55 protein-coding genes (2 of these 55 cut by a window edge) are annotated in these 57671 nt (G+C 65.5%); 38 read left to right on the top strand and 17 right to left on the bottom strand.

All coding sequences use genetic code 11. From position 1 onward, the window contains the following. The 19 genes from fliE to cheZ form a co-directional block, all read left to right on the top strand. On the top strand, positions 1-295 hold the 3' portion of the coding sequence (gene fliE, locus ABIC94_RS07610; protein WP_354372421.1) for a flagellar hook-basal body complex protein FliE. 23 nt of this gene lie to the left of the window's left edge; the window shows 295 of its 318 coding nt (coding positions 24-318); its start codon lies off the left edge, out of view; it ends in the stop codon at positions 293-295. A gap of 165 nt (positions 296-460) precedes the next feature. Next, entirely contained in the window at positions 461-1750 is a 1290-nt protein-coding gene (locus tag ABIC94_RS07605) for a FliC/FljB family flagellin (RefSeq protein ID WP_354372420.1), read from the top strand. A gap of 119 nt (positions 1751-1869) precedes the next feature. Then, positions 1870-2226, top strand: coding sequence for a flagellar protein FlaG (locus ABIC94_RS07600; RefSeq protein ID WP_354372419.1), 357 nt, complete (start codon positions 1870-1872; stop codon positions 2224-2226). Positions 2227-2282: 56 nt separating this feature from the next. Continuing rightward, positions 2283-3734, top strand: a complete 1452-nt coding sequence (fliD, locus tag ABIC94_RS07595) for a flagellar filament capping protein FliD (protein ID WP_354372418.1) — start codon at positions 2283-2285, stop codon at positions 3732-3734. A gap of 17 nt (positions 3735-3751) precedes the next feature. After that, positions 3752-4174: a flagellar export chaperone FliS gene (fliS, locus tag ABIC94_RS07590; RefSeq protein WP_354372417.1), complete on the top strand. Its 423-nt coding sequence runs from the start codon at positions 3752-3754 to the stop codon at positions 4172-4174. 19 nt (positions 4175-4193) lie between these two features. Next, positions 4194-4523: a flagellar protein FliT gene (locus ABIC94_RS07585; protein WP_258502102.1), complete on the top strand. Its 330-nt coding sequence runs from the start codon at positions 4194-4196 to the stop codon at positions 4521-4523. A gap of 25 nt (positions 4524-4548) precedes the next feature. Then, the gene (locus tag ABIC94_RS07580) at positions 4549-5865 is read left to right on the top strand and encodes a flagellar hook-length control protein FliK (RefSeq protein WP_354372416.1); all 1317 of its coding nucleotides are present in this window, start codon (positions 4549-4551) and stop codon (positions 5863-5865) included. Beyond that, entirely contained in the window at positions 5862-6155 is a 294-nt protein-coding gene (locus tag ABIC94_RS07575) for an EscU/YscU/HrcU family type III secretion system export apparatus switch protein (RefSeq protein WP_354372415.1), read from the top strand. Before ABIC94_RS07580 ends, ABIC94_RS07575 begins: the two co-directional genes overlap by 4 nt. Before the next feature lie 202 nt (positions 6156-6357). Further along, a complete protein-coding gene (gene flhD / locus ABIC94_RS07570) occupies positions 6358-6696 on the top strand; it encodes a flagellar transcriptional regulator FlhD (RefSeq protein ID WP_354372414.1) in 339 nt (112 codons plus the stop codon). Then, positions 6693-7301: a flagellar transcriptional regulator FlhC gene (gene flhC, locus ABIC94_RS07565; protein WP_354372413.1), complete on the top strand. Its 609-nt coding sequence runs from the start codon at positions 6693-6695 to the stop codon at positions 7299-7301. The genes flhD and flhC overlap by 4 nt, the downstream gene beginning before the upstream one ends. Positions 7302-7366: 65 nt before the next feature. Continuing rightward, on the top strand, positions 7367-8227 hold the full coding sequence (gene motA / locus ABIC94_RS07560) for a flagellar motor stator protein MotA (RefSeq protein ID WP_354372412.1): 861 nt from the start codon (positions 7367-7369) through the stop codon (positions 8225-8227). A gap of 18 nt (positions 8228-8245) precedes the next feature. Further along, positions 8246-9196, top strand: coding sequence for a flagellar motor protein MotB (gene motB, locus ABIC94_RS07555; protein WP_354372411.1), 951 nt, complete (start codon positions 8246-8248; stop codon positions 9194-9196). A gap of 42 nt (positions 9197-9238) precedes the next feature. After that, positions 9239-11299, top strand: a complete 2061-nt coding sequence (cheA, locus tag ABIC94_RS07550; protein WP_354372410.1) for a chemotaxis protein CheA — start codon at positions 9239-9241, stop codon at positions 11297-11299. 29 nt (positions 11300-11328) lie between these two features. After that, a complete protein-coding gene (locus ABIC94_RS07545; protein WP_354372409.1) occupies positions 11329-12645 on the top strand; it encodes an EAL and HDOD domain-containing protein in 1317 nt (438 codons plus the stop codon). 2 nt (positions 12646-12647) lie between these two features. Then, positions 12648-13469 carry a CheR family methyltransferase gene (locus tag ABIC94_RS07540; protein ID WP_354372408.1) on the top strand — a complete coding sequence of 274 codons (822 nt, stop codon included), beginning with the start codon at positions 12648-12650 and terminating at the stop codon, positions 13467-13469. Continuing rightward, a complete protein-coding gene (gene cheD, locus ABIC94_RS07535; protein WP_354372407.1) occupies positions 13466-14107 on the top strand; it encodes a chemoreceptor glutamine deamidase CheD in 642 nt (213 codons plus the stop codon). Before ABIC94_RS07540 ends, cheD begins: the two co-directional genes overlap by 4 nt. Further along, positions 14104-15183, top strand: a complete 1080-nt coding sequence (locus ABIC94_RS07530; RefSeq protein WP_354372406.1) for a protein-glutamate methylesterase/protein-glutamine glutaminase — start codon at positions 14104-14106, stop codon at positions 15181-15183. Before cheD ends, ABIC94_RS07530 begins: the two co-directional genes overlap by 4 nt. Before the next feature lie 27 nt (positions 15184-15210). Further along, positions 15211-15609: a chemotaxis response regulator CheY gene (gene cheY, locus ABIC94_RS07525; RefSeq protein WP_354372405.1), complete on the top strand. Its 399-nt coding sequence runs from the start codon at positions 15211-15213 to the stop codon at positions 15607-15609. Between the two features lies 1 nt (position 15610). Then, positions 15611-16267 (top strand): protein phosphatase CheZ, encoded by a 657-nt coding sequence (gene cheZ, locus ABIC94_RS07520; protein ID WP_354372404.1) that lies wholly within the window; start codon positions 15611-15613, stop codon positions 16265-16267. 90 nt (positions 16268-16357) lie between these two features. Here the strand turns inward: cheZ and ABIC94_RS07515 are convergent, their stop codons facing one another. The 17 genes from ABIC94_RS07515 to ugpB form a co-directional block, all read right to left on the bottom strand. Beyond that, positions 16358-17209 (bottom strand): CsgG/HfaB family protein, encoded by an 852-nt coding sequence (locus ABIC94_RS07515; protein WP_354372444.1) that lies wholly within the window; start codon positions 17207-17209, stop codon positions 16358-16360. A 245-nt stretch (positions 17210-17454) separates the two neighbouring features. Continuing rightward, positions 17455-18021, bottom strand: a complete 567-nt coding sequence (locus ABIC94_RS07510) for a hypothetical protein (protein ID WP_354372403.1) — start codon at positions 18019-18021, stop codon at positions 17455-17457. Positions 18022-18393: 372 nt separating this feature from the next. Then, positions 18394-20214 (bottom strand): ATP-binding protein, encoded by a 1821-nt coding sequence (locus tag ABIC94_RS07505; protein WP_354372402.1) that lies wholly within the window; start codon positions 20212-20214, stop codon positions 18394-18396. 61 nt (positions 20215-20275) lie between these two features. Continuing rightward, complete coding sequence (locus ABIC94_RS07500) at positions 20276-20926, bottom strand: response regulator transcription factor (protein ID WP_436317955.1); 651 nt, start codon at positions 20924-20926, stop codon at positions 20276-20278. Between the two features lie 199 nt (positions 20927-21125). Next, a complete protein-coding gene (locus ABIC94_RS07495; protein ID WP_354372400.1) occupies positions 21126-22553 on the bottom strand; it encodes a carotenoid oxygenase family protein in 1428 nt (475 codons plus the stop codon). Further along, complete coding sequence (locus ABIC94_RS07490; protein WP_354372399.1) at positions 22550-23614, bottom strand: MerR family transcriptional regulator; 1065 nt, start codon at positions 23612-23614, stop codon at positions 22550-22552. The genes ABIC94_RS07495 and ABIC94_RS07490 overlap by 4 nt, the downstream gene beginning before the upstream one ends. 60 nt (positions 23615-23674) lie before the next feature. Beyond that, positions 23675-24406 (bottom strand): RNA polymerase sigma factor FliA, encoded by a 732-nt coding sequence (locus ABIC94_RS07485; RefSeq protein WP_354372398.1) that lies wholly within the window; start codon positions 24404-24406, stop codon positions 23675-23677. Further along, positions 24381-25262 (bottom strand): MinD/ParA family ATP-binding protein, encoded by an 882-nt coding sequence (locus ABIC94_RS07480; protein ID WP_354372397.1) that lies wholly within the window; start codon positions 25260-25262, stop codon positions 24381-24383. Before ABIC94_RS07480 ends, ABIC94_RS07485 begins: the two co-directional genes overlap by 26 nt. Next, positions 25259-27649 carry a flagellar biosynthesis protein FlhF gene (gene flhF / locus ABIC94_RS07475; protein ID WP_354372396.1) on the bottom strand — a complete coding sequence of 797 codons (2391 nt, stop codon included), beginning with the start codon at positions 27647-27649 and terminating at the stop codon, positions 25259-25261. Before flhF ends, ABIC94_RS07480 begins: the two co-directional genes overlap by 4 nt. Continuing rightward, positions 27646-29733, bottom strand: a complete 2088-nt coding sequence (gene flhA / locus ABIC94_RS07470; RefSeq protein WP_354372395.1) for a flagellar biosynthesis protein FlhA — start codon at positions 29731-29733, stop codon at positions 27646-27648. Before flhA ends, flhF begins: the two co-directional genes overlap by 4 nt. After that, positions 29730-30872 carry a flagellar biosynthesis protein FlhB gene (flhB, locus tag ABIC94_RS07465; RefSeq protein ID WP_354372394.1) on the bottom strand — a complete coding sequence of 381 codons (1143 nt, stop codon included), beginning with the start codon at positions 30870-30872 and terminating at the stop codon, positions 29730-29732. Before flhB ends, flhA begins: the two co-directional genes overlap by 4 nt. 137 nt (positions 30873-31009) lie before the next feature. Continuing rightward, positions 31010-33415 carry a DUF3772 domain-containing protein gene (locus ABIC94_RS07460; protein WP_436317949.1) on the bottom strand — a complete coding sequence of 802 codons (2406 nt, stop codon included), beginning with the start codon at positions 33413-33415 and terminating at the stop codon, positions 31010-31012. Positions 33416-33503: 88 nt separating this feature from the next. Further along, complete coding sequence (gene ugpQ / locus ABIC94_RS07455) at positions 33504-34250, bottom strand: glycerophosphodiester phosphodiesterase (RefSeq protein ID WP_354372392.1); 747 nt, start codon at positions 34248-34250, stop codon at positions 33504-33506. Positions 34251-34253: 3 nt separating this feature from the next. After that, on the bottom strand, positions 34254-35261 hold the full coding sequence (locus ABIC94_RS07450; protein WP_354372391.1) for a sn-glycerol-3-phosphate import ATP-binding protein UgpC: 1008 nt from the start codon (positions 35259-35261) through the stop codon (positions 34254-34256). 2 nt (positions 35262-35263) lie between these two features. Beyond that, a complete protein-coding gene (gene ugpE, locus ABIC94_RS07445) occupies positions 35264-36115 on the bottom strand; it encodes a sn-glycerol-3-phosphate ABC transporter permease UgpE (protein WP_354372390.1) in 852 nt (283 codons plus the stop codon). A 39-nt stretch (positions 36116-36154) separates the two neighbouring features. Next, entirely contained in the window at positions 36155-37036 is an 882-nt protein-coding gene (gene ugpA, locus ABIC94_RS07440; RefSeq protein WP_354372389.1) for a sn-glycerol-3-phosphate ABC transporter permease UgpA, read from the bottom strand. A 99-nt stretch (positions 37037-37135) separates the two neighbouring features. Next, entirely contained in the window at positions 37136-38449 is a 1314-nt protein-coding gene (ugpB, locus tag ABIC94_RS07435; RefSeq protein WP_354372388.1) for a sn-glycerol-3-phosphate ABC transporter substrate-binding protein UgpB, read from the bottom strand. 225 nt (positions 38450-38674) lie between these two features. Here ugpB and serA point away from each other — a divergent pair, with 225 nt between their 5' ends. The 19 genes from serA to ABIC94_RS07340 all read left to right on the top strand — a co-directional run. Continuing rightward, positions 38675-39907, top strand: coding sequence for a phosphoglycerate dehydrogenase (gene serA / locus ABIC94_RS07430; protein WP_354372387.1), 1233 nt, complete (start codon positions 38675-38677; stop codon positions 39905-39907). Positions 39908-39995: 88 nt separating this feature from the next. Next, positions 39996-43874, top strand: coding sequence for an FAD/FMN-binding oxidoreductase (locus tag ABIC94_RS07425; protein WP_354372386.1), 3879 nt, complete (start codon positions 39996-39998; stop codon positions 43872-43874). Then, positions 43871-44311 (top strand): HIT family protein, encoded by a 441-nt coding sequence (locus tag ABIC94_RS07420; protein WP_354372385.1) that lies wholly within the window; start codon positions 43871-43873, stop codon positions 44309-44311. Before ABIC94_RS07425 ends, ABIC94_RS07420 begins: the two co-directional genes overlap by 4 nt. Next, complete coding sequence (locus ABIC94_RS07415) at positions 44311-44724, top strand: DUF971 domain-containing protein (RefSeq protein ID WP_354372384.1); 414 nt, start codon at positions 44311-44313, stop codon at positions 44722-44724. Before ABIC94_RS07420 ends, ABIC94_RS07415 begins: the two co-directional genes overlap by 1 nt. Before the next feature lie 154 nt (positions 44725-44878). Next, on the top strand, positions 44879-45610 hold the full coding sequence (ubiE, locus tag ABIC94_RS07410) for a bifunctional demethylmenaquinone methyltransferase/2-methoxy-6-polyprenyl-1,4-benzoquinol methylase UbiE (RefSeq protein WP_354372383.1): 732 nt from the start codon (positions 44879-44881) through the stop codon (positions 45608-45610). Between the two features lie 35 nt (positions 45611-45645). Further along, a complete protein-coding gene (locus tag ABIC94_RS07405; RefSeq protein WP_354372382.1) occupies positions 45646-46668 on the top strand; it encodes a Tim44 domain-containing protein in 1023 nt (340 codons plus the stop codon). A gap of 48 nt (positions 46669-46716) precedes the next feature. After that, positions 46717-47286 carry a ubiquinone biosynthesis accessory factor UbiJ gene (locus tag ABIC94_RS07400; RefSeq protein ID WP_354372381.1) on the top strand — a complete coding sequence of 190 codons (570 nt, stop codon included), beginning with the start codon at positions 46717-46719 and terminating at the stop codon, positions 47284-47286. Then, complete coding sequence (gene ubiB, locus ABIC94_RS07395) at positions 47283-48848, top strand: ubiquinone biosynthesis regulatory protein kinase UbiB (RefSeq protein WP_354372380.1); 1566 nt, start codon at positions 47283-47285, stop codon at positions 48846-48848. Before ABIC94_RS07400 ends, ubiB begins: the two co-directional genes overlap by 4 nt. A 12-nt stretch (positions 48849-48860) precedes the next feature. Further along, positions 48861-50309, top strand: a complete 1449-nt coding sequence (locus ABIC94_RS07390) for a sodium:solute symporter family protein (RefSeq protein WP_354372379.1) — start codon at positions 48861-48863, stop codon at positions 50307-50309. An 89-nt stretch (positions 50310-50398) separates the two neighbouring features. After that, a complete protein-coding gene (locus ABIC94_RS07385) occupies positions 50399-50752 on the top strand; it encodes an FmdB family zinc ribbon protein (RefSeq protein ID WP_354372378.1) in 354 nt (117 codons plus the stop codon). A gap of 9 nt (positions 50753-50761) precedes the next feature. Then, entirely contained in the window at positions 50762-51382 is a 621-nt protein-coding gene (locus ABIC94_RS07380; protein ID WP_354372377.1) for a DUF502 domain-containing protein, read from the top strand. A gap of 33 nt (positions 51383-51415) precedes the next feature. Beyond that, positions 51416-53224, top strand: a complete 1809-nt coding sequence (gene aspS / locus ABIC94_RS07375) for an aspartate--tRNA ligase (protein ID WP_354372376.1) — start codon at positions 51416-51418, stop codon at positions 53222-53224. 7 nt (positions 53225-53231) lie between these two features. Next, positions 53232-53705: a dihydroneopterin triphosphate diphosphatase gene (gene nudB, locus ABIC94_RS07370; protein WP_354372375.1), complete on the top strand. Its 474-nt coding sequence runs from the start codon at positions 53232-53234 to the stop codon at positions 53703-53705. Then, a complete protein-coding gene (locus ABIC94_RS07365; RefSeq protein WP_354372374.1) occupies positions 53702-54454 on the top strand; it encodes an endonuclease/exonuclease/phosphatase family protein in 753 nt (250 codons plus the stop codon). The genes nudB and ABIC94_RS07365 overlap by 4 nt, the downstream gene beginning before the upstream one ends. 64 nt (positions 54455-54518) lie before the next feature. Continuing rightward, entirely contained in the window at positions 54519-55250 is a 732-nt protein-coding gene (gene folE, locus ABIC94_RS07360; RefSeq protein ID WP_258502055.1) for a GTP cyclohydrolase I, read from the top strand. Positions 55251-55252: 2 nt separating this feature from the next. After that, positions 55253-55675 carry a BLUF domain-containing protein gene (locus tag ABIC94_RS07355; protein WP_307699463.1) on the top strand — a complete coding sequence of 141 codons (423 nt, stop codon included), beginning with the start codon at positions 55253-55255 and terminating at the stop codon, positions 55673-55675. A gap of 56 nt (positions 55676-55731) precedes the next feature. After that, a complete protein-coding gene (locus tag ABIC94_RS07350) occupies positions 55732-56613 on the top strand; it encodes a DMT family transporter (protein WP_354372373.1) in 882 nt (293 codons plus the stop codon). Positions 56614-56617: 4 nt separating this feature from the next. Beyond that, a complete protein-coding gene (locus ABIC94_RS07345; protein ID WP_354372372.1) occupies positions 56618-57454 on the top strand; it encodes a DUF429 domain-containing protein in 837 nt (278 codons plus the stop codon). Positions 57455-57607: 153 nt separating this feature from the next. Further along, on the top strand, positions 57608-57671 hold the 5' end (the start) of the coding sequence (locus ABIC94_RS07340) for a BON domain-containing protein (RefSeq protein ID WP_354372371.1). It continues 458 nt past the right edge of the window; the window shows 64 of its 522 coding nt (coding positions 1-64); its start codon is at positions 57608-57610; the stop codon falls past the right edge of the window.

Here is a 57671-nt window from a genome sequence, read left to right as displayed (position 1 = left end):
CGTTTTGCAGCAGATGCGAGCCACCTCGCTCCAGACCGGCATTGCCCAGCCCGCCGCCGAAGCGGCCCAGCCCGGAGGCTTTGCCGCCGAGCTCCGCCGCTCGCTGGACAACATCAGCACGGCGCAGACCAAGGCCTACGGCCAGGCTGAAGACTTCGAAATGGGCAAGCCGGGCGTTGCGCTGAACGACGTCATGGTCGACCTGCAGAAAGCCAACGTGGCTTTCCAGACCGGCCTGCAGGTGCGCAACCGCCTGGTTGCCGCCTATCAGGAAGTGATGAACCTGCCCGCCTGAGCCCTGTGGTTGTGGGCAGCGCAACTTTTTTGCGCCGGACTCTAAATGTTTCGAAAGCCCTGCCGATAACTAAAACAACGATGGCTTGAGTCTCACAGTGGGAGCGGGTCCAGCGTTGCGGCCGGACGGCCGGAGTCCACAACCTTTGTCTATCAGGAGTCGAACATGGCGCAAGTCATCAACACCAACAGTCTCTCGCTGCTCACGCAGAACAACCTCAATGCGTCGCAATCGTCGCTGAACACCGCGATCCAGCGCCTGTCTTCGGGCCTGCGCATCAACGGTGCCAAGGACGACGCAGCGGGCCAGGCCATTGCCAACCGCTTCACCGCCAACATCAAGGGCCTGTCGCAAGCCCAGCGCAACGCCAACGACGGCATCTCGCTGGCGCAAACGACTGAAGGCGCACTGAAGGAAGTGAACAACAACCTGCAGCGCGTTCGTGAACTGGCAGTGCAAGCCGCCAACGGCAGCAACTCGGCCAGCGACCTGAAGTCGATCCAGGACGAAATCACCCAGCGCATGAGCGAAATCGACCGTGTCTCGGCACAGACCGATTTCAACGGCGTGAAGGTCCTGTCGGCCGGCGCGAAGCCGCTGACCGTGCAAGTCGGCGCCAACGACGGCGAAACCATCAAGATCGACCTCAAGCAGATCGATTCGACGACGCTCGGTCTTGCTGGTTTCTCGGTCAGCAGCAATGCGCTGCCGGTCAGCGCTCCGATCACGCAGACCAACCTCGGCGGCACGCCGACGGACGTCGACCTGTCGTCCGCCGCTACGGCGCTGGGCGTGGACGCCGGTTCGCTGAGCCTGCACAACGTGAAGGACTCCACCGGCGCCGCAACCGCCAACTTCGTGGTCAAGTCGGGTGACGACTTCTACGCTGCTTCGGTGGACGACACGACCGGCGACGTGGTGCTGAACGTGGCCGACGTCGAGTTCACCGACACCGACAACGGCGTGACGACCGCTGTTGCGCTGGCCGACCAGCTGGTGAAGGTGGGTGTGGACGCCGCTGGCGCCGCCACCGCTTACGTTGCCGTGCAAGGCAAGAGCTTCGCCGTCGGCGCAGGCGCCCTGGCCAACGGCGGCGCAACGCCGACCGACTTCGACAACACCGGCACGGACATCGTCCTGAGCGGCGCTGGCAAGACGGCCGAGTTCGCCGGTGCGGCTTCGATCGACCCGATGAAGAAGCTCGACGCAGCGCTGAAGATGGTCGACGACCTGCGCAGCTCGCTGGGTGCGGTGCAGAACCGTTTCGACTCCACGATCGCCAACCTCGGCACCACGGTGACCAACCTGTCTTCTTCGCGTTCGCGCATCGAAGACGCCGACTACGCAGTCGAAGTGTCGAACATGACCCGCGCGCAGATCCTGCAGCAAGCCGGTACCTCGGTGCTGGCCCAGGCGAACCAGACCACGCAAGGCGTGCTGTCGCTCCTGCGTTGATCTGAAAAGGCATTGCGCAGGCCTCCGGGTGAAAGCCCGGTTCCGCCTGCGCTGTTCCCTGAGGCTTGGCTCCGGCCAGGCCTCAGACGACAGCGAAAGCAATCAAGAAGGTGGAAATCATGTCGATTCCCGTAACCCCGGCGGCAGACGGCCAGTGGTGGGTGCAGATGCTCTCCGAGCGGACCGCCGGCGTGGCTGCGCCTGTCTCGGCGGAGCCGGCAGCCGTGCCGGCGGGCGTGGTCGAAGAGGCTGCGCCCACGCAGGTTGCGCAGGCGGTGCACGAGATCAACGCATCGCTGCAGAGCCGTTCGGTCGGGTTGCAGTTCGAGATGGACGAGGACACCGACAAGATCATCGTCAAGGTGGTCGACCGGGCGAGCGGCGAGGTCATCCGCCAGATTCCTTCCGAGGAAGTGGTGCGCATCGCCAAGGTTCTGGGCAAGGCGCCCGGCCTGCTGGTGAGCCACGAGGCCTGACGGGTTTCCTTCCTTCATCTTCTTCGTCTTATTCGTAGTTTTCAGGACATCTCAATATGGCATCGATCAGCAGCCTTGGCGTCGGCTCCAAACTCGACCTGAGCACCTTGCTCACCCAGCTCGAGACGGCGGAGAGCCAGCCGCTCGTGCTGTTGCAGCAACGGCAGGTGAGCTACACGAGCAAGCTGTCGGCCTACGGCACGCTGCAGAACTCGCTCAGCACGCTGCAGGCAGCTGCCAAGAAGCTGGCCGACCCCGCGCTGTTCCAGGGCGCAAAGGTGACATCGAGCGTGCCCGAGGTGCTGACTGCATCGGCCGGAAGCAAGGCCACGGCCGGTACCTACACGGTGGACGTGTCGCAGCTCGCGCAGTCGCAGTCGCTGGTGGCGGCAGGGCAGGCAAGCGCCAAGACGGCCATCGGCAGCGGCACCATCACCATCGACTTCGGCACCGTGGCCGGCGGCACGCTCGATGCCGCAACCGGAACGTACAGCGGCGCGAGCTTCAACAAAGACGCAACCCGTACCGCCGTGCCGATCACCATCGATGGCACCAACAACACGCTCGAAGGCATTCGCGACGCAATCAACGCGGCAAAGGCCGGTGTTTCGGCCAGCATCGTGAACGACGGCAGCGGCACGCCCAACCGGCTGGTTCTCACTTCCTTGCAGACCGGCGAAGCGTCGAGCATGCGCGTCTCGGTGGCCGGCGATGCATCGCTGCAAAGCCTCTTGAACAACGATCCCGCCGGCGCGCAGAACCTGCGCCAGACGGTGGTCGGGCAGAACGCAAAGCTCACGGTCAACGGCATTGCCGTAACCAGCGCAAGCAACGCCGTGAAGGAAGCCATCCAGGGCACCACGCTCAACCTGCTGAAAACGGGTACCAGCAACCTGGCAACGCAACCCGACACGGCCACGGTAGAGGCGGCGATCAACGATTTCGTCAAGGCCTACAACAGCCTGCAGGCCACGGCCAACACGTTGACCACTTACGACAAGGATTCGAAGACCGGCGCCGCGCTGGTCGGCGACTCGACGCTTCGCAACCTGCAGACGCGCATCCGCCAGGCGCTCACCACGCCGCAGGCCGGCGGGCCGACCGACCTGAAGGTGCTGTCGGAAATTGGCGTCACGTTCCAGAAGGACGGCACCATGTTGGCCGATTCGACCAAGCTCAAGGCGGCCATCAGCACCAATCTGTCGGGCGTTGCAGGGCTTTTCTCGAGCGCGACCGGCAGCACCGCCGGCTACGGCAAGCAGATCAGCGCGGTGGTCGACAACCTCACCTCCACCGGCGGCGCGCTCAAGGTGGCTTCGGACGGCATGACGGCCTCCCTCAAGCAGCTCGACCAGCAGTTCACCGACATGAAGATGCGCGTGGACGCCAAGGTGGAGCGCTATCGCGCGCAGTTCACCCAGCTCGACCTGCTGATGAGCCAGATGAGCAGCACCAGCAGCTATCTCACGCAGCAGTTCGCAAGCATGCAAAGCAGCAGCAGCAAGTAATTCCAGCGGAGCAATCCATGTACACCTCTCACAACTTCAGAGCCGGTGCCAACGCGTATGCACGCGTCGGCGTGGAAACGCGAGCCATGAGCGCGTCGCCGCACCAGCTCATCGTCATGCTGTTCGACGGCGTCGTCACCACCATTGGCATGGCGCGGCACCACATGGCAAGCGGCGACACCGTGGCCAAGGGCAATGCAATTTCCAAGGCCATCAGCATCGTCGACAACGGCCTGAAGGCCAGCCTGGATGCCAAGGCGGCAGGCGCCGCGGGCGCTGAGCTGGTGGCCAACCTGTCGGCCTTGTACGACTTCGTGATTCGCCGGCTGCTGTACGCAAACCTGCACCACGACGTGAAGGCGCTGGACGAGGCCGAAGCAATTCTCGAAAACATTGCGTCTGCATGGCGCGAAGTCGGCGGTGCAAGTGCCGACAACTGAAACACCGGAATCGCAGGCCATGCCGGTCCGCCACGAAGTCCTCCATTGCTACAGCGAACTGGCCTCGACCATGTCGCTCATGGCGGCGCTCGCCCGCGCCAAGGAATGGGAACGGCTTGCCGAGCTCGAAGCCCGGTGCGCGGCGCTGGTCGACCGGCTCAAGGCCATCGGCAAGGTGTCGCTGGACCCCGTGCAGCTGGAGCAGGTGCGCAACCTGATCGATTGCATCCATTCCGATCAGGAAGAAGTGTGCGACATGGTCAAGCCGCAACTCGAGGACCTGGTGTCCAAGATGGCCCAGTTGCAGATGCGCAGCGAACTCGGCAGGGCATACGGCACGCCGTATTGACCTGCAAGAGAGCACGGCAAACGCAATGAACAGATCGATCGGACCCGCCGATGCGCCGCTCGCAACGAAGCTCGCCGCGCTGCGGCCGGAGCTCGCGGCGCTGCAGACCGAGGTCGGCACCAGCTTGCCGGCCGGGGCCGTGGCCGGCGTCCAGCAGGTCAAGAACGATGTCCGGTTGCCGTCCCACGCGCTGCTCGAGGCTGTATTGCCGGCCGGGGCACCGGCTGCCGCACCGCGCGCCGATGCGGCCCCGCCTTCGGTCGCGACCCAATGGTCGGCGGCGGCCCAGGCCATCAGTGCCGTGCTGACAGACCTCCATGCCGAACCTGAGCCGGTGCGCGGCACGGCGCCGCTGTGGCCGTCGGCGAAGGCCCCCGCGGCGACCGTGCTCGCCGGCGCACTGGCGCAGACAGTGACCGGCAGCGGGCTCTTCTACGAATCGCACCTGCTTGAATTCGCCAACGGGCTTCGCACGCTGGCGCAACTGGCCGAGGAGCCGCAAGTGCGTTTGACGCAGCCGTCCTTGCCCGCGAATGCCAATGCCGGCACAGCAGCGGCGCAGCAGCCAGGGCTGCCTGCCGCTGGCCAGGCCCTGGCCGCGAATCCGCTTTTCGCAACCGCTGCTGCGGCAGGCCAGCCGATTCCCGCCGCGAGCCCACCCATTTCCGCCGTGGGCCAGCTTGCCTCGAACGCGCCCGGCCAGGGGCAGCAACCCATGCCTGTTCCTGTTCCGCCTGGTGCGTCGACGCAGGTGCAGCCGGCTGCCGTCTACACGCACCTTGGCGTCCCGGCTGCTTCGGCTGCGCAGGCTTCGGTGCTGAGCGATCAGGGCGTGGCTCTCGATGAGCGTGCCGGCAGCCGCGGCACCGGCGAAAACATTGCAGCCGCATCTTCGGCGCGCGCGGCCGCACCGGTGGCCGCTGCTGAACTGCTCCATCCGCAAACAGTGGTGCTGGTGCATCAGCAGCTCGACCTTCTGGCTACCTCGGTTTTCCGCTGGAGCGGTGAGGCGTGGCCGAACGTCCCGATGGAGTGGTCGATTCACGAAGAGGCCGAGCAGCCCGCCGATGCATCGGGAGACGAACGCAACCAAGAACGCAACGAGCGGCCGCGCCGCTGGGCAACCACCGTGTCGCTCACTCTGCCGAAGCTGGGCGCGGTGGATCTTCGGCTGAGCCTGACAGGCGAACTCGTTCAGGCGCATCTCGCCGCCGGCGAGGCCGCGACGCTGGTGCGGCTGCGCAGCGACGGCAACGAGCTGGGGCCCCGTCTCGAAGCCGCCGGATTTCGGCTGCAGGACCTGCAGATCACGGCAATGGAACCGCTGGAGCATGCCGCATGACCGCCTTGGCCGATCCACGCCCACGCGCAGTGGCGCTGTCTTATGCCGATCAGGCGAAAGCGCCCGTGGTCGTGGCCAAGGGCTATGGCGTGACGGCGGAGTCGATCTTGCGGCAGGCACGGGAGAACGGGGTTTACGTTCACGCGTCGGCGGACCTGATCCGGCTGCTGATGCAGGTGGACCTCGATCGCCAGATCCCGCCGCAGCTGTATCTGGCGGTGGCGGAAGTCATGGCATGGATCCATCGAATCGAGGTCAGCGAAGGCTCCGCAGCCGGGGGAAAAAGTTAATGCTTTGTCATTAACTTGTCATGGTTATTGAGAACCAATTTCGTCCCTTGAAACCCAGTCGTGTGACTGCAACAAAAGCTTACAGGTAGTTGTAGCTCGCTTTACAGTTTCACCGGGATTGAAAGTTACAAAGTGTTAAATAGTAGGAATAATCCACTCAAGACATGACTGAACGGAGTGCATTTTGGAAACGGATATTGTGATGAACGTGGCCAACGGCGAGATCTCCCGCGAGATCGGCGATATCAATCTCGCCTACATGTTGCTTGCGCAAAAGCTGGTCAAGCAAGACCGTGTGGCGGCGATGTTTCGCCTCGGCGTGAGCCGTGAACTGGCCGACATGCTGGCCAATATGTCGCTGGCGCAGATCCTCAAGTTGGCGGCGTCGAACTTCCTGCTGTGCAGTTTCCGCCTCGACGAGCATGCCTCGATGTCGGCGGTGGTTGGCGAAGGTAAAGACACGATGCTGCAACAAGCGCACATGTCGATACTGATGTCGGCACGAAGCTTGCAGGCGCACAAAGAGACTGCCTCGGCATGAGCAGCAAGAGCGTCCTTGGCGAGGTGCGGGAAGTCCAGCTGGCGATCCAGCTGATCCATCTCGGCGCCCGCCTGCAGTTCCTGGAGTCCGAAGTGGGGCTGAGCCGCGAGCGCCTGATCCGGCTTTACAAGGAAATAAAGGGTGTTTCTCCGCCCAAGGGCTTGCTCCCTTTTTCAACGGATTGGTATATGACGTGGTTGGCGAATATCCATTCGTCAATGTTTTACAACATGTATCAATTCATGAAAACCCATTCCGATGAAGAAAAGGTTTGGGTATTAATTAAAAGCTACAAATTGTATTTGCAGCAGATTGAAGCGCAGCAGGGCGAACCTATTCTGGATTTCACGCGCGCCTACACGATGGTTCGGTTTTTCGACAGCGACATGCTGCAGCTGAGCGCCTGCTGCCGGTGCGCGGGCCAGTTCGTCGCGCATGCGCACGATCACAAGAGCGGGTATGTCTGCGTACTCTGCCGGCCGCCGTCCCGGGCCGGCAAGGCGCGCGGTTCGAAGCGCGCCGGGAGCGGCGAGATCGCCGTGCCTGGCCTGGAGGCTATCGGCCTGGCCGTGGAATCGGCGCTCGACGCCGGTGGACTTCATTGAAAACGGCCCTTGCCCCCGTGGGCAAGGCTTTTGAATCGACGCCTCAAGGGCAGTAGGGGAAGCGCGTGCTCCTTTTGGTTGGTTATCTGGTGGTGATAGGTGCCGTGTTCGGCGGCTACGCGCTGATGGGCGGGCACTTCGGCGTCCTGTTCCAGCCTGTGGAGCTGCTGATGATCGGCGGCTCCGCGCTCGGCGCCTTCATCGCGGGCAACAACGGCAAGACGATCAAGTCCACGCTCAAGGAGTTGCCGCTCCTGCTGCGCTCGTCCAAGCACAACCGCCAGCTCTATCTGGACCTGCTTGCACTGCTCTACGAATTGCTGGCCAAGGCACGCAAGGAAGGAATGATGAAGCTGGAGTCCGACGTGGAGGACCCGGCCCAGAGCGAGATCTTCAGCCGCTACCCCACCATCCTGGCCGATGCCGGCGTGATGGAGTTCCTGTGCGACTACCTGCGGCTGGTCATCAGCGGCAATACGGATGCATTCGAAATCGAAGCGCTGATGGACCATGAGATCGAGACCATCAAGCACGAAGCCGAAGTGCCCATGCACAGCCTTTCGCGCGTGGGCGACGCGCTGCCTGCGCTCGGCATCGTCGCGGCCGTGATGGGCGTGGTGCACGCGCTGGCTTCGGCCGACTTGCCGCCTTCGGAAATGGGCGCGCTGATTGCGCACGCAATGGTCGGCACGTTCCTGGGTGTGCTGCTGGCTTACGGCTTCGTTTCGCCGCTGGCTTCCCTCATCGAACAGAAGGTGGCGGAAGGCATGAAGCTGTACCAGTGCACGAAGGTGACGCTGCTTGCAAGCCTCAATGGGTATGCGCCGCAACTGGCGGTGGAATTCGGCCGCAAGGTCCTGTTCTCGACCGAGCGGCCCAGCTTTACCGAGCTGGACAGCCACGTGCGCGGGGTCAAGGCCCGCTGACCGGCGCGGGGCATTGTCATGAGCACGGAAAAGCACAGGGTTGTCATCAGGCGCGTTGCCGCTCACGGCGGTGGCGGGCACGGCGGCGGCTGGAAGATCGCCTATGCCGACTTCATGACGGCCATGATGGCGTTCTTTCTCGTGATGTGGCTCTTGTCCAATGCCTCGCCGAAGCAGCGTGAAGGCATTGCCGAACACTTTCGCATGCCGCTGAAGGTGGCCATCAACGGCGGCGAAAAAAGCAGCACCAGCGTCAGCGTGGTGCCGGGCGGCGGCATGGACCCGAGCACGCGCTTCGACGGCGAGGTCCAGCGGGCCGAAGCGGAAGAAGACGCCGATGCCGAGCGCCTGGCCAGCATGAAAGACCGGCTGGACAAGCTCATCGAGAACAGCCCCGTCTTCAAGCAGTTCCGCTCGCAGATATTGATCGACATCACGACCGAAGGGCTGCGGCTGCAGATCGTCGACAGCGAGAACCGCCCGATGTTCGACCTGGCCAGCGCACAGCTGGTGCCGCACATGCGCGCCATCCTGCGCGAGATCGGGCCGACGCTCAACGAACTGCCGAACAGGCTCACCTTGTCGGGACATACCGACGCCATCGTCTACACCAACGGCGACCGATCCTATGGCAACTGGGAGCTGTCCGCCGACCGTGCCAACGCCTCGCGGCGCGAGCTGGTGGTGGGCGGCATGGCCGAAGGCAAGGTACTGCGCGTGGTCGGCCTGGCCGACAGCATGCACCTGGACAGGAGCAATCCGCGCAATCCGATCAACCGGCGCATCAGCATCATCCTGCTCAACCACCGCACGCAACAGCAGATCGAGCATGAGAACAGCGGGAGCGGCGGTGCCGTCAGCTGGCCCGCCAAATCAAAGCCGTCGCCCTCGCCGCTGCTTCCCGCCGAGAGCGTCAAGGTAACAGCCCGAGGGAGCGCCGGCGGCGGCGCTTCCGCAGGGCACCCATAGACATTGATGCCGGCACCTACAACACGCCGGTTCGGAGCAACGATGGATCTCAGTCAGTTCACCCAGGCATTTTTCGTCGAAGCCGTCGAGCTTCTGGCGCAGATGGAGCAATTGCTTCTCGAGCTGGACGCCGATGCGCCCGACAGCGAGCAGCTCAACGCCATCTTCCGCGCCGCGCACTCCATCAAGGGCGGCGCGGCCACCTTCGGCTTTGTGGCGCTGACCGACACCACTCATTTGCTTGAAACCCTGCTGGACCGGGCGCGCCATGGCCAGCTGAACCTGAGCCGCTCGATGATCGATGCATTTCTGGAAACGAAGGACGCCTTGCAAGAACAACTGATTGCCTACCAGGCCGAGAACGAACCCGATCCTGAAATGGTCGCGCACATCTGCGGCGTGCTTCGGCAACTCGCGCTCGAGAGCGACGGGGCTGCCGCCGCGCCGGCTCCCGCGCCCGTGGTGGTTGCCGCGCCCGCCGCTGCCGCCGCGGCAGCGGCGGGGCAGGACGCGCTGCGCATCAGGTTCTCGCGTCTTTCCGACAGCGAATGCGACCTGCTCGCCGACGAGCTGGGAAACCTCGGCAAGCTGATGTCGCGCACGCGCAGCAACGACCAGCTGACGGTGGTGCTCGAGACCACCTGTGCGCCCGACGACATCATTGCGGTGTGCTGCTTCGTCATCGATGAATCGCAGATCGAGATCACCCGCGAGACGGCCGGTGCCGCGGATGCGGGCGCTTCGGGCGCTGCGGGCGCGGTGAATCCGCCTGCCGTGGCTGCGCCGGTTGCATCTGCTGCTGTGGCGGAAGCCCGGCCCGCTCCGGCACCGGCCGGCGCGGCGCCCCGGTCTGCGGCCGCGAGTCCGGCAGCGGGTGCAAAGGATTCGAGCTCGATCCGCGTGGACGTGGAGAAGGTCGACCAGCTCATCAACCTGGTCGGCGAACTCGTGATCACCCAGTCGATGCTGACGCAGGCCGCCACCATGCTCGACCCGGTGGAGTGCGAGCGCTTCCTGAGCGGCCTGGGCCATCTGGAGCGCAACGCCCGCGACCTGCAAGAGTCGGTCATGTCGATCCGCATGATGCCGATGGACTATGTGTTCAGCCGCTTCCCTCGGGTGATTCGCGACGTGAGCGCCAAGCTTGGCAAAGAGGTTCGCCTGGACACCTTCGGCAAGGAGACCGAACTCGACAAGGGCTTGATCGAACGCATCATCGATCCGCTCACCCACCTGGTGCGCAACAGCCTCGACCACGGCATTGAAACGCCGTCGCAGCGCATCGCCAAGGGCAAGGAAGCCGAAGGGCAACTGCTGCTGTCGGCCCAGCACCACGGCGGCAACATCGTGATCGAGGTGAGCGACGACGGCGCCGGCCTGAACCGCGAGAAGATCCTGGCCAAGGCCATGCAGAAGGGGCTGCCCGTGACCGAGACGATGCCCGACGACGAGGTGTGGCAGCTGATCTTCGCGCCGGGCTTCTCCACGGCCGAGCAAGTCACCGACATTTCCGGCCGCGGCGTCGGCATGGACGTGGTCAAGCGCAACATCCAGGAGATGGGCGGGCACGTGGAGATCAGCTCGCGCGAGGGTTGGGGCACCACCACCCGCATCGTGCTGCCGCTGACGCTCGCCATCCTGAACGGCATGTCCGTCAAGGTGGGCACCGAGGCGTACATCCTGCCGCTGAGCTATGTGATCGAGTCGCTGCAACCGCGGCCCGAGCACCTGCATTCGATCACCAGCGACGGCCATGTGATCAAGGTGCGAGGCGAGTATTTGCCGCTGATCGAACTGCACAGCGTGTTCGACGTGACCGGCGCACAAACCGATCCAACGCAGGGCATCCTGGTGATCGTGCAGGCCGACGAGACGCGCTTTGCGCTGCTGGTCGACGAGCTGCTCGGCCAGCACCAGGTGGTGGTCAAGAACCTGGAGACCAACTACCGCAAGGTGCCAGGCATCTCGGCCGCGACGATCCTGGGCGACGGCAGCGTCGCTTTCATCATCGACGTCGGAGCCATGCCGCGCATTCAGCGGGCCCATGCGACGCGCACCTCCGCCCTGGCGCATGCGGCCAGGACAGAGCCGGTTGCCGCCTGAGATAACGATACCGACACGGAGACGATGCAATGCGTTTTGATTTTTTCCGGCGCTCCGCAGCCGAAGAAACCCCGGCGGCCCAAGAGTCGAAAGACTCGATGCTTTCGCGCAATGCAGACGGCTATGTGGCCTACACCTTGCTGCTGGATGCGCAGAAGCGCGTGGCAGGCTACAAGCTCGCCTGGCGCCCGGCGGCCAAGTCCGAAGAGGCGCCCGATGCCCTCACCCAGTTCAAGGCGCTCGTCGCCTGCGTGACCGAGCACCTCAATCCGCCGGACACCCCGTGGCAACTGGGGCGCAGCGAGTTGTTCCTCGACGTGAATGCAGAGGCGCTGGCGGACGGCGCGCTGCAATCGCTGCCGCCCGAATACACCGTGTTCTGCCTGGAGCTCGACGTCCTTGCCAACGAGGAGCTGCGGCCGGTGCTGCTGTTCCTTCGCGAGCAGGGGTTCAGCTTCATGCTGCGCGGCGCCTCGGCGCTGCCGGAAGACCACGAGCTGCTTGGCATGGTGACCCATTTCGACGTGGGCGCCGGAGACCCCATGCTCGTCGCGGCCGCCCGGCGCGGCGAGCAGCCCGACCACATGCCTATTCAGCCGATTGCGACGCGCATGGCTTCATGGAAAGACTTCGAGGCGTGCGCCGCGCGCCGCATCGACGTGTTCGCCGATCCGAGCTGCGGCCTGCCGCCGCCCGTGGCGAAAACAGGCAGCCACGCGCTGGAGCCCGAATCGATACTGATCATGCGGCTGCTGCAGATGATCCAGCGCAACGAAGACCTGCGCGAGATCGAAGCCGCCCTCAAGCGCGATGCGGCGCTCACCTACAGGCTGCTGCGCCACATGAATTCGCCCGCCGTCGGTGCCGGCGTCGAGATTCACTCGCTGCACCATGCCGTGACGATGCTCGGCTATTCGCCGCTGTTCCGCTGGCTTTCGATGCTGCTTGCAACGAGCAACCCCACGGGCAGCCCGCCCTTCATGATGAAGAAGGCGATCATGCGCGGCCGGTTCGTCGAGTTGATGGGCGAAATCATGCTGCCGCGGGGCGAGTCGGACAACCTCTTCGTGGTTGGCATGTTCTCCCTGATCGACCAGCTGCTGGGCATCCCGATGGAAGAGGTGCTGAGCAAGGTGCAGCTCTCCGATTCGGTCCAGCAGGCCATTCTTTCGCGCCAGGGCGTGTACGGCCCCTTCCTCTCGCTGGCCGAAGCCTGCGAGCTGAACACCGGCGATGCGGCGCGCCTGTCGGAAGCGCTGCTGCTGAGCGCCGACCAGGTCAACGCCGCACATCTTTCCGCACTGGCCTGGTCGCAGGACGCGGTGCCAGTCGAAGCGGCGCATTGAGCATGAACTCCGAATTCCTCTTTACCGACAGCGACTTCTCCCGGATACGCACGCTCATTCATCGCCGCGCCGGCATCGCCCTGGGAGAGCACAAGCGGCAGATGGTGTACAGCCGGCTTTCGCGCCGCCTGCGAGACCTGGGGCTGCCCCAGTTCTCCACCTACCTGAGCCTGCTGGAAGACAGCCGCGACGGCAACGAGTGGCAGCTGTTCATCAATTCGCTGACGACCAACCTGACGTCGTTCTTTCGCGAGGCGCATCACTTTCCGGTGCTGGCGGAACTGGCGCGCAAGTGCACCCAGCCCATCACCGTCTGGTGCGCGGCCGCGTCGACCGGCGAAGAACCCTATTCGATCGCGATCACGCTGATGGAAGCGCTCGGCGAGCGCGCGAGCACCGCCCGCGTCATCGCCACCGACATCGACACCTCGGTGCTGGCCAAGGCCTCCGCCGCCGTGTTCACGATGGAGCAGGTCAACCGGTTGTCTCCCGATCGCCTGCGGCGCTTCTTCAACAAGGGCACGGGCGCGAATGCGGGCAAGGTGAGGGTGCGCCCCGAAGTGGCGGCCATGGTCAAGTTCTCGCGGCTCAACCTGCTCGACGGTTCGTGGCCGGTGAAGGAGCCCGTGGATGCGATCTTCTGCCGCAATGTGATGATCTATTTCGACAAGCCCACGCAGAAAAAACTGCTGGACCGCTTCGTGCCGCTGCTGAAGCCGCACGGACTGCTTTTCGCCGGTCATTCCGAGAACGCCTCGCTGGTGAACCAGACGTTCAAGACCGTCGGGCAAACGGTGTACACCATGAGCAAGGCGCGCGCGTGAGCCCGAACCTGTTTCAGGAGCGGGGTTCCAAGCCGTCGGCCGTGCCGGGGTCGGTGGCGACCCACCACTACTTCGACCGCGACTTCGATTGCACCGCGGTCAAGCTGCTGCCCGCGGAGTACTACGTGACCGATGCCGGCATCCTGCTGACCACGGTACTGGGCTCCTGCGTGGCGGCCTGCATCACCGATGTGGAAGCCGGCGTCGCGGGCATGAACCACTTCATGCTCCCGGACGATGCCGAGGCCGACACGCGTGACCAGGTCGAGTCGATGCGCTACGGCGCCTACGCCATGGACGTGCTGATCGCCGAACTGCTGCGCGCGGGCGCAAGGCGCGAACGACTGCGGGCCAAGGTCTTCGGCGGCGCCGCGGTGCTGGCCAACATGACGATGCTCAACATCGGCGGACGCAACGCCGACTTCGTGCTGCGCTATCTCGAGAAGCAGCGCATTACCGTCGCCGCGCAGGACTTGCGCGGCCTGCACGCGCGCCGCGTGTGCCTGCTGCCTGCCACCGGCAAGGCAGTGGTGCGCAAGCTGCGCGCACAAATCGATATCCAGGCGGTCCAGCACGACGAAGGCGAGCTGTTGCGCAAATGGTCTGCCGCGTATGGCAAGGGGAGTTGGGTCGCATGAAGAAGATCAAGGTACTTTGCGTCGACGATTCGGCGCTGATCCGCAGCGTGATGACCGAGATCATCAACAGCCAGTCCGACATGACGGTGGTCGGCACCGCGGCCGATCCGCTGCAGGCACGTGACCTCATCAAGGTAACCAACCCGGACGTGCTCACGCTCGACGTCGAGATGCCGCGCATGGACGGGCTGGAATTTCTCGAGAAGCTCATGCGCCTGCGCCCGATGCCGGTGGTCATGGTGTCGTCGCTGACCGAGCGGGGCTCGGAAATCGCGCTGCGCGCGCTGGAGCTGGGCGCGATCGACTTCGTGACCAAGCCGCGGCTCGGCGTGCGCGACGGGCTCTTGCAGTACACCGAAATCATCGCCGGCAAGATCCGCACGGCCGCCGCGGCGCGGCTGCTGCCTGGCCGGCACGGCGCATCGGCGAAAGGCGCGGCGGACAACCCGCAGGAGCCCTTGCTGCGCAGCCCGCTGCTGAGCACCGAGAAGCTCATCATCATCGGTGCCTCCACGGGCGGCACGGAGGCCATCCGCGAGGTGTTGCTGCCGCTGCCCCCGGATGCACCGGCCGTGCTCATTGCACAGCACATGCCGGCGGGTTTCACGCGCTCTTTTGCGCAGCGCCTGAACGGCCTGTGCCGCATTACCGTGAAGGAGGCCGAGCATGGCGAGCGCGTGCTGCCGGGCTACGCCTATATCGCGCCCGGCGGCTTTCACCTTTCCCTGAGCCGCAGCGGCGCCAACTACGTGGCCCAGCTCGACCAGGAGCCGCCGGTGAACCGCCATCGTCCTTCGATCGACGTGCTCTTCGACTCGGCTGCACGGCATGCCGGAAAGAACGCGATCGGAATGATCCTGACGGGCATGGGGAAAGACGGCGCGGAAGGTCTGCTGCGCATGAAGCAGGCAGGCGCCTACACCTTCGCACAGGACGAGGCCAGCTGCGTCGTCTTCGGCATGCCGCGCGAGGCCATTGCATTGGGTGCCGTTGACGACGTGGCGCCGTTGGGAGAGATGGGGCGCCGCGTGCTGGCCCATCTGCGCACCTTCGGCGAACGCGCGAACCGGGTTTGAAAACGAACTGTTGGAGTTGGAAAAATCGTGATCGATAAGAGCATCAAAATTTTGGTTGTGGACGACTTCCCGACCATGCGGCGCATCGTGCGCAACCTGTTGAAGGAACTCGAGTTCCTCAACGTCGACGAGGCGGAAGACGGCGCGGCCGGCATCGAGAAGCTGCGCGGCGGAAACTTCGGCTTCGTGGTCTCGGACTGGAACATGCCCAACATGGACGGCCTGACCATGCTGCAGACCATTCGCGCCGACCCCGAGCTGGCCAAGCTGCCGGTGCTGATGGTCACGGCCGAAGCCAAGAAGGAAAACATCATCGCGGCCGCGCAGGCGGGCGCCAACGGCTATGTGGTCAAGCCCTTCACGGCGGCCACGCTCGAAGAGAAGATCAACAAGATCTTCGAGAAGCTCCAGAAAGAGGCGGCCTGAAATGACACACGCTGCGCTCGAATCCGTGGAGCACGGAAACACAGCCGAAGAGTTGCTCGGGCGCATCGGGCAATTGACCCGGCAATTGCGCGAAGGCCTGCGCGAGCTGGGGCTCGACAAGCAGGTTGCCAAGGCCGCGCAAGCCATCCCCGACGCGCGCGACCGCCTGGGCTACATCGCCTCGATGACCGAACGGGCGGCGCACCGCGCCCTCAACGCCATCGACCTTGCGCAGCCCTTGCAGGAAGACCTTGCAACGCATGCCAAGGGCCTGAGCCGGCGCTGGGACGAATGGTTTGCGAACCCGGTCGAACTCGACCAGGCGCGCCAGCTGGTCATGGACACGCGCGGCTATCTGCAAGACGTGCCGCAAAAGGCCGGTGCCATCAACACGCAGCTGATCGAGATCCTCATGGCGCAGGATTTCCAGGACCTGACGGGCCAGGTCATCAAGAAGATGATGGAAGTGGTCAACGACGTCGAGACGCAATTGCTCCAGGTGTTGATCGACAACTCGCACATCGAAAAACACCTCGAGAAGCGCCACGAGGCGGAGGCCAACAGTTTGCAGAACGGCCCGCAGGTGGTACCGGGCAACCCCGAGGCCGTCACGGGCCAGGCCCAGGTGGACGACCTGCTGGAGAGCCTCGGGTTCTAGGGGCTTGCCATGAATCCGGTGCCGGCGTGCCTCGCGCCAGGGGCCCCGAGACCCGTGGCGCTCGAGCCGGGGTGGCGGGCCTGCTTGGGCCTACTTTCCTCTGCGACTTGATGCAGACGGCGCCGAAGTCGCCGAAGGCGCCGCTCCGCCATCCACGCCGAGGCGCCCACCGCCGCCGAGGCCCTGGCCGCGTACCGTCTGCGCCTTGTAGTTGCGCAGCGACCTGACCATCTGGTTGAAGGAGTCCATGAACGCCGCGGCAATCACCTTGCCCTGTGGCGTGCGGGTGTAGCCGCCGAGGCCGCCGGCGGCGGAGAGGCCGCTCAGACCGGCAAAGCCCGCGAAGTCGGTCTTGGAAGCACTGCCTTCGGCCGCCGCGACCTGCACGCCCGAGCGGTTGTCGATAAGGGTCAACAGCGCGCTGGCTTCCTTTGTCTGCAAGCTCGCGCCCAGCTTGGCGATGGCGAGGCCTCGCCCTCCGCCCACCAACCCGCCCAATGCACCGCCGATGCCACCCGCGTCGTTGTTGCTGAACACGATCTCGGGCGAAAGGCCGTAGTCGGAAGCCACCATCTGGCCGCGGCCGAAATTGCTACCGCCGCGCATCTCGCCCGACTGCATGAGCGCGCGCTCGCGCGTCATGGCGTTCATGCCGGCCGCGCCGCGCTCGACCACCACGAAGCAGTTCGACTGCTGCACCAAGAGGCGCAGCAGGTTGGCCGTGGGCGGAAGGCGGTACTCGCCGGTGAGCACGGTGTACCAGCCGGCATTGACGTTCTCGATCAGCGAGACGGTGCCCAGCGGCGAGTCGCAGCGCTCGAGGGCGCTGTTTTCACCGGAAGTGGCCGAGCCGGCCGCGCTGCCGGTGGCCACCGTCTTGGCGGATTGGCTGCCCATCTGCATGTCGAGAGCGGGCATGTTCTGGCAGCCCGCCAAAGCCATGAGTCCGGCTACCGCCGTGGCTGTCGCAAAGCTTGCGCGCCGCCCCCGCTTGTCGAGCTTGGGATCTCCGAGCCTTGGGCGCTGCAGCGAATCCTGCGAGCTTGAAAACGGCAGGTATGCCGCATCTACGGTTTTTGTCATGTGTCTTCTCATCTGTTGATTGGCAAAGGGCCGAGATCCGTGTGCAGGCAACGAAGGTCTGCAGGCGTGACTTCAGCCATGGCTTGCAGCGGTTTCGATGGCTGCTACTTCGGCGTGTAGGTCATCTTGATCCGCTCTGTTGTGACCTCGGGCCGGGAATCTGCTGGAAGCGTATGGATCTTGAGCAACTGACCCCGATGCGCTCCTTCGGCGGCGACCCATGTGGTGAAGGTCGTGACGAAGGCCGTTTCGCCCGTACCCGTGGTTTGCTTGTTCGTGAACTTGCAAGCGTTGAAGGTGCCCATTTCCGTTTGCAAGGCTTCCCGGCCAACGTAGGTCAGATCTCGCGATACCGGGTACTCGCTCTCGATTTTTGACCCATCCGCCGTGCTGACGACAACAGTCTTTATCTTGTAGCTGCCGCTTGCCACTTGCCCCGGCTGCATGTCCACCGGGCCGGCCACGGGTGGATCGAACGTCACTGTGATGACTTGGGTCGCGACCTGCGCAATCGATCCGTACGAGATCACGTTGCCATTGACCAGGTCGTGGTAATTCTCGGCGGCGGGCGATGGATTTCCGGCGGTATCGTGGGGTTGGACCTTGACGGTCACAGGCGTGGCGCCGGCGAACGACTTGCGTTCGCCAACTGTTTCGACGGTGCGGTTCACCGTGGGAGATTGCCCGGAAATCGTCGTTCGTTCTTCGTAGTCCCGCACAGTCCCGGCATGGAAATCCGCTTCGTTCGTACAGGAGGCCGAGCTCGTCGCCGATGCCGGTGCAGGGGCTGGCGCCGGTGGTGGCGAAGGTGCGGGGGCCGGAGCAGGCGTGAGGGGCAGGATCGGAGATCCGCCGCCGCCATTGCCTCCTCCTCCTCCCCCGCATGCCGCCAATGCCGCCAATACCGCCGTGATGGCGGCAGCCATCGCTCCGATTGCCCACGGATTTCTCTGCATACGACCTCCCTCTTGTTTGTCAAAAAGGCCGGGATCCGGCCCGATGCAAATTTAGGAGAAGGCGGAGACGACCTCCAGTGTCTAAAGTCACCTGTTGCGCTCATGCAAACGCCGGGGGTCTGCAGACGCAAGTTCAGCCATGGCTTGCAGCAGCGTCGCGGCGCTTACAGGCTTGAAAAGCACAGGCACACCCGAGGCGCGCACACGCTGCAGCCGCTCGGGCGCGGTTTCGCCCGTGATCAGAAGCAGCGAGGAATCCGGCTGGAAGCGTTCGCGCAGGCGCAGTCCGACATCGAGTCCGTCCACCCCGTCGGCCAACCGGTAGTCGCACAGCAGCAGTGCGAACGGCTTGGCCTGTGCGTCGGGATGCGTCAACACTTCGACTGCAGCGGCTTCGTCGGCCACGGCCACGATATCGAGGGAATAGGCGCGCAGCAGCACCGTCATGGCTTGCCGGATTTCGGACTCGTCGTCGATCAGCAAGACGCGGCCGCGCAGGTCCGGCACCGCGAAGCGATGGCGCACGGGCGATTCGAGATCCCGGAGCAGGAGATCCGTGGGCGAATCCGGTGATGCCTCGGCCATTGGCACCAGCAGGCGAAAGCGTGTACCTCGGCCTGGGCGCGAGCGCACTTGCACCGGATGATCGAGCAGCTGGGACAGGCGCTGCACGATCGACAACCCGATGCCCAGGCCTCGGGAGCGGTCGCGTCCCGGGTTGCCGATTTGATAGAACTCCTCGAAGATGCGATCCAGCTGTCCGGGAGGAACACCGATGCCGGTGTCCCGCACCTCGATCCAGACAAGATCTCCACGTGCAAGTGCCGTGACGGTCACGCCGCCGTGTCGCGTGTACTTCAACGCGTTGTCGACCAGGTTGGAGAGCATGCGATACAGAAGTTGCGGGTCGCTGCGCACCCACAGTCCGCTGGCGCGAATGCGCAACTGCAAACTCTTCTGGTCTGCCTGCGCCGAGAAGGTGTGATTGAGCGGACGAAACAGCGCGTCGAGTTCCAGGTCACATGGCTCGGGCACTACCACTCCCGCATCGAGACGGGAAACATCGAGCATGGTGTTCAGCGACGCACCCAGGGTATCGACCGCCCGCATCAGGCGCTCGGCGTTTTCCCCTTCGGGGCGGTTGTGCAGGGCATTCTCCAGGGCTGCGCCGAACAATGCGATGGCGTGCATCGGTTGACGCAGGTCGTGGCTGGCGGTGGCCAGGAAGCGGGTCTTCTCGGCACTGGCACGTTCGGTTGCGGCGATTTGCTCGCTCAGGCGGGCGGCCAGGGCCTCGTTCTCGAAGCGCAGGATCAGCGATTCGGTCAACCGCCTGTTCTCTTGCAAGCCGGCCCGAAGGGTGAGTACCAGGTTGACAGTGCCGAACGCGGCGAGGAACCAGTTGAGCGCGTTGCCATGCCAGACCAGGGCCGCGATAAGGCCCGTCATCATGGGAATGCCATATCCGAACATGGCCGGCTTCAGAGGCCATCGTGCCTGCACCGCGCGTGTCCAGCTGCCGATGATGACCACCGTGAACACGGTGGTCATGACCAGGTCCGTCGTCGACACAAGGAACAGGGGCGCAGGCGCTGTTGCGACGCTGACCAGCGTGACCAGACGGGCGTACTTGCGCGCCCAATAGGGGCTGTCGGACATCGGCGTGTCGGGGGTCCAGCGCGGCGCCAGCAATGCGTAGAGGTCTACTGCGGCAAGAACGAGCAGCCAGTACAGCAACCATGGATGGCTGAGGCGCGAGTAGCTGAAGGCGGCCAGCGCGGCTGCAAAACCGAAATGGGCCAGAACCGCTGTGCTGTGGCCGGCGTAGACCGAAGCCACGTGCTCGCGCAATATGCGCAGGCTGAGTGCAGCGTCGACAGCCAGGTGTTGCGACACGATCTTGCTCATCGAATTGCCTCCCCGCAGGAGTTGTCTCCTGGATATTCGTATTTCGCCTGCGCAGCCGGGCTTACCGCAAGCTACTGATCAATTGCGCGCGCGAGCGGACACCGAACAGCAAAAAGATCGTCGACACGTAGTTCTTCACCGTGCCTTCGGCAAGCGCCGCTGCCTCGGCGATCTCCTTGTTGGTCTTGCCTTCCAGCACCCACTGGAGCACCTGTATCTGCCGCGGCGCAAGCGCTTGCCAGGCGCGGCGATGGGCGGGTTTTTCGGGGCAGATGGATGCGCTGGGAAGGCGAGGCAACCCGTCGACCGCGTCGCTCCCGAGCAATCCGCAGGCCCGGATGAAACTCACCACTTCCTTGAGGTTTGTCGACTTGGGGATGAAGGCGCTTGCGCCCAACGCCAGTGCTCCCTGGGCGATCGTGCTCTGTGCGAGCGAGGTGGTGCCGGAGCCGGAAAGAACCACGATGCGTGCCGCAGGATAGCGGGCATGAAATTCCACCAGGCCACTCAGGCCTTGGGTGTCGGGTAAGGCCAGGTCCAACAGCACCAGGTCGACGGCACCCTGGGCGCTTTCATACAAGTCCATGGCCTCGGCGAGACTGCCGGCCTCGAAGACCTTGACTTCCACTGCCTCACCCGATGGCGTGCTCTGCGCCTGCAGCAGTGCGCGCACCCCCAAGCGTACCAACTCATGATCGTCCACGACCAGAATGGCGCGTGGTTGCCGTACGTGCGCAGGAGCGCCGTGCTTTGGTGGGGAATGCTTCGACGCGTCGGGACTCACACAACGGAATCTAACGGTTTCGCGCAGGAAGGTAAGTGACGAAAGTCATTTGGCTCGTTGCGCGCAGGTTCAGTTCTTTTTCGTAGTACAAATTCAGTAGCAATTGATCGCGCTCAATTGCTGGCCGTTACGAGCCAGGCCGCCAGCTCCCGTGGAAGCCGAACGGCACACGGTGCGGTAAGCGGGCGACCGCCACCGGCCCCGCGGGCAGGTCCATGGCATCGAACACCAGCAGGTCGCTGCGATTTTCGCGTTCGCGCCACGCCACGGCCAGCAGCCAGCCATCGGCCTCGGCCGCGTCGGCTGCGCGCGGAACGAACACCGGTTCGGACACGACGCCGCCGTGCGCCAGCGTGTAGATGCTGCGCTTGCCCGTATCGAAGTCGAAACGGGCCAGGCTGTCGTAGAGCACGCTCTGCGAATCGTCCCGCGCGCGGGGCGTCGCATGGCAGGTGTAGAAACCGTCGCGGTTGCGCCGCCCTGTGTAGCGCTCGTCGATACGCGGAAATTCCGCTACCAGGTCGTCGAGGTACTCGCGCTGGAACCCGGTGCCCGTGCCGGCCAGATCGAAGGTCCAACGGCACAGGCGCGCGGCCATGGCGTGGGGATCTCCGGGGCGGCCTTCGGCGTCGGGCAGGCCGGGGGCCGTGTCCGACTGCATCACATAGGCCACGATGGTGTCGCCGTCCTCCCAGGCATTCATCACGTGGAACATATGGCAGGCGTCGGTGTCGAACCAGCGCAGCATGCCGGGTGCGCCACCGCGGCGCATCACGCCGACATGGGTTCGCTTGGCGGCATCCCACGCCAGGAGCGGCTTGCCGCGCATGGCGCGCTCCACGCTGAGCGTCAGCGGCGTGACGGGAAAGAGCACATGACCGTGCGTCAGCATGAAGTCGTGCGCCATGCTGGCGTGCGGCGCTGTGAACGACTGCAGTTGCGTGACCTCGCAGTGATGGTTCATCACGCCATAGAGCATGGTCGGAGAACAGGGGCCATCGGGCGAATAGGCGAAGAAATGCAGTTCGCCGCTTTCGGGGTCGACCTTCGGGTGCGCGGTGCAGCGCGAGTTCACGCGGTCGCCGAAGCTCTGGTGCCCCTTGGAAGCCAGCGTGAAGGCGTCGAGTTCGAAGGGCTGATGCGACTCCTCGAGCGCGAACAGCCGGCCGCCATGCCACAGCATGCTGGTGTTGGCCGTGCCGCCGTTGCGGCCCTGCGCCAGCGGATCGCTGGTGGCGGGGTTGCCGAAGGTGCCGAAGAGCGCGCGGCCGGCTTCATGCTCGAGTTGCCACTTCGGCGTGCGCGCCCAGCGGTTGCTATACGACACCTTGCCGCCCCCGATATGGAAGGCGTGCACCATGCCGTCGCCCGAGAACCAGTGATAGCTGTCGTCGCGCGGTGCGAACTGCGGATTCGGGCCGACGCGGTACAGGCTGCCAGAGAGCCCGGGTGGCAGGGCGCCTTCGATCTCGAGCGCGGCAATGTCGTGCTCTTCGGTCAGCGGCGAGTAGTTGCCGGTAAAGAAGTGAGGGTTCTTCTGCGCTGCTGCGTTCACTGGGTGCCTTCGGGTTTGTTCATGAGGGGCGGTGTGCCATCGAGTTGTGCAATGGCTTGCCCGACGTAGGCGGCCAACGCCGCGTCGATGCCCGAGCCGGCCCGCAGCGCCGCGTCTTCGCGAAACGCCTGCTGCAGCTTTGCATGCAGTGCCGCGTCACCGCCCGCCTTGGCGAGCGACAGCGCCTGCCAGCGCAACGCCAGCGCGCGCATGGCTGGCCCGTGGAGTGGAGCGTTGGCCATCATCTGCTGCCGGACTTCCGCGATGAGCGGCGGCCACGCATCGGTCTGCGCAACGTAGTGCCGGCGCAGCGTGGCCATGTCTTCCTCGCTGCAGTAGGGCGCATAGAGTTGCAGGCGCGCGAACGCCATGGCGTGCGAGATGTAGCGGATGCCCGCGCGGTCCACACCGGTGAGCGCATGCAGCGATGGCTCGTTCCAGTGCATGGCGTAGAGCTTCATCAGCAGGCCCTCGTCGCCGCCGGCTTCTTCGAGCAGCAGCGCAATCCAGCGCTGCGCCAGGGCTTGCGCCTGCGGGCTCTCGGGCGGCGTGCCGGCGGCCACCAGGCTGCGCAGCAACTCCGACAATTCCGCGCGCTCGGGCGCCATGGCATCGGCCGAGCCGCCACGCTGCGCCTTGAGAGTGCGCTGCTCGTCGTCACTGAAGTACTTTGCGCCCGCGACCATGCTTTCGAGCGCCAGCAGCCAGTCGTCGATGCCGGGCTCTTCGCTGGCCTGCAGCAGGCCCTGCACCGCGAGCAGGTGGGTGCGCAGCGCAGAGGCTCGCAGGATCTCTTCGTCGAGCTGCGCCACCTGCCGTGCCACGACTTCCGACAGCCCTCCGGCGTCGTCGTCGAGAAGTTGCTGTATGTCCGCGAGCGGCAGGTCGAGCCGCCGCAGCGCCTGGATGCGGAAGAGCCGCGCCACGTCCTTGCGGCCGTACAGGCGGTAGCCGCCGCTGGACCTTTCAGATGGCACCAGCAGTGCGATGTCGTCATAGTGACGCAATGCGCGCACTGTCAGCCCGGTGCGCCGGGCGAGTTCGCCGATCTTCAAGAACATGCCTTCCCTCTCAAGTTGAAGGCATCCTAGACCCTGCCGTTACGAGAGGGTCCAGCGGCGCTAGAGCGAATCTTTCAGGTTCGCGCGCAGGCGGCTGATCGCCTGGCTGTGCAACTGGCACACGCGCGACTGGGTCACTTCGAGAATCGCGCCGATTTCGCGCAGGTTCAGTTCTTCTTCATAATACAAATTGAGCAGCAGCTGGTCGCGCTCGGGCAGGGCGGCGATGGCGTCGACGAGTTCGTGGCGAAAACCGGCTTCGAGCAGTTGCGCCAGCGGGTCGTCGTCGGCGCCCGGGCGGCCGTTCTGTGCCTGGCGGTCGAGCCAGGGGTTGTCGGATTCGCCTTCTTGTGCAAAGTCTTCGACGTACAGCAGCTGGCAACCCTGGATGTCCTGCAGCAACGACTGGTACTCGTCCAGGTCCATCTTCAGTTCCTTGGCGATCTCCCCTTCGGTGGCGGGCCGGCCCAGCCGGTGCTCGAGCGCCTGGATCGCCTGCTCGACCTTGCGGGCCGACTGGCGCAGGCTGCGCGAGCCCCAATCGCTGGCACGCAGTTCGTCGAGCATGGCCCCGCGGATGCGCTGGCTCGCAAAGGTTTCGAACTGCGCGCCGCGGTTGTCCTGGTAGCGGGTGGAGGCGTCCAGCAGGCCGATCATGCCGGCCTGGATCAGGTCGTCGAGCTCGACGCTGGCGGGCAGCTTGGCCAGCATCTGGAGCGCCATGCGGCGCACCATCGGCTGGTGCTGCTTCAGCAGGTGAGACTTCTCAATGGTGCCCTGAGCTGTGTACACGGCTTTGCCTTTCCTCTTGTCCTTGTTGCGGCGCCAAGGCGTCGGGCCGCCAGGGTGTCGGCTCGGCGTCCTTCGGGCGGGCGGCCGGGCGCCATGGCCATTGCGCAACGCCGGCGCCGATGACGCGGAAGTCCACCGCCGCCGGGCTGGCCGGGAACGCCTCCACCACAGTCCGGCGGAGGCGCCTCGCATCCTGCAGGTGCGGGTCGGCCCGCACCCAGCCGGCGGGCTGCATCGAAACCGCCAGATAGCGGCTGCCTGTGTCGATCAGGTTGGCCATGAGTCGCCGGGCCGCTTCGGGATCGGCAACGCCGTTGACCAGAAGGCGGAGCTGGCGCAGCGCGTGCGCGTAGTGCAGCCGCTTGATGCCCGAATAGGTGGCCGTGATGGACGTCGGGTTGGGCTGGAGCACCACCACGAGTTCGTCCGCCATCCGCGCCAGCGGCGACAGATGGCCGGCGCTGTCGAGCGACGCATCGATCAGCACCACACCGCCGTCCCAGAAGAGACGCGGATCGGTGTAGTCGGGCTGGCCGCCCGGCAGCGCGGGCAGCACATTCACGCCGCACTCGGTCTGCGCGGCCGCGCCTTCGCAGGTCAGCCGCTTGGAAGCGACGTCGGCCAGCGTTCCGAGTGGGTCGACGGACCATGCGGCGCAAACCGAATTCGCGCCGGCCTTGTGCTCGTCCATCAGCAGCACGTCCTTGCCCATGTGGGCGAGCGCTGCTCCCAGGTTCATCGCCGCCGTGGTGGCGCCCTGCCGGCGCTCCATGGCCGCAATGGCAATGACCCGCGCGGACGATTGCGCGAGAAGTCGCCGCAATCCGTCGGCTTGATCCGGCACCAGCTTGCTCACGTGTCCAATGCCTCCAGCAGGAAGAACAGCTTGCCCATGCCTGCATAGAGCACGTTGCCCGAGATCGGCCGGCCGGGCCGCACAGGCCGGCCGGTCAGCTGGCCCAGCAGCGCGCGCGCACGGCCGGCCCAGTCGCCGTCGGCCTGCAGCAGCCGCCACACCGTGGTGGTGACCTGGCCTGCAATGAGCAGGCGCTTCATCATGTGCGGATCGCCCGCTTCGCCGAGCCCGCCGATGACCGAGAGGCCCTGGCGCAGCAGGCGGAAGCAGGGCTCGGCTTCGATGGCCCAGGCTTGCCATTGCGCAAGCTGCTGCGCGGAAACTTCATTGCCGACGTTGCACAACGCATAGCTCTGCGCCACGACCTTGCGGCTGCGCGGATCGGTCACCCTCGTCACGACGCAGCGAAGACCGGGCAGGCCGCCGTCGGTGCGCAGCGTGATGTTGGCCTGGGCTTCCGATTGCAGCGCGGCGCGGCCCTTGAAGGTCACGGGGCGCTCTTCGCCGAAGGAGAAGTCCAGGCCGGTGAGCGTGGCGTATTCGCCGGTGCGCGGGTCGATGACCGCGGTGGAGCCGGGCGCGCGTGCCATCCATTGCTGGCGCTGCACTTTCCACTGCAGCATGAGTTCGGCCGCGGGCAGCCGGGACAGCATGTGCACCACGGTCTTGTCGAAGTCCTGCTGGCGCAGCCATTGCACCTGCCGCACACCGGGCCTGCGCGTGGGATCGGTGGGGTTGCGGGCCGTGCCGGTGGAAAGCCACTGGTTGGGCGCGGCAAGGGGCATGCCGGTGCGGTCGGACAGCAGCAGGCTGCCATGGCATTGGTACGCATCGCCGCCTTCGTCCGACTTGAGGCCGACCTGGCTCGACAGCGCGAGCAGGTGCGTGTCGCAGCCCGTCGCGATCTCGCTCGTGGCGTGCGTCATGAGCGCCTCCAGCACCGCCTTGTGGCCGACGTTTTCATCGGCGGCCTGGCGCCAGAGCGCGCGCGATTGCTCGAAGCCGAGCGGAGCGTTTGCGAGCGCGGCTGCGGCAGAGGCCACTTCCTGTGCGTCGTGCGCCATGGCGCGAATCAGCTGACGGTAGCGCAGCCGCTGCCGCTCGGCCTCGGCCTGCGCGGCGGACGCATCGGCGTTTGCGGCAGACCCATCTTGCATGTCGCTTTCGCCGGGAACGAAGAGCGCGCTGCGGCTGTTGGCCTGGAACACGCTGTCCACCAGCTGGGCGCGGTCGGCGCGCATCAGGTTCTCGGGCACCTTCTGTCCGCTGGACACGTAGTGCACCGGCAGGCGGTGGCGGATCACGGTGTCGATCAGCGCACCGGGATGAGTGGCTTCGTCGACCTTGGTGAAGATGCAGCCCGCGAGCTCGTTGCCGCCGCCGTGCCGGTAGGCGTGCACCACTTCGTTGAGTGTGTCGCCATGGCTGGCGGCGTTGAGCAGCAGCAGCCTTTTGACGGGGCGCTGGCTGTTGCAGAACATCGCGATCTGGTCGGAGACGGCGCGGTCGCGCTGGCTCATGCCGACCGTGTCGATCAGCACCATGTGCTTGTCGCGCAGGTCTTGCAGCACCAGGTGCAGGTCGGCGGCATCCTTCACGGCGTACACCGGCACATTGAGGATCTGGCCGTAGATGCGCAGTTGCTCGTAGGCACCGATGCGGTAGCTGTCGGTGGTGACCAGCGCCAGCTTGTCGGCGCCGAAGCGCATCACGCAACGCGCGGCGAGCTTGGCCGTGGTCGTGGTCTTGCCCACGCCGGTGGGGCCCATCAGCGCATACACGCCGCCTTGCGCCAGCAGCGCATCTTCGTCTTCATGCACCGGAAGAGTACGGATCAGTTCGGAGCGCACGAAGGCCATGCCCTGCGCATAGCTCTGGCCCGTGGGCAGGTGCTCCAGCATGGCCTTGGAGAGGCGTGCGCTGAAGCCGGCGCCGAGCAGCGTGCGCAACAGGCGGCCGCGCATCGGGTCGCGCCGCTGCTTGTCGTTCCAGACCACGCCGGCGAGCTGCTCTTCGATCATGCAGCGCATTGAGTGCAGCTCTCCGAGCACGCTCTCGACTGCAACGGGGGCAGCCGCGGGTGCAGGGGCGGGCGTCGGGGTGAGCATGAAGGCGGACGCGGGGGCGGCTGCAGGAGCTGCAACAGGAGCTGCAGGGGCGGGAGCCGGCGTGGGTTGCACGGTGGCTTGCGCCGCGGGTGCGCTGGCACGCACTTCTTCCACGTCGTCCGGCGCCATGGCGACGATTTCCACGCCTTCGGCAACCACGCGGTTGGTCAGCACCATCGCTTCGGCGCCGAGTGCTTCGCGCGCCAGGCGCAGGGCTTCCCGGCTGGTCGGGGCGACGAACTTGCGTGCGCTGGTCCGCACGTCTGTCTGGGTGTTCAAACTCTTCCTCCAATGGTGGCGGTGATCTTGATGTTGCGGGTGTCAGGTATCTCCGCATGCGAGAGAACCTTGAGCTGGCGGAAGCTGCGGCGCAAAAAGCGCGAGAGCAGAACCCGCAGCGAATGCTGGACGACCAGCACCGGCGCAAGGCCCATCTGCTCCTGGCGGGCAATCGCGGCGCGGGTCTGCTGCATCAGGCTGTTGGCGAGGCCGGGCTCGATGCCGTTGTTGTTGGCAAGCGCCTGCTGCAGCACGCTGTCGAGCGCGCCGTCCAGGCCGATGACCTGCAGTTCGGAATCGCCCGGGAACAGCTGCTGCGTGATCGCGCGGCCAAGCGCCAGGCGCGTGAGCGAGGTGAGCTCGGCGGCGTCCTTCACGGTCGGCGCATGCTCGGCCATCACGTCGAGAATGGTGCGCATGTCGCGGATCGGCACCTCTTCGTCGAGCAGGTTCTGCAGCACCTTGTGCAGCGTGCTCAGCGAAATGACCTTCGGCACCAGGTCTTCGGTGAGCTTGGGCGCGGTCTTGCCGATCTGGTCGAGCAGCTGCTGCACTTCCTGGCGGCCCAGCAGCTCGGCGGCGTGGGTCTGGATGAGATGGTTCAGGTGCGTGGCCATCACCGTGCAGGCGTCGACCACCGTGTAGCCGAGCACCTGCGCCTCCTGGCGAAGGCTGGCGTCGATCCACACCGCGGGCAAATGGAAGGCCGGGTCTTGCGTGGGCGTGCCGGGCAGGGTGCCGGTCACCTGGCCGGGGTTGATGGCCATCCACTGATTGGGGAAGGCTTCGCCGCGGCCGATTTCGACGCCCTTCAGGCTGATCACGTAGGTGTTGGGCGCAATCTCGAGGTTGTCGCGGATGTGCACCACCGGCGCGAGGAACCCGATTTCCTGGGCGGTCTTCTTGCGGATGCTCTTGATGCGGCCCAGCAGTTCGCCGTTCTGCGTCTGGTCCACCAGCGGGATCAGCCGGTAGCCGACCTCCATGCCGAGCGGATCGACCAGCGCCACGTCGTCCCACGTGGCCTCGGGCGCTTCCACCGCCGGTGCGGCTGCGGCCTGCGCGGCGGCGGCTTGCTCTGCCGCGGCCTGCGGTGCGCGCTTGAGGATGCGCCGACCCAGCCACACCAGGCCACCCGCGATCAGCAGGAACGCCAGGTTCGGCATGCCCGGAATCATGCCCATCAGGCCGATGAGACCGGCCGTGAGAAAAAGCACCTGCGGGTTGGAGAACAGCTGGCCCGTCAGCTGGCGGCCCACGTCTTCGTCGGTGGTCACGCGCGACACGATGACACCGGCGGCGGTGGAAATCACCAGCGCCGGAATCTGCGCCACCAGGCCGTCGCCGATGGCCAGCAGCGTGTAGGTCTTGCCGGCGGTGCTGAAGTCCAGCCCGTGCTGCACCATGCCCACCACCAAGCCGCCGATGATGTTGATCACCATGATCAGGAGGCCAGCCACCGCGTCCCCGCGCACGAACTTGCTGGCACCGTCCATGGAGCCGTAGAAGTCGGCTTCCTGCGCGACTTCCTGGCGGCGCTTGCGTGCCACGTCTTCGCCGATCAGGCCGGCGTTCAGGTCGGCGTCGATCGCCATCTGCTTGCCCGGCATCGCGTCGAGCATGAAGCGCGCGCCAACCTCGGCAATGCGGCCCGCGCCCTTGGTGATCACCATGAAGTTGATCAGCACCAGGATGATGAACACCATCACGCCGACCGCGAAGTTGCCGCCGACCAGGAAGTGGCCGAAGGCCTCGATCACCTTGCCTGCCGCGTCCGGACCCGTGTGGCCGTGCATCAGCACCACGCGCGTGGAGGCCACGTTGAGCGACAGGCGCAGCAGCGTGGAGAACAGCAGCACGGCGGGGAAGGCCGCGAAGTCCAGTGCCTTCATGGTGTACATGCTCACCAGCAGCACCATCACCGACACCGCGATGTTGAAGGTGAACAGCAGGTCGAGCAGGAAGGGCGGCAGCGGCAGCACCATCATGCTCAGGATGAGCACGATCAGCACCGGGCCGGCGAGCCCCTTCCACTGGGTGCCGGAGAAAAATTGCGCTTGCAGGCGCGTCAGGGTGGCGTTCATGCGGCGTTCAACGAGTATTCGAGCGATTCGGGAATCGGCAGGTCGACGGGCGTGCGCGGCGCTTCGCCGCCTTCGCTCTTCCAGCGCTTGAGCTGGTAGACCCAGGCCAGTACCTCGGCCACCGCGGTGTAGAGGCCGGCCGGGATTTCGTCGCCGAGCCGGGTGTGTTTGAACAGCGCGCGCGTGAGCGGCGGCGCTTCGAGGATCGCAACGTTGTTTTCCCGCGCAAGCTCGCGGATGCGTGCGGCCACCAGGTCGCTTCCCTTGGCCACCACGCGCGGCGCGCGCATGTCGTTGTCGACATACTTGAGCGCCACCGCGAAGTGGGTGGGGTTGGTCACCACGATGTCGGCCTTCGGCACCTCGGCCATCATTCGCCGGCGCGCCATCTGCTGCTGCTGGCGGCGGATCTGCGCCTTGATGTGCGGGTCGCCTTCGCTTTCCTTGTGCTCCTGGCGCAGGTCTTCGCGAGACATGCGCAGCTTGCGGTGGTAGCTCCACAGCTGGTAGGGCACGTCGATGAGCACCACCAGCAGCAGCGCGGAGGCAATCAGGGCGCAGTTGCGCGCCACCAGGGCGATCATCTGCGGCAGCGCGGCGCGCTCCGACTGCGCCATGAGCGTGGTGACCTCGTCCATGTTGTCCATGATCACCAGCCACGCCACGCCGCCGATCAGCAGCGACTTGGCCAGCGCCTTGATCAGCTCCGACAGGGCCTGTGCCGAGAACATGCGGCCGACGCCGGCAATCGGGTCGAGCTTGCTGAACTTGGGGCCGAGCGCCTTGGCCGAAAACAGCCAGCCGCCGAGCATCAGGGGGGCGACCACCGCAGCGACCACCATCATGCCGAACAGCGGCGCGAGCGCGAGCAGCGCCTCGTACGCCATGAGCCCGGCGCGGGCCATCATGTAGGAAGGGTCGAAAGCCGTGGCCCGGTCGAAGCGCATGCCCTGGGCCAGGGCGCCGCGCAAGGTGCCGCCGAGCGAGTCCGCAGTGAGCCACAGCCCGGCGACGGCCGTGCCCAGCATCACGAAGGTGACAAGCTCCCGCGATCGGGCAACGTCCCCTTCCTCGCGCGCCTTTTCAAGGCGCTGCGGTGAGGCAGGTTCGGTTTTTTCGAGGTCGCTTTCTTCAGCCATTCATGCTCCGGGCGAGCGTTGGCGAAAGAACGCCTGCTCATGGCTGCCAATTGTTCGTTTTCAGGCCTCCGGACAATTGATTGATCAGCACGGGCATTTGCCCCCTGCTTGGGGGATCGGCCCCACTCGGCAGGGAGCTAGGCGAGCGTCGGCGTGGCGCCGTCCGCGGCGGCAACCGGCGGCGGCACGGCCGCAAAGGGCACCAGCTGCAGCTGCTCCGCGTTCAGGCGCTCCAGAATGGTGAACAGCAGGTCGCTGCGCACGCCGCCCGCCAGGCGCGGGCTGGGCACATAGGCAATGGCCTGGAAAATGAGCAGGCCGCCCTCGATGCCTTCGAGCGTGAGCGAAGGCGCGGGGGTTTCCAGTACGCCCTCGTGCGCGCGGCAGGCCTCCAGGATGAGATCGCGCACGCGATGGGCGTCGGTGGTCAGCGGCATCGGCAGGCGAATGAGCACCCGGCCTTCCGCATTGGCCAGCGTCATGTTGCGGACGATCTTGGTGATGAACTCGGAGTTGGGCACGATCACCGTCGAGCGGTCTCCGAGCTGGATTTCCGTGGCCCGCACGTTGATGCGCCGCACATCGCCCTCGGTGGTGCCCAGCACCACCCAGTCGCCCACCTTCACCGGCTGCTCGGCCAGGAGGATGAGGCCTGAGATGAAGTTCTGCACGATGGCCTGCAGGCCGAAGCCGATGCCCACCGAGAGTGCGCTGGCCACCCATGCGATGCGCTCGACGCCGATGCCCAGCGCCGAAAGCGAGAACGCGACCACCAAGATGCCGCCCACGTAGCCGAGCAGCGTGGTTATCGAGCTTTGCATGCCCGGCTCGAACTGCGTGCTGGGCAGGTAGCTGCGCGCGAGCCAGCGCTTGAAGACCCGCAGCACGATGAAGCCCACCACAGCCACGGCAATGGCGCTCAGAATGGCGCCCGGCACCAGCTGGAACTCACCCACCTTCACACCGGTGCCGAATTTGCCGCTGCGCTGGAACACTTCGCCGGGTCCGGTCCCCAGCGGGGCTGCGAGCGCGATCAGCATGTAGAAGAAAAGCGCCACGCGGCTCAGGCCGGAGAGCACCGTGGCCGCCTGGTCGAGCGTCTGCGGCGCGAGGCCGAAGCTTTTCTGCAGGCGCTGGCCGAAGGTGCTGCGCGACGACACGCCGGCCATGAAAACGTCGTCGGCAAACTTGAACAGCACATAGAAGGCGGCCGCGACGATGCCACTCCAGGTGAGCTGCGAGGCCAGAAAGCTCGCAAGCGCCACATAACCCATCGCCACCAGCACCCAGATCGCCACGATGAGCATGCCGATGCACGCCATCAGCAGCCCCACCCACATCGGCTGCTCGGGCAGGTCGGCATCCGGCGTATCGGCGCGCAGCGGCTTCAGGCGGTAAAGCACCGCGCCGACCAGCGCCGTGAGCACCAGCGCCGTGAGCACGTGGGTGGCCACCACGGCCGCGAAGCTGGCGTTGACCAGCTGGTTGATCTCGGCCGGCGTCCAGGCCAGCGCGGCCACCAGCGCGACCAGCCACGGCAGTGCGGCAAGGCGCGTGGCCATGGCATCGGGAATCGGCGGCAGCCGCCAGCTCGGGCGGCCGGTGGCCAGCAATGCACGGCCTAGCCCGATCACGAAGGCCATGAACACCAGCGCCTGCGCCATCGAGCGCATTGCCTTGCGCGCCTGCGGCTCCCAGGTGGCGTATTCCTCGAGCACCCAGACGAATCCGTGCGCCGCCACGGCAACCAGCACCACATGGCTCGCCACGATGGCAATGACCAGCAGCGAACGCCGAAGCCGGCCCGCCGGCAGCAGTCGCGCGGCGATCCGCGCCAGCAGATGCTCGGCCACCCAGGTTCCGAGCATCGCGAGCAACACCGCCAGGATGAGTGCCCAGAGCACTGCCATTCGAGACCCCTGCTGCATGGCCTGCGTGAGCCCGTCGCGCAGAACGGAGGCCATGGCCTTCAGCCGCTCGAGGTCGCTCGGCCATGCCTCCTGCAGATCGCGCCAGAACTCGCCGCCGAGCGGCGAGGGCGCGCGTTCGGTGATCTGCGCCTCGAAAAGCGCCCGGCGCTGGGTGACCAGCTCGGCCCCGCGCTGCCGTACGTCGATGGACAGCAGGCGAGCCAGCCTGATGTCCGCATCCAGCGCGTTGCGCTCCTTGGTCAGGCGGGCGCGCTGGCGCGTGATGTCAGGGTCTTCGGTGGCGCCCGCGGCCGGCGGATTGCCGAGCTCGCCGAGCCGGGCGTTCAGGTCGGCCAGCTCGCCGGCGCGCGCGGCGACGAACTTGTCGGCCTGGGTGCCGATTTCGTTGATCTGCGCCAGGAGCTTGCGCACGTCCTCATCGGAATCGGCGGACGCGGTGATCTTGGTGAGCTGCTCGCGCAGTTCGGCCACGGTGGGTTCGGGCGCGGGCGCCGTGGTGGTGCTGTTGCTGCCGCTGATGTTGTCCGGCTGCGCCACTGCAGCACCGCACAACAGCAAGGCAGCCAGGCAAAAGGCCATCAGGCGTGGGATGAAACTCATGGCTGCCATCATAGAAGGCGCCATTTCCGGCCCGCGGCGCGGCTCGTGACAGGTTGTGTGTCAGGCCGCTGCGGCGTCGCGGCCACCGCAGCAGGACCCGTCAGCCGGCCGGGCTGAACAGGTCGACCCGGTCGGTAATGATGCCGTCGGTGCCCAGGTCGATCAGCCGCTGTGCGGCCCATTCGTCATTAACGGTGTAGCTCAGCGCGCGCATGCCGGCATCGTGCGCTTGCGCCACCGTGGGGGCGTCCCAGAGCGCGTGGTTGCAGACGATGGCGGCGCAGCCCAGGTCGGTTGCGGCGGCCAACCAGCCGCTCCAGAGCTTATCGAGCAGAAGCCCCCGCGGCAATTCGGGCTCGACCGCCCGGGCCCCCTTGAGCGACTCGACCTGGAAGGAGGTGAGCAGCGGCGGAATGGCCGCGCCCCGCCACAACCGGGCAGCCTGCCGCGCCACCGCTTCGCCAGTCTCGCGCTCGGTACCGGGCGTGGGCTTGATCTCGATGTTGAGCAGATGGTCGTTGGCCAGGCAGAAGCGGGCCAGGTTCTCGAGCGTGGCGAGCGGCTCGCCCGCAAAGGCGCGCGAATGCCAGCCGCCCGCATCGAGCTGCGAAAGCGCGCTCCACGGCTGTTCGCCGCCGATGCCATGGCCGTTCGTGGTGCGGTCGAGCGTGGCGTCGTGCATTAGAAAGGCCACGCCGTCGGCGCTGAGCTTGGCGTCGCACTCGAACATGCGGTAGCCGTGCGAGGCGCCGAACCGGAATGCGGCCAGCGTGTTCTCGGGCGCCAGCTTGCCGGCGCCGCGGTGCGCGACCCAGCGTGGATAAGGCCAGGGTTTCAGCGCCGGCATCGGTCAGTCTGCTCGCTTGCCGGAGCCGGCATCGAACCAGTGCAGCTTGTCTTCGCGCGCTGCGATCTTGACCGTGTCGCCTGCGACCGGCGGATGATCGCTCTCGTCGGTGCGCATGATGATCTGCTCCTCGCCGATGCGGCCATACACCAGCCGCTCGGCGCCGAGCAGCTCGACCGACTCGACCTGCACGGACCAGCCGCTTTCGTCGAGCTTCATGTGCTCGGGGCGGATGCCGAGGATCTGGCCCGGCCGCACGCCCGGTGCATGCTGCAGCAGGTTCATCGGGGGCGAGCCGATGAAGCTGGCCACGAAGGTGGTGGCGGGCCGGTTGTAGACCTCTTCGGGCGTTGCGAACTGGTCCATCACGCCGCCGTTCATCACGATGATGCGCTGCGCCAGCGTCATGGCCTCGACCTGGTCGTGCGTGACGAACAGCGAGGTAATGCCGAGTTCGCGGTGCAGCTTCTGGATCTCGATGCGGGTCTGCGCGCGCAGCTTGGCGTCGAGGTTCGACAGCGGTTCGTCGAACAGGAACACCTGCGGCTGACGCACGATGGCGCGGCCCATGGCCACGCGCTGGCGCTGGCCGCCCGAGAGCTCGCGCGGCTTGCGTTCGAGCAGATGGCCCAGCTCGAGGATCTTGGCGGCCTTGTCCACCCGTGTCTTGATCTCGGGCTCCGGCACCTTGGCGATCTTCAGCCCGTAGGCCATGTTCTTGAACACGCTCATGTGCGGATAGAGCGCGTAGTTCTGGAACACCATGGCGATGTCGCGCTCGGAGGGTTCGAGCTGGTTCACCACGCGCCCGCCGATGGAGATTTCGCCGGCCGAGATTTCCTCCAGGCCGGCCACCATGCGCAGCAGGGTGGACTTGCCGCAGCCCGAAGGCCCGACGATCACGATGAATTCATGGTCGGCAATCTCGGCGCTCACGCCGTGGATGACCTGGTTGGCTTTCGGCCCGTGGCCGTAGCGCTTGATAACGTTGCGTAGGGAAAGAGCTGCCATTTTTATTTCTCGGTATCCACAAGGCCCTTGACGAACCACTTTTGCATCAGCACCACCACCAGCGCGGGCGGCAGCATGGCGAGGATGGCGGTGGCCATCACGACGTTCCATTCGTTCTGGCTGTCGCCGCCGGCAATCATTCGCTTGATGCCGACCACCACGGGGTACATGTCTTCGCCGGTGGTTGCGAGCAGCGGCCAGAGGTACTGGTTCCAGCCGTAGATGAACTGGATGACGAACAGCGCCGCAATCGAGGTCTTCGACAACGGCAGCAGCACGTCGAAGAAGAAGCGCATGGGGCTTGCGCCGTCCATGCGCGAGGCTTCGGTGAGCTCGTCGGGCACCGTGAGGAAGAACTGGCGGAACAGGAAGGTGGCCGTGGCCGACGCTATCAGCGGCACCGTGAGGCCCGCGTAGGTGTTCAGCATGTTCAGGTCCGACAGCACCTTGTAGGTGGGCAGGATGCGCACCTCCACCGGCAGCATCAGCGTCACGAAAATGGCCCAGAAGCAGATCTTCTTGAACGGGAACCGGAAGTAGACGATGGCAAAGGCCGAGAGCAGCGAGATGGAGATCTTGCCGATGGAGATCACCAGCGCCGACACCAGGCTCACCCACATCATGTGGGCCACGGGGGCGTTGGAACCGGTGCTGGTTTCGCGCCCGAAGAGCGCGCCCTTGTAGCTGTCCAGCATGTTGGTGCCGGGCAAAAGCGGCATCGGCGCCTGCACGATTTCCTGTGCCGTGTGCGTGGACGCCACGAACGCCAGGTAGAGCGGGAAGGCGACCACGAAGACGCCGAGGATCATCACCACATGGGCCAGGATGCCTTGGGTGCCGCGTTTCTCAACCATGGAACGCCTCCGCGGAATTCTTGATTTTTTTCTGCTTCATCAGTATTGAACCTTCTTTTCCACGTAGCGGAACTGGATGACGGTGAGCGCCACCACGATCACCATCAGCACCACCGACTGCGCCGCCGAGCCGCCGAGGTCCATGGCCTTGAAGCCGTCGTAGTAGACCTTGTAGACCAGGATCGCCGTGTCCTTGCCCGGGCCGCCCTGGGTGGCCGCATCGACGATCGCGAAGGTGTCGAAAAAGGCGTAGACCACGTTGATCACCAGCAGGAAGAAGGTGGTGGGCGACAGGAGCGGAAACTGCACGGTCCAGAACCGGCGCCACGGGCGCGCGCCGTCGATGGCCGCGGCCTCGATGAGCGACTTGGGAATCGACTGCAGGCCGGCCAGGAAGAACAGGAAGTTGTAGGAAATCTGCTTCCACACCGAGGCCATCACGATCAGTGTCATGGCGTGGCCGGAGTCGAGCAGGTGGTTCCAGTCGATGCCGATCTTGCCGAGCGCATAGGCCACCACGCCCAGCGAGGGCGAGAACATGAAGACCCAGAGCACGGCCGCCACGGCGGGCGCCACCGCATAGGGCAGGATCAGCATGGTCTTGTAGAAGGTGCCGCCCCGCGTGATGCGGTCGGCAAACACCGCGAGCGCCAGCGACAGCGTGATGCCGATGCCGGCCACCAGCACCGAGAACAGCGCGGTGGTCTTGAACGACTCCACATAGCTCGGATCGCTGAATATCTGGCGGAAGTTGTCGAACCCGACGAACTCCACCGATGTGCCGAAGGCGTCCTGCTGCTGCAGCGACTGCAGCAGTGCCTGGGCCGCCGGCCAGAAGAAAAACACGAGGATCACCGCCATTTGCGGTGTCAGCAGCAGCCAGGGCAACCAGCCCGAGCGAAAGAAAACGCGTTTTTCCATGAACCCTCTGCATAAAAAATCCCGCCCGGCCCGCTCTTGCGCACGAGCGGACGGGGGGCGGGCGATATTAGCCGGACACGAGGGTCCGGGCCTCAATCGTTAGCTTTTGTTAGCTTTCTGGAAGCGTTCCAGCTGCTCGTTGCCGCGGGTCACGATGGAGTCGAGGGCTTCCTTGGCGGTTTTCTTGCCGCTCCAGACCTGTTCGAGCTCTTCGTCCTCGATGGCGCGGATCTGCACGTAGTTGCCCAGGCGGATGCCGCGGCTCTTGTCGGTGACCTTGCGCACCATTTGCGTCACGGCCACGTCGGTGCCGGGGTTCTGCTTGTAGAAGCCAGAGTCTTCGGTGAGCTTGTAGGAGGCCGTGGTCACGGGCAGGTAGCCCGTGCGCTTGTGGCTGGCCGACTGCACTTCAGGCGTCGAGATGAACGTGAAGAACTTGGCCACGCCCTTGTACTCGGCCGGCTTCTTGCCCGACATGACCCAGAGGCTCGCGCCGCCGATCACGGTGTTCTGCGGTGCGCCCGGCACATCCGGGTAGTAGGGCAGGGGAGAGACCGCGTAGGCGAACTTGGCATTCTTGGCGACATTGCCGTAGAAGCCGGACGACGTGTTGATCATGGCGCACTCGCCCGACACGAAGGAGGCTTCGGGCACGTTGCCGCGACCCTTGTAGATGAACAGGCCCTGCTTGGCCATGTTGGCCAGGTTCTCGATGTGGCGCACGTGCAGCGGCGAATTGATCTTCATGCGCGCGTCGAGGCCGGCAAGACCGTTGCTCTTGGTCGCGAATTCGACGTTGTGCCAGGCGGAGAAGCTTTCCAGCTGGGTCCAGCCTTGCCAGGCCGTGGTGAACGGGCACTTGTGGCCGCTCGCCTTCAGCTTGGCCGCGGCGGCTGTCACCTCGGGCCAGGTGGCGGGCAGCTTGGTGGTGTCGATGCCCGCGGCCTTGAAGGCGTCCTTGTTGATGTAGAACACCGTCGTCGAGCTGTTCAGGGGGAAGCTCAGCATCTGGCCGTTGGGCGCGGTGTAGTAGCCGGCGACGGCGGGAATGTAGGCCGCCGGATCGAACTTCTCACCCGCGTCCTTCATGACCTGGCCGACCGGCACGATGGCACCCTTGCTGGCCATCATGGTGGCGGTGCCCACTTCGAACACCTGCAGGATGTGCGGGGCATTGCCGGCCCGGAAGGCCGCAATGGAGGCCGTCATCGATTCGTCATACGTGCCCTTGTAGGTCGGCACGATCTTGTAGTCCTTCTGGCTCTCGTTGAACTGCTTGGCCAGGTCGTTGACCCACTCGTTGTTGACGGCGGTCATGGAATGCCACCACTGGATCTCGGTCTGGGCGTGAGCCAGGTTGAACAGCGTGGTGGCGGCCAACGCCGATGACAGCGCGAGCGTCTTGAATCGCATGAAGACTCCTGATGGGAAATGAAAGCGCGGATGCTAGGGCATGTGAATGACACAACCGCGTCACATTGGCGCACGGACTGTTGTCATCTTCCAATCGGGAAAACCCCTTTGGCACAAGGCTTCCGGCAGGGCGCGAGCCTTCGTGTTGCGCTGCAGCATGCTAGCATCGCCTTCCCCTTTTTCGGCCTAGCCTGTTGCCGCGGCCGGGGCTTCCGCGAGTACGTCATGAGCAGCAAAACCTCCCTCGAAAAAAGCAGGATCAAGTTCCTTTTGCTCGAGGGCATCCACCCTTCGGCCGTGGAGGTCCTGCGCGCCGCGGGCTACACCAACATCGAGTCGCTGCCGGGCGCGCTTCCCGACGCGGAGCTCAAGGCCAAGATCGCCGACGTTCACTTCCTGGGCATCCGCTCGCGCACGCAATTGACGGCCGAGGTCTTCGCGGCCGCCCAGAAGCTGGTGGCGGCGGGGTGCTTCTGCATCGGCACCAACCAGGTCGACCTGGAGGCTGCGCGCGAACATGGCGTGGCGGTGTTCAACGCGCCCTATTCCAACACCCGGTCGGTGGCCGAGCTGGTGCTGGCCGAAGCCATCCTGCTGCTGCGCGGCGTGCCCGAAAAGAGCGCGGTGGCGCACCGCGGCGGCTGGCTCAAGTCGGCCGAGAACGCATTCGAGATCCGGGGCAAGACGCTCGGCATCGTGGGCTACGGCTCCATCGGCGCCCAGCTGTCGGTGCTGGCCGAGGCGCTGGGCATGAAGGTGGCCTTCTACGACGTGGTGACCAAGCTGCCCCTGGGCAATGCGCACCAGGTGCGCGAGCTGCACCAGCTGCTCGGCCAGAGCGACATCGTGACCCTGCACGTGCCCGAGACGCAGGCCACGCAATGGATGATCGGCGCGGCCGAAATCGCCGCCATGAAGCCGGGCGCCATCCTGATCAACGCTTCGCGCGGTACGGTGGTGGAGATCGAGCCGCTGGCCGAAGCCTTGAAGCAGAAAAAGCTGCTGGGCGCCGCAATCGACGTGTTCCCGGTGGAGCCGCGCACCAACAAGGACGAGTTCCTGTCGCCTTTGCGGGGCCTCGACAACGTCATTCTGACCCCCCACATCGGCGGCTCCACGATGGAGGCGCAGGCCAACATCGGCCTCGAAGTGGCGGAAAAGCTGGTGAAGTACAGCGACAACGGTACCTCGACCTCGTCGGTCAATTTTCCCGAGGTGGCGCTGCCGGCGCACCCCGGCAAGCACCGGTTGCTGCACATCCACCGCAACGTGCCGGGCGTGCTGTCGGAAATCAACAAGATCTTCTCGGACAACAACATCAACATCTCCTCGCAGTTCCTGCAGACCAACGAGAAGATCGGCTATGTGGTGACGGACATCGACGCCGCGTATTCCGACCTGGCCCTGGAAAAGCTGGCCAAGGTGAACGGAACCATCCGCAGCCGCGTGCTGTTCTGAGGCCCCTCCGGGCAAACCCGCGGGCGGTGGCCTAAAATCCACACCCCCGGCTATGGGCGCGCAGCGCCCGGCCGAGGTGCCACCCCCGATGAATGCTCCGACCGCGTTGACCACGCTGTTGTCGCAGGCCGCAGAGCCTGTACGACTGCGCGAGATCCCCTATAACTACACCAGCTTTTCCGATCGAGAGATCGTGATCCGCCTGTTGGGCGAGCGCGGCTGGGAACTGCTCCAGACCCTGCGCGCCGAGCGCCGCACCGGCCGGTCGGCGCGCATGCTCTACGAGGTGCTCGGCGACATCTGGGTGGTTCAGCGCAACCCCTACCTCGTCGACGACCTGCTCGACAACCCGCGCCGCCGCGGCCAGCTGGTCGACGCGCTCAAGCACCGCCTCGCCGAGGTCCAGAAACGCCGTACGCCCGACAGCGACCTGCCGCGTGACCAGCTCGTGGGCGAACTCACGGGGCTCGTCGGCCAGGCCGTTGCCGCCTTCGACACCGCTTTTCGCGACGTGGCCTCCCTGCGCCGCAAGGCCACGCGCGTGCTGGGCCGCCTCACGGCCAAGGACAACATCAAGTTCGACGGCCTCTCGCGCGCGTCGCACGTGACCGACGCGACCGACTGGCGCGTCGAATATCCGTTCGTGGTGCTGTGCCCCGACACCGAGGCCGAGATGGCCCTGCTGGTCAAGGGCTGCATCGAGCTGGGCCTGACCATCATTCCGCGCGGCGGCGGCACCGGCTACACCGGCGGCGCCATTCCGCTCACATGGAAGAGCGTGGTCATCAACACCGAGAAGCTCGAGGCCATGACCGAGGTCGAGATGGTCTCGCTCCCCGGCCTCGAAGCGCCCGTGGCCACCGTCTGGACCGAAGCGGGCGTGGTCACCCAGCGCGTGGCCGACGCGGCCGAGCGTGCGGGCTATGTGTTCGCGGTCGACCCCACCTCCGCCGAAGCCTCGTGCGTCGGCGGCAACGTGGCGATGAACGCCGGCGGCAAGAAGGCCGTGCTCTGGGGTACGGCGCTCGACAACCTGGCGTCGTGGCGCATGGTCACGCCGCAGGCCGAATGGCTCGAAGTCACGCGCATTGGCCACAACCTGGGCAAGATCCACGACGCCGAGAGCGCCGTGTTCGAGCTGCAGTACTACGCCGCCGACGGCAAGACCAAGCTGCGCACCGAGCGCCTCGACATTCCCGGCCGCACTTTCCGCAAGGAAGGCCTCGGCAAGGACGTGACCGACAAGTTTCTCTCGGGCCTGCCCGGCATCCAGAAAGAGGGCTGCGACGGCCTCATTACCAGCTGCCGCTGGGTGGTGCACCGCATGCCGGCGCACACCCGCACCGTGTGCCTTGAATTCTTCGGCAACGCGAAGGACGCAGTGCCGAGCATCGTCGAGATCAAGGACTTCATGTTCGCCGAGCAGAAGCGCTCCGGCGTGCTGCTGGCCGGCCTCGAACACCTGGACGACCGCTACCTGAAGGCCGTGGGCTACGCCACCAAGTCGAAAAAGCACGGCGGCCTGCCGAAGATGGTGCTGTTCGGCGACATCGCGGGCGACGACGCCGATGCGGTGGCGCGGGTCACCTCGGAAGTGGTGCGCATCGCCAATTCGCGCAGCGGCGAAGGCTTCATTGCCATCAGCCCCGAGGCGCGCAAGAAATTCTGGCTCGACCGCAAGCGCACGGCGGCCATCAGCAAGCACACCAACGCCTTCAAGATCAACGAAGACGTGGTGATTCCGCTGCCGCGCATGGCCGAGTACAGCGACGGCATCGAGCGCATCAACATCGAGCTCTCGCTGCAGAACAAGCTCGCGCTCACCGACGCGCTCGAAGCCTTTCTGCTGCGCGGCAACCTGCCGCTCGGCAAGACCGACGACGCGCACGAGATTCCGGCGGCCGAGCTGCTCGAAGACCGCGTGGCGCAAGCCGTGGCAATGGTGCAGGGCGTGCGTGCGCTCTGGGCCGAATGGCTGCGCGATGTCGACACGCTGTTCCCGCAGCTGCAGGACCACACCCTGCGCGCCAGCTGGAAGACCCAGCTGCGCCAGCCGCTGCAGGAAATCTTTTCGGGCGCCGAGTTCGCGCCGATCCTGGCCGAGTGCACCGCCATCCACAAGCAGGTGCTCAAGGGCCGCGTGTGGGTGGCACTGCACATGCACGCGGGTGACGGCAATGTGCACACCAACATTCCCGTCAACAGCGACAACTACGACATGCTGCAGACCGCGCATGCCGCGGTGGTGCGCATCATGGCGCTGGCGCGCAGCCTCGACGGCGTGATTTCGGGCGAGCACGGCATCGGCATCACCAAGCTCGAATTCCTGAGCGACGAAGAGCTGAAGCCCTTCATGGACTACAAGCAGCGCGTCGACCCCGAAGGCCGCTTCAACAAGGGCAAGCTGCTGCGCCCGCCTGCCGGCGAAAACGTCGAGCTGCATGCCGACCTGACCAACGCTTACACGCCGAGCTTCGGCCTCATGGGGCACGAGTCGCTGATCATGCAGCAGAGCGACATCGGCGCCATTGCCGACAGCGTGAAAGACTGCCTGCGCTGCGGCAAGTGCAAGCCGGTGTGTGCCACGCACGTGCCGCGCGCCAACCTGCTGTACAGCCCGCGCAACAAGATCCTGGCGACCTCGCTGCTGGTCGAAGCTTTCCTGTACGAGGAGCAGACCCGCCGCGGCATCAGCATCAAGCACTGGGAAGAGTTCGAGGACGTGGCCGACCACTGCACGGTGTGCCACAAGTGCCTCACGCCGTGCCCCGTGAAGATCGACTTCGGCGACGTGTCCATGAACATGCGCAACCTGCTGCGCAAGATGGGGCAGAAGAGCTTTCGCCCCGGCAACGCGGCCGCGATGTTCTTTCTGAACGCGACGAACCCGCAGACCATCAAGGCGGTGCGCGCCGGCATGGTGGGCATCGGCTTCAAGGCCCAGCGCTTGGCCAACGACCTGCTGCGCGGGCTGGCCCGCAAGCAGACGGCCGCACCGCCCGCCACGCTGGGCCCGGCGCCGGTGAAGGAGCAGGTGATCCACTTCATCAACAAGAAGATGCCGGGCAACCTGCCGAAGAAGACGGCGCGCGCGCTGCTCGACATCGAGGACGCCGACTACGTGCCGATCATCCGTGACCCCAAGGCGACCACGTCGGAAACCGAGGCGGTCTTCTACTTTCCGGGTTGCGGCTCGGAGCGGTTGTTCTCGCAGGTCGGGCTCGCTACGCAGGCCATGCTCTGGCATGCGGGCGTGCAGACCGTGCTGCCGCCGGGCTACCTGTGCTGCGGCTATCCGCAGCGCGGCAGCGGCCAGTTCGACAAGGCCGAGAAGATGATCACGGACAACCGCGTGCTCTTCCACCGTGTGGCCAACACGCTCAATTACCTGGACATCAAGACGGTGGTGGTGAGCTGCGGCACCTGCTACGACCAACTGCAGGGCTACCAGTTCGACAAGATATTCCCGGGCTGCCGCATCATCGACATCCACGAATATCTGCTCGAAAAGGGCATCACGCTCGCCGATGCAGGCGGTGGCGGCTACCTGTACCACGACCCCTGCCACAGCCCGATGAAGCTGCAGGACCCGATGAAGACCGTGAAGGCGCTGGTCGGCGACAACGTGCTCAAGAACGACCGCTGCTGCGGCGAGTCGGGCACGCTGGGCGTGTCGCGGCCCGACATCTCCACGCAGATCCGCTTCCGCAAGGAAGAAGAGCTGAAGAAGGGCGAAGCCGCATTGCGCGCGAACGGCCAGGTCGGCGAAAAAGACAACGTCAAGATCTTGACCAGCTGCCCGAGCTGCCTGCAAGGCCTCTCGCGCTACGGCAACGACCTGAACAACGGCTTGCTCGAAGCCGACTACATCGTGGTCGAGATGGCCAACAAGATTCTCGGCAAGGACTGGATGCCCGAATACGTGGCCGCCGCCAACCACGGCGGGATCGAGCGGGTGCTGGTATGACAAAGCAACAAGGCTGTCCGTTCTGCGAAGGCACTGGCGGCCGCGTCGTTTTCGAAGGCGCGAAGCTTCGCGTCATCCATGCCGAAGAGGTCGGTTTTCCGGCCTTCTACCGCGTGATCTGGCGCGAGCATGCGGCGGAATTTTCCGACCTCAGTGCCGCCGACCGCGTGCTGTGCATGGAGGCGGTGACGGTCGTCGAGCAGTGCCTGCGCGAGCATCTGGCACCGGTCAAGATCAACCTCGCGGCGCTCGGCAACATGGTGCCGCACCTGCATTGGCATGTGATTGCGCGGTTCGCCGACGACACCCACTTTCCGGGTTCCGTCTGGGCGCCGGTGCAGCGCGAAACGAATGCGGCCCAGGAAGCCGCCGTGGCCGTGCGCCTGCCTGCACTCGAGAGTGCGATGATGGCCCGATTGGGCACAAGGAGCTTCTGATGGCAGGTTTGCAAGCCGGCGCACCGACGCCGCAATCGATCACCGTGCATGGCCAGTCGCGCATGCTCGAGGTCGGTTTCTCGGATGGCGCCACATTCCGTATTCCGTTCGAGCTGATGCGCATCTATTCGCCGTCCGCCGAAGTGCAGGGCCACGGCCCGGGCCAGGAAATCCTGCAGACCGGCAAGCGCGAGGTCGAGCTGGTCGACCTGAAACCGGTGGGCAACTACGCCGTGCAGCCGGTCTTCAGCGACGGGCACGACACCGGCATCTTTTCGTGGAACCTGCTGTACGAGCTCGGTGCCAAAGAGGCCGAACTCTGGGCCGAATACGAACGCCGGCTCGCGGCGGCCGGTGTCGACCGCGACGCACCGATGATCGACAAGGGCGGCTCCGCCTGCAGCAGTCACTGAGCCTCAAGCAGCCTCCGCTACCGAAAAGATAGCCCTCTGTACAGGCGCAGCGCGCTCTGCGGCGTCTCGCTATTTGAAGAAAAAGCAACAAATGCCCGCCGTCTTCGCAGGGTCGCCATCTTGAGGTGTGTGCTTCCGGCCTAATATCAGGCGCATGAGCACCACCCACTTCGGCTTCGAAAAAGTCGACGAAAGCGAGAAAGCGCAACGAGTCCGCGGCGTCTTCGACTCCGTCGCCACGCGTTACGACCTCATGAACGACCTGATGTCGATGGGGTTGCACCGCGCCTGGAAGGCCTACACCGTGATGGTGGCCAACGTGGGTGAAGGCTCGCGCGTGCTCGACATCGCGGGTGGCACCGGCGACCTCGCAATGGCTTTCGCCAAGAAGGTCGGCGCCAGCGGCCAGGTGGTGCACACCGATATCAATGAAGCCATGCTGCGCACCGGCCGCGACCGCCTGCTCGATGCCGGCGTCGCGCTGCCCACGCTGGTATGCGATGCAGAAAAACTGCCGTTTCCGAGCGACCATTTCGACGTCGTGACCGTGGCTTTCGGCCTGCGCAACATGACGCACAAGGACGTTGCCCTGAAGGAAATGAACCGCGTGCTCAAGCCGCGCGGCAAGCTCCTGGTGCTCGAATTCTCGAAAGTTGCCAAGCCGCTGGCAAAAGCCTACGACTGGTATTCGTTCAACGTTCTGCCCAAGCTGGGCAAGCTGGTGGCGGGCGACGACGCGAGCTACCGCTACCTGGCCGAATCCATCCGGATGCATCCCGCGCAGGACGAGCTCAAGACCCTCATGAAAGAGGGCGGTTTCGGGCATGTGGACTATCACAACATGACGGGTGGCGTGGTCGCCCTTCATGTTGGAATCAAATGTTGATGACGCGAATTCTTTCGCTCTAAAGAGGAGACGACATGAAAAGTTTGAGTTCTTTGTTCCTGGCTTGCGTGCTGGCCCTGGTCAGCGTGCAAGCCGATGCGGCTCGCATCGGCGGCGGCAAATCGGTCGGCCGCCAATCGTCCAACGTGACGCAGCGTGAAGCCACATCGCCCGGCTCGCCCGCGCAGCAAAACGCGACCAATGCGGCGCCGCGGCCCGCAACGCCGTCGCCTGCCGCTGCGGCGCCGAAGCGTCCATGGGGTGCCATGCTCGGCGGTCTCGCCGCCGGCCTGGGCCTGGCTTGGCTCGCGAGTTCGCTGGGCCTGGGCGCCGGCTTTGCCAACATCCTGCTGATCGGGCTGCTCGTGATGGCCGGGTTGTTTGTCTGGCGCATCTTCAAGGCGCGTTCGGCGGCCTCGGGTGCCAACCGTCACGGCGGCTTCGCCTTCCAGGGAGCGGGCAATCCGGCGAACGCCAGTGCGCCTGCGCAGTACAGCCCCGCCAACGTCGGCAACGACGCTTCGGCTCGGCCCTGGGAACGCAACGCGACCGCTTTTGACGGCACGCCCGCACAGGCCGACGAGCGTCACGGCAGCAGCCTCTCCGCGGCAGGTGCCGCGGCCGGCGGCAGCATGATCGGCTCGGCGCTGTCCGGCTCGCAGTCGTGGGGCATCCCGGTCGGTTTCGACGTGGACGGCTTCCTTGGCGCCGCCAAGCGCAACTTCGTGACGCTGCAGGACGCCTGGGACCGCGCCGACGTCACCACGCTGCGCTCGATGATGACCGACAGCATGGTCGACGAGATCCGCACGCAGCTGGCCGACCGCGCCAGCCACACCGGTGGCGCCTCCAACAAGACCGAAGTCGTGATGCTCGACGCCAAGCTGCTCGGCATCGAGGAACTGGCCGATGCCTACATGGCGAGCGTGGAGTTCTCCGGCATGATCCGCGAAGACGCCTCGGCCGGCCCGGGTCCGTTCCGCGAGGTCTGGAACATGACCAAGCCTGTCAGCGGCAACAGCGGCTGGCTCGTGGCGGGCGTGCAAGCGCTGCAGTAAGCGCATTCCGGCGGCCAACAGGCCGCCTGCAGAACCGATAATGGGGACATGGCCACACCATCGTCCCCATTTTCTTTTCTCGACGACCTGTTCAATCGCATCGGCGAGCGTCTGCAGCCGCCCGCCTGGGCGGTGCACGAGATCCAGCATCGCGCGGTGCTGTTTCTGAACCATGTGCTGCAGCAGGAACCCGAGGCCCAGCAGCGGCTGCTGCGGCAGCAGGGCCGCGTGGTGCGCTTCCAGTGGCGCTTCGTGACGATGGAGCTGGTGGCCACGCCCGCCGGCCTCCTCGACCTGGCACCCGCCGGATCCGTGCCCGAGCTCACGCTCACCGTCACGGACGAATCCCCCTTCGACCTGGCCCGCGCCACGCTGCGCGGCGACAAGCCCTCGGTGCAGATCATCGGCGACGTGCAGCTCGCGGCCGAGGTCAACTGGCTGGTCGACCATGTGCGCTGGGATGTCGAGGACGACCTCGCGCGCCTCATAGGCGACGTGCCGGCGCACACCATTGCCAACGGCGCTCGCAAGGTTGCGGGCGCGCTGCGCCAGTTTGTCGGCGGCAAGCCCCCGCAAGCCGGCGGTTCGGCGGCCGGCCCGGCGAGCACGGCCGAATGAGGCGCTTCTACCGCGGCTTCTTCATCGTCTGGGTCGCACTGCGCTACGGCCTGGACGAGCTCGTGCTCACAAGCTTCCAGAAACCCTGGCTGCGCGTGGTGGCGCGCGTCGTTTCCATCGGCCGCAACCTCGATGCGCCCCGTGGCCAGCGCCTGCGCGAGGCGCTCGAGCGCCTGGGCCCCATCTTCGTGAAGTTCGGCCAGGTGCTGTCGACACGGCGCGACCTGCTGCCGCCCGACATTGCCGACGAACTCGCCTTTCTGCAGGACCGCGTGCCGCCATTCCCCTCGTCGGTGGCCATTGCGACCATCGAGCGCGCGTTCCGCCGGCCGGTCGGCGACGTGTTCGTGCAGTTCGACGAAACACCTATTGCCAGCGCATCCATTGCGCAGGTGCACTTCGCGACCATCCGCACCAATCAGGGCGAGATCCGCGACGTTGCCGTCAAGGTGCTGCGGCCCAGCATGCGCGGCGTGATCGAGAAAGACCTGGCGCTGATGGCCATGATGGCCGGCTGGGTCGAAAAGCTCTCGCCTGACGGCAAGCGCCTGAAGCCGCGCGAGGTGGTCGGCGAATTCGACAAATACCTGCATGACGAGCTCGACCTGGTACGGGAAGCCGCCAACGCGGCCCAGCTGCGCCGCAACATGGTCGAACTCGACCTGGTGCTGATCCCGGAGATGTTCTGGGACTTCTGCCACCCCGAGGTGATCGTGATGGAGCGCATGAACGGCGTGCCCATTGCCCAGCTCGACCGCTTGCGCGCGGCCGGTGTCGACATTCCCAAGCTGGCGCGTGACGGCGTCACGATCTTCTTCACGCAGGTGTTCCGCGACGGCTTCTTTCACGCCGACATGCACCCGGGCAACATCCAGGTGAGCCTCGCGCCGGAGACTTTCGGGCGCTACATTTCTCTCGACTTCGGGATCATTGGCACGCTCACCGAGTCGGACAAGGAATACCTGGCGCAGAACTTCGTGGCCTTCTTCCGCCGCGACTACAAGCGCGTGGCCGAGCTTCACCTGGAAAGCGGCTGGGTGCCCGAAGGCACGCGCATCGATGAGCTGGAGGGCGCGATCCGCACCGTCTGCGAGCCGTACTTCGACCGGCCGCTGAAGGAAATTTCGCTCGGCATGGTGCTGATGCGGCTGTTCCAGACCTCGCGCCGCTTTCACGTCGAAATCCAGCCGCAACTGGTGCTGCTGCAGAAAACCCTGCTCAACATCGAGGGCCTGGGCCGCCAGCTCGACCCCGAGCTCGACCTCTGGCACACCGCCAAGCCCTTTCTCGAGAAGTGGATGGTCGACCAGATCGGCCCGAAAAAGCTGTTCCAGCAGCTCAAGGCCGAGGCGCCGCGCTACGCAAAATTGCTGCCGCAATTGCCGCGCCTGCTGCACGATTTCCTTGAAAATCGGCCACCCGACAATCGCCGCGAGCTGCTCGAACTGCTGGCCGCGCAAAAGCGCACCAACCGGTTGCTCCAGACCATCATCTACGGTGGCATAGGATTTGTATTGGGATTGCTCGCCATGCAAGTGCTGGTGCGCGTGAAGTTGTTCTAGAGGAGAGTCCCCGTGTTGCTGACGCTGGTTGTCGTTTATCTGCTGGTCACCATTGCGATCGGCCTCTACGCCGCCAAGCGGGTGAAGAACACCACCGACTTCGCCATTGCGGGTCGGCACCTGCCGCTCTTCATGATCGTGACGACCACCTTCGCGACCTGGTTCGGCTCCGAAACGGTGCTCGGCATTCCGGCCAAGTTCATCGAAAACGGGCTGGGCGGCGTGGTCGAAGACCCGTTCGGCGCGGGCACCTGCCTGATCCTGGTCGGGCTGTTCTTCGCGGGCAAGCTCTACCGCATGACGCTGCTGACCATCAGCGACTACTACCGCGAGCGCTACGGCCGCGGCGTCGAAGTGGCGTGTTCGCTCATCATCATGCTGAGCTACCTGGGCTGGGTGTCGGCGCAGGTCACGGCGCTGGGGCTGGTGTTCAACGTGCTTTCGGCCGGGGCCATCAGCATTCCGGCGGGCATGGTGATCGGTGTGGTTTCCATCCTGGCCTACACCCTTTTCGGCGGCATGTGGTCGGTGGCGGTGACCGACTTCATCCAGATGATCATCCTCGTCGCGGGGCTTGCCATCATCGCGGTGTTTGCCGGCAACATGGCCGGCGGTGCAGACAAGGTGGTGGCGTTCGCGGTCAGCAAGGATCTCTTCAAGTTCTGGCCCGAGCCCAACTGGCACGACATGGTGTTCTTCTTTGCCGCGGCCATCACGATGATGCTGGGCTCCATTCCGCAGCAGGACGTGTTCCAGCGCGTGATGTCGGCCAACAGCGTCAAGGCCGCCACCCGCGGCCCGGTCATCGGCGGGGTGGCGTACATCCTGTTTGCCTTCGTGCCCATGTTCCTGGTGGCGAGCGCGCTCCTGATCATGCCGGAGCAGACCGCCGTGCTGCTGAAGGAAGATCCGCAGAAGGTGCTGCCGACGCTGGTGCTCGAGAAGATGCCCTTCGTGATGCAGGTGCTGTTTTTCGGCGCGCTGCTGTCGGCCATCAAGTCGACCGCCTCGGCCACCTTGCTGGCGCCGAGCGTCACCTTCACCGAGAACATCTGGCGCCAGTTCCGGCCCGCGGGCACCGACCGCCAGAACCTCATGACCATGCGCATCACGGTGCTGGTTTTCAGCGCGGCCGTGCTGGCCTACGCCATCCGCATGCAGGGCACGCCCATTTACGAACTGGTGTCGGGCGCCTACCAGGTGCCGCTGGTCGGCGCCTTCGTGCCGCTGGTGTGCGGGCTCTACTGGCGCCGCGCCACCACGCAGGGCGCCATCGCTTCGGTCCTGTTCGGCATCGGGGTCTGGCTGCTGTTCCTGTCCATGCCCTGGAGCGCCGAATTCCCGGCCCAGCTGGCCGGCGTGCTCGCTTCGTTTGCCGGCATGGTGGCCGGATCGCTGGCGCCCCAATGGGTGGCCAACACCCGCACGCCGCACCGGCTGCTGGTGACCGAGCCGGCCTGAAGCGGCGTTCGAGGTAGGGCGCCCCTTATAATCGAGGGCTTTGCGAGCGGCCTCTGCTCGGTTTTTGCGCCGCTTTTTTACTCAATTCCATGCCCATTTACGCCTACAAGTGCAGCGCCTGCGGCTTTGCCAAGGACGCCCTGCAAAAAATGTCCGATGCGCCGCTCACGGTGTGTCCGGCGTGCGGCGCGAGTGCATTCGAAAAGCAGGTCACCGCCGCCGGCTTCCAGCTCAAGGGTTCCGGCTGGTACGTGACCGATTTCCGCGACGGCGGCGGCAAGAAGGCCGAGCCTGCAACCGCGGCTCCCGCGGCGAGCGGCGACGCTGCCGCGCCGGCCGCCAAGACCGCCGAAGCTTCCAGCGCCGCGCCTGCCCCTGCCCCTGCCCCCGCGCCTGTCTCCAGCCCCGCTCCGGCGCCTGCCCCTGCTGCCAAGAGCGACTGAGAACACACCATGCTCGCCCTGCGCAAATGGCTGTTTTCCGGCTTGCTGGTGATTGTTCCGCTGTTCATCACCCTGGCGGTGCTGAAGTGGATCATCGACACGCTGGACCAGACGCTCTGGGTGCTGCCGGTGGTCTGGCAACGATGGCTGCACGAAAACAACGTGCGCGGGCTCGGCGTGCTGCTCACGCTGGCCATATTGCTGGGCGTGGGCGCCATCGCAAGCAATTTCGTGGGCAAGCGCCTGCTCGGATGGGGCGACGCCGTGGTGCGGCGCATTCCGGTCGTGCGCTCGATCTACTCCAGCGTCAAGCAGGTCTCCGACACGCTTTTTTCCGAGAACGGCAATGCCTTCCGGACGGCCGTGCTGGTGCAGTGGCCCCGAGAGGGCGTCTGGACCATCGCCTTCGTGACCGGCACGCCCGGTAGCGACGTGGTCGAGCACTTGGGCGGCGGTGACTACCTCAGCGTTTACGTACCGACAACGCCCAATCCCACGGGCGGTTATTTCGTGATGCTCAAGCGCAGCGACTGCATCGAACTCAAGATGAGCGTGGACGAAGCGCTCAAATACATCGTCTCGATGGGCGTGGTCGTTCCCGGCGGCCCCTCGACCATCGCGAACAAGTAAAAAACGCGCCTTCGCGGCGCTGGAATTCAAGATATGGCCATGCGTACTCACTATTGCGGTCTTGTGACCGAAGCCCTGATGGGCCAAACCGTCACCCTGTGCGGCTGGGTCAACCGTCGCCGCGACCATGGCGGCGTGATCTTCATCGACGTGCGCGACCGCGAAGGCTACGTGCAGGTGGTGTGCGACCCCGATCGTGCTTCCACCTTCGCCGTGGCCGAGAACCTGCGCAACGAGTTCTGCGTGCAGATCACCGGCCTGGTGCGCGCGCGCCCCGAAGGCACGACCAACGACAGCCTCAAGAGCGGCAAGATCGAAGTGCTGTGCCATGAGCTCAAGGTGCTGAACCCGTCGGTCACGCCGCCGTTCCTGCTGGACGACGACAACCTGTCGGAAACCACCCGCCTCACGCACCGCGTGCTCGACCTGCGCCGCCCGGCCATGCAGCGCAACATGATGCTGCGCTACAAGGTGACGATGGAAACGCGCAAGTTCCTCGACGCCAACGGCTTCATCGACATCGAGACCCCGATGCTCGGCAAGTCCACGCCCGAAGGCGCGCGCGACTACCTCGTGCCCAGCCGCGTGCACGACGGCAGCTTCTTCGCGCTGCCGCAGTCGCCCCAGCTCTTCAAGCAACTGCTGATGGTGGCCGGCTACGACCGCTACTACCAGATCGTGAAGTGCTTCCGCGACGAAGACCTGCGCGCCGACCGCCAGCCCGAGTTCACGCAGATCGACATCGAGACCTCGTTCCTCGCCGAAGAAGAAATCCGCGAGATGTTCGAAGGCATGATCCGCACCGTGTTCCGCAATGCCGCGGGCATCGACCTGCCGGTGTTCCCGACCATGACGTACGGCGACGCGATGTTCAAGTACGGCTCCGACAAGCCCGACCTGCGCGTGAAGCTCGAGTTCACCGAACTCACCGAGCTCATGAAGCGCGTCGAGTTCAAGGTGTTCTCGAACGCCGCCACCATGCAGGGCGGCCGTGTGGTCGCACTGCGCGTGCCGGGCGGCGGCGCCGAGGGCGGCCTGTCGCGCGGCGAAATCGACGCGTACCAGGAGTTCGTCAAGATCTACGGCGCCAAGGGCCTGGCCTACATCAAGGTCAACGACGCAGCCGCCGGCCGCGAAGGCCTGCAAAGCCCGATCGTCAAGAACCTCGACGATGCCTCGCTGGCCGAGATCATCGCCCGCACGGGTGCCCGCAACGGCGACATCCTGTTCTTCGGCGCCGACAAGGAAAAGGTCGTCAACGACGCCATCGGCGCGCTGCGCGTGAAGATCGGCCACAGCGCCTTCGGCAAGAAGGCGGGCCTGTTCGACGACCGCTGGGCGCCGCTCTGGGTGGTCGACTTCCCGATGTTCGAGTTCGACGAGGAAGGCCAGCGCTGGAGCGCCGTGCACCATCCGTTCACCGCACCGAAGGACGGCCATGAAGACCTCATGGACACCGCGCCCGAGAAGTGCATTGCCAAGGCCTACGACATGGTGCTCAACGGCATCGAGATGGGCGGCGGTTCGGTGCGTATCCACCGCGAAGAAGTGCAGAGCAAGGTGTTCCGCGCGCTCAAGATCAGCGCCGAAGACGCACAGCTCAAGTTCGGCTTCCTGCTCGACGCGCTGCAATACGGCGCCCCGCCGCACGGCGGCATCGCCATCGGCCTCGACCGCCTGGTCATGCTCATGACCGGCGCCGAGTCGATCCGCGACGTGATCGCCTTCCCCAAGACCCAGCGCGCGCAAGACCTGCTCACGCAGGCGCCGAGCCCGGTCGACGAGAAGCAGCTGCGCGAGCTGCACATCCGGCTGCGCAACGTCCAGCAGCCCGCCGCCTGATGCGCTCATGACGACAGGCATCCGGCCCTGGAAGATTCCGGAGTCGGTGCTGGTCGTCATCCATACGCCGGCGCTCGATGTGCTGCTGATCCGGCGTGCCGATGCCAATGACTTCTGGCAGTCGGTCACCGGTAGCAAGGACCTGGCCGACGAGCCGCTCATGCTCACCGCGGCACGCGAGGTGGCCGAGGAAACCGGCATCCAGTGCGGGGAGGGCACTCCGCTGGCCGCGCGGCTGGTCGACTGGCAGCTGCGCAACGTCTACGAAATCTACCCGGGCTGGCGCGCACGCTATGAACCCGGCGTGACGCACAACACCGAGCACCTGTTCGGCCTCTGCGTGCCCGAGCGCTTGGTGCCCGCGTTGGCCCCTCGCGAGCACACCGACTGGAAATGGCTGCCTTACCGCGAGGCGGCGGACGCGTGCTTTTCCCCATCGAACGCCGAAGCCATTCTGTTGCTGCCAGAATTTGCGCGATGAACCTGCCGGCACATACCCTTCGGGTCGCGACCTACAACATCCACAAGGGTGTGCAAGGCATCGGGCCGGCGCGGCGCCTCGAAATCCACAACCTGGGGCATGCCATCGAGCAGCTCGACGCCGACATCATCTGCCTGCAGGAAGTGCGCAAGATGAACCGGCAGGCCGCGATGCGCTTCGAGCGCTGGCCAGAGCTTCCCCAGGCCGACTTTCTCGCGCCCGAGGGCTATACCGCCGTGTACGAAACCAACGCCATCACGCGCCACGGCGAGCATGGCAATGCGCTCCTGACGCGCTGGCCGGTGATCCGCACCGGCCATCAGGACATCTCCGACCACCGCTTCGAGCAGCGCGGGCTGCTGCATGTCGTCATCGAGGTGGAGGGCCGCCCCGTGCATGCCATCGTCGTGCACCTGGGGCTCATCAAGGGCAGCCGCGTGCGGCAGGTCGCACGGCTGCGGGAGTTCATCGAGCGCGAAGTGCCGCCTGGCGAGGCGGTGGTCGTCGCGGGCGATTTCAACGACTGGGGCGCGCGCATGCGCTACGCCATGAACGCGATGGGCCTGCGCGACACCAGCGACCTGCGCGGGCCGCGAACGCTCACTTATCCCTCGCGGCTGCCGGTGGCGCAGCTCGATTTCGTCTACGGGCGGCAGCTGGAGCCGGTGGCCTGCTCGGTGCCGCGCGGGCCGATCTGGGCGCGCATGTCCGATCATCTGCCGCTGGTGGCCGACTTCACGCTGGCATGAGCCCCGGTCTGGCGGTGTTCCCCTCTGGACGCTGCAAAAATGCGTTCGCTGATACCATGCGCGGATGCTGAGGAAAACCGACGTGGAACCGCGCCCTGATGGAAACAACGATGACGAGGGCACGCCCGTCTCGGTGAAGATCCGCGAACGCCTGACCGCCGCGCGCAAGCGCTTCAACGCCAACGACAACATTGCCGAGTTCATTGAGCCGGGCGAACTCGAGTCGCTGCTCGACGAGGTCGAAGTCAAGATGAAGGGCGTGCTCGAAAGCCTGGTGATCGACCTCGAGAACGATCACAACACCGGCAACACCGCGCGCCGGGTGGCCAAGATGTACCTGAACGAAGTGTTCAGGGGCCGCTACGTGGCGCCGCCTTCGCTCACCGAATTTCCGAATGCCGAGCACCTGAACGAGCTGATGATCGTCGGCCCGATTACAGTGCGCAGCGCCTGCTCGCACCACTTCTGCCCGATCATCGGCAAGCTGTGGATCGGCATCATGCCCAACGAGCACACCAACGTCATCGGCCTTTCGAAGTACGCGCGCCTTGCCGAATGGGTGATGGGCCGGCCCCAGATCCAGGAAGAGGCGGTGGTGCAGTTGGCCGACCTCATCCAGGAAAAGACCCAGCCCGATGGCCTTGCGCTCGTGATGGAAGCCGAGCACTTCTGCATGGCCTGGCGCGGCGTGAAGGAAATGGACAGCAAGATGATCAACTCCGTGATGCGCGGCGTGTTCCTGAAAGACCCGAGCCTGCGCCGCGAATTCCTTTCCCTGCTGCCGAGAAGGAGCTGAACATGCTGGTCCGCCTTCTTTACGCCAGCCGTGCTGTCGATACGAGCCCCGAGGCCATCGAGGCCATCCTCGCGCAATCGCGCACGCACAACACGGCTTGCGGCATCACCGGCATTCTTTGCTACGGCGCGGGTACCTTCCTGCAGGCCATCGAGGGCGGGCGCATGGCCATCAGCGAGCTTTACGGCCATATCCAGCGCGACGCGCGCCACAAGGATGTGGTGCTGCTGCACTACGAAGAAATTTCCGAGCGCCGCTTCGGCGGCTGGACCATGGGGCAGGTGAACCTCTCGAAGCTCAATGCCTCGACCCTGCTCAAGTATTCGGAGAAGCCCGAGCTGAATCCTTATGCCGTGTCGGGCAAGGTCTCGCTGGCGCTGCTCGAAGAACTGATGGCCACCGCCGCCATCGTCGGCCGCCACTAGAGAACGTGGTGCCCGCGCCAGGCACTTCGCGTTCCCCCGGCCTCGCATAACCCGGGGTGCCGCTCTCCGCCTTCGCATTGATCCTGCTCGCCGGGATCATTCACGCCAGCTGGAACATAGCCGCCAAGAAGGCGAACGGCGATGCGCGCTTCGCGTTCCAGAGCGGCGTGTTCGTGACCGTCGTGTGGGCTCCCGTGGGCATCGCGCTGGGCTGGAGCGTGGTACCGACCTGGGGCTTGCGGGAGTGGGGCTTCGTCGTGCTGAGCGGTGTGTTGCACGTCTTCTACTACGTCATCCTGCTGCGCGGCTACCGCAAGTCCGATCTCACCGTGGTGTATCCGCTGGCGCGCGGCTCGGGCCCGCTGCTGTCTTCGTTGGTCGCCATCTTGTTCCTGGGCGAGCGCATCAGCCTTGTGGGCGTTGCGGGCATTGCGGGCGTGGTGCTCGGCGTGTTCCTGGTGGCGGGCGGGCCGGGGCTCTGGCGCAAGAAGCATGACCCCGCCCAGCGCGCGCGGGTGCACAAGGGCATCCGCTACGGCGTGCTGACCGGGGCCTTCATCGCGGCCTACACGGTGGCCGACAGCTATGCGGTGAAGTTCCTGGCAATGTCGCCGATCCTGCTCGACTACTTCGGCAACTTCGTGCGCGTGGGCCTGTTGCTGCCCGCGGCGCTGCACGACCGCGCCGCCACTGCGCGGATGTGGCGCGCGCAATGGAAGTACGCGCTGCTGGTGGCGACGATCAGTCCCGTCTCCTACGTGCTGGTGCTCTATGCCGTGCAGCAGGCGCCCATTTCCCACGTGGCCCCGGCGCGCGAAGTCTCGATGCTCTTCGCCGCGCTGATCGGCGGCCACCTGCTGCGCGAGGGCGATCGCTTGCTGCGGCTGCTGGGCGCCGCCTTCATTGCCGCCGGCGTGGTGGCGCTCGCGCTGGGGTGAAGGAATGAGCGCCGCAACGCTGCTGTTCGGCTGCGATTTCTCTTGCGCACCTACGGTGCGAAAGCCCATCGTCATCGCCAGCGGCCGCATTGGCGATGGGGGTGAACTGGTGCTGGCGGGCCTGAAACGCTTCACCACGCTCGGTGCATGGGCCGAGTGGCTGCGCAGCGAGCCGGTGTGGATCGGCGGTTTCGATTTTCCGTTCGGCCTTCCGCGCGAACTGGTCGAACATCTGCGCTGGCCCACGGAGTGGAGCGCGCTCATGGCCCACTACGCCAGCCTGAGCCGCGCCGAGATTCGCGCCACCTTTGCCGCCTTCTGCGCCGCGCGTCCGGTCGGCGGCAAGTTCGCGCACCGGGCGACCGATGCGCCCGCCGGTTCAAGCACGTCGATGAAGTGGGTCAACCCGCCGGTGGCCTTCATGCTCCACGCGGGCGTGCCGCCGCTCGTGGCGGCCGGCGCGCATCTTCCGGGGCTGCACGCCGGCAGCAGCAAAAGCCGCGTGGCGCTGGAGGCGTACCCGGGGCTGCTGGCCCGCGAACTGATCGGCCGGCGCAGCTACAAGAGCGACGAACGGGTCAAGCAGACGCCCGAGCGGCTGATGGCGCGCAGCGATCTGCTGGCCGCACTCGAGGCGGGCACCACGCGGCTGGGCTTGCGGCTGGCGCTTGGCGGCGAGCAACGCCTCGAACTGCTGGCCGACGCCCGCGGCGACCACATCGATGCGGTGCTTTGTCTCGTGCAGGCCGCGTGGAGCGCGCAGCGCGCATCCACGCCAGGGCCGGGCTATGGCTTGCCGGAGCAGTTCGATCCGATCGAAGGCTGGATCGTCACGGCTTGAGCCTCCTTGTCCTACAGGGTTTCGCGGTGGCAGCGACGCCCTCGCTCCTTGCCTGAAAGCTAGATTGACGAGGCGGTTCGGGCTATGTCCGGACGTGCCTGCGCGCAATGTGCGCGCGTCACCCCGCTCTTCGGAGCGACTGGAGGATTCCAAATGAAAAAACTTCGTCAAACCATCGACATGCCGCTCTCGCGCACGTGGCTCGCCATGCTGCTCG

Origin of the sequence: Variovorax paradoxus (assembly GCF_040544635.1) — a bacterium.
Taxonomy (GTDB): Bacteria; Pseudomonadota; Gammaproteobacteria; order Burkholderiales; family Burkholderiaceae_C; genus Variovorax; species Variovorax paradoxus_R.
This window is presented reverse-complemented; position numbering and strand designations above follow the sequence as displayed.

Bases quoted from the DNA above. Each gene is read 5' to 3' on its own strand.
- ABIC94_RS07605 (WP_354372420.1), top strand. From the start codon at position 461: ATGGCGCAAGTCATCAACACCAACAGTCTCTCGCTGCTCACGCAGAAC.
- ABIC94_RS07600 (WP_354372419.1), top strand. From the start codon at position 1,870: ATGTCGATTCCCGTAACCCCGGCGGCAGACGGCCAGTGGTGGGTGCAG.
- fliD (WP_354372418.1), top strand. From the start codon at position 2,283: ATGGCATCGATCAGCAGCCTTGGCGTCGGCTCCAAACTCGACCTGAGC.
- fliS (WP_354372417.1), top strand. From the start codon at position 3,752: ATGTACACCTCTCACAACTTCAGAGCCGGTGCCAACGCGTATGCACGC.
- ABIC94_RS07585 (WP_258502102.1), top strand. From the start codon at position 4,194: ATGCCGGTCCGCCACGAAGTCCTCCATTGCTACAGCGAACTGGCCTCG.
- ABIC94_RS07580 (WP_354372416.1), top strand. From the start codon at position 4,549: ATGAACAGATCGATCGGACCCGCCGATGCGCCGCTCGCAACGAAGCTC.
- ABIC94_RS07575 (WP_354372415.1), top strand. From the start codon at position 5,862: ATGACCGCCTTGGCCGATCCACGCCCACGCGCAGTGGCGCTGTCTTAT.
- flhD (WP_354372414.1), top strand. From the start codon at position 6,358: ATGAACGTGGCCAACGGCGAGATCTCCCGCGAGATCGGCGATATCAAT.
- flhC (WP_354372413.1), top strand. From the start codon at position 6,693: ATGAGCAGCAAGAGCGTCCTTGGCGAGGTGCGGGAAGTCCAGCTGGCG.
- motB (WP_354372411.1), top strand. From the start codon at position 8,246: ATGAGCACGGAAAAGCACAGGGTTGTCATCAGGCGCGTTGCCGCTCAC.
- cheA (WP_354372410.1), top strand. From the start codon at position 9,239: ATGGATCTCAGTCAGTTCACCCAGGCATTTTTCGTCGAAGCCGTCGAG.
- ABIC94_RS07545 (WP_354372409.1), top strand. From the start codon at position 11,329: ATGCGTTTTGATTTTTTCCGGCGCTCCGCAGCCGAAGAAACCCCGGCG.
- ABIC94_RS07540 (WP_354372408.1), top strand. From the start codon at position 12,648: ATGAACTCCGAATTCCTCTTTACCGACAGCGACTTCTCCCGGATACGC.
- ABIC94_RS07530 (WP_354372406.1), top strand. From the start codon at position 14,104: ATGAAGAAGATCAAGGTACTTTGCGTCGACGATTCGGCGCTGATCCGC.
- cheZ (WP_354372404.1), top strand. From the start codon at position 15,611: ATGACACACGCTGCGCTCGAATCCGTGGAGCACGGAAACACAGCCGAA.
- ABIC94_RS07515 (WP_354372444.1), bottom strand. From the start codon at position 17,209: ATGGCTTTGGCGGGCTGCCAGAACATGCCCGCTCTCGACATGCAGATG.
- ABIC94_RS07505 (WP_354372402.1), bottom strand. From the start codon at position 20,214: ATGAGCAAGATCGTGTCGCAACACCTGGCTGTCGACGCTGCACTCAGC.
- ABIC94_RS07490 (WP_354372399.1), bottom strand. From the start codon at position 23,614: ATGTTCTTGAAGATCGGCGAACTCGCCCGGCGCACCGGGCTGACAGTG.
- flhA (WP_354372395.1), bottom strand. From the start codon at position 29,733: ATGAACGCCACCCTGACGCGCCTGCAAGCGCAATTTTTCTCCGGCACC.
- flhB (WP_354372394.1), bottom strand. From the start codon at position 30,872: ATGGCTGAAGAAAGCGACCTCGAAAAAACCGAACCTGCCTCACCGCAG.
- ABIC94_RS07460 (WP_436317949.1), bottom strand. From the start codon at position 33,415: ATGATGGCAGCCATGAGTTTCATCCCACGCCTGATGGCCTTTTGCCTG.
- ugpQ (WP_354372392.1), bottom strand. From the start codon at position 34,250: ATGCCGGCGCTGAAACCCTGGCCTTATCCACGCTGGGTCGCGCACCGC.
- ABIC94_RS07450 (WP_354372391.1), bottom strand. From the start codon at position 35,261: ATGGCAGCTCTTTCCCTACGCAACGTTATCAAGCGCTACGGCCACGGG.
- ugpE (WP_354372390.1), bottom strand. From the start codon at position 36,115: ATGGTTGAGAAACGCGGCACCCAAGGCATCCTGGCCCATGTGGTGATG.
- ugpA (WP_354372389.1), bottom strand. From the start codon at position 37,036: ATGGAAAAACGCGTTTTCTTTCGCTCGGGCTGGTTGCCCTGGCTGCTG.
- ugpB (WP_354372388.1), bottom strand. From the start codon at position 38,449: ATGCGATTCAAGACGCTCGCGCTGTCATCGGCGTTGGCCGCCACCACG.
- serA (WP_354372387.1), top strand. From the start codon at position 38,675: ATGAGCAGCAAAACCTCCCTCGAAAAAAGCAGGATCAAGTTCCTTTTG.
- ABIC94_RS07425 (WP_354372386.1), top strand. From the start codon at position 39,996: ATGAATGCTCCGACCGCGTTGACCACGCTGTTGTCGCAGGCCGCAGAG.
- ABIC94_RS07420 (WP_354372385.1), top strand. From the start codon at position 43,871: ATGACAAAGCAACAAGGCTGTCCGTTCTGCGAAGGCACTGGCGGCCGC.
- ABIC94_RS07415 (WP_354372384.1), top strand. From the start codon at position 44,311: ATGGCAGGTTTGCAAGCCGGCGCACCGACGCCGCAATCGATCACCGTG.
- ubiE (WP_354372383.1), top strand. From the start codon at position 44,879: ATGAGCACCACCCACTTCGGCTTCGAAAAAGTCGACGAAAGCGAGAAA.
- ABIC94_RS07405 (WP_354372382.1), top strand. From the start codon at position 45,646: ATGAAAAGTTTGAGTTCTTTGTTCCTGGCTTGCGTGCTGGCCCTGGTC.
- ABIC94_RS07400 (WP_354372381.1), top strand. From the start codon at position 46,717: ATGGCCACACCATCGTCCCCATTTTCTTTTCTCGACGACCTGTTCAAT.
- ubiB (WP_354372380.1), top strand. From the start codon at position 47,283: ATGAGGCGCTTCTACCGCGGCTTCTTCATCGTCTGGGTCGCACTGCGC.
- ABIC94_RS07385 (WP_354372378.1), top strand. From the start codon at position 50,399: ATGCCCATTTACGCCTACAAGTGCAGCGCCTGCGGCTTTGCCAAGGAC.
- ABIC94_RS07380 (WP_354372377.1), top strand. From the start codon at position 50,762: ATGCTCGCCCTGCGCAAATGGCTGTTTTCCGGCTTGCTGGTGATTGTT.
- aspS (WP_354372376.1), top strand. From the start codon at position 51,416: ATGGCCATGCGTACTCACTATTGCGGTCTTGTGACCGAAGCCCTGATG.
- nudB (WP_354372375.1), top strand. From the start codon at position 53,232: ATGACGACAGGCATCCGGCCCTGGAAGATTCCGGAGTCGGTGCTGGTC.
- ABIC94_RS07365 (WP_354372374.1), top strand. From the start codon at position 53,702: ATGAACCTGCCGGCACATACCCTTCGGGTCGCGACCTACAACATCCAC.
- folE (WP_258502055.1), top strand. From the start codon at position 54,519: ATGCTGAGGAAAACCGACGTGGAACCGCGCCCTGATGGAAACAACGAT.
- ABIC94_RS07355 (WP_307699463.1), top strand. From the start codon at position 55,253: ATGCTGGTCCGCCTTCTTTACGCCAGCCGTGCTGTCGATACGAGCCCC.
- ABIC94_RS07345 (WP_354372372.1), top strand. From the start codon at position 56,618: ATGAGCGCCGCAACGCTGCTGTTCGGCTGCGATTTCTCTTGCGCACCT.